At 73.0% G+C, this 44088-nt stretch carries 44 protein-coding genes and 1 riboswitch (1 of these 45 cut by a window edge); of the genes, 31 read left to right on the forward strand and 13 right to left on the reverse strand.

Annotated features, from left to right (window positions below; all coding sequences use genetic code 11):
- The 4 genes from metE to ACZ5WG_RS38220 all read right to left on the reverse strand — a co-directional run.
- On the reverse strand, positions 1-988 hold the start of the coding sequence (gene metE / locus ACZ5WG_RS38205; protein WP_468729257.1) for a 5-methyltetrahydropteroyltriglutamate--homocysteine S-methyltransferase. Its footprint begins 1331 nt before the window's first position; 988 of the gene's 2319 nt are visible here — the first part of the coding sequence; its start codon is at positions 986-988; its stop codon lies off the left edge, out of view.
- A gap of 189 nt (positions 989-1177) precedes the next feature.
- Positions 1178-1407, reverse strand: a riboswitch (cobalamin riboswitch).
- 144 nt (positions 1408-1551) lie between these two features.
- Positions 1552-2223 carry an HAD family acid phosphatase gene (locus ACZ5WG_RS38210; protein ID WP_468729258.1) on the reverse strand — a complete coding sequence of 224 codons (672 nt, stop codon included), beginning with the start codon at positions 2221-2223 and terminating at the stop codon, positions 1552-1554.
- Positions 2224-2338: 115 nt separating this feature from the next.
- On the reverse strand, positions 2339-3097 hold the full coding sequence (locus ACZ5WG_RS38215) for a 3-hydroxybutyrate dehydrogenase (protein WP_468729259.1): 759 nt from the start codon (positions 3095-3097) through the stop codon (positions 2339-2341).
- Between the two features lie 112 nt (positions 3098-3209).
- Positions 3210-4238: a CE1 family esterase gene (locus tag ACZ5WG_RS38220; protein WP_468729260.1), complete on the reverse strand. Its 1029-nt coding sequence runs from the start codon at positions 4236-4238 to the stop codon at positions 3210-3212.
- An 85-nt stretch (positions 4239-4323) separates the two neighbouring features.
- Here ACZ5WG_RS38220 and ACZ5WG_RS38225 point away from each other — a divergent pair, with 85 nt between their 5' ends.
- The 5 genes from ACZ5WG_RS38225 to ACZ5WG_RS38245 all read left to right on the forward strand — a co-directional run bounded on the left by ACZ5WG_RS38225 (position 4324) and on the right by ACZ5WG_RS38245 (position 8638).
- Entirely contained in the window at positions 4324-5292 is a 969-nt protein-coding gene (locus tag ACZ5WG_RS38225) for a LysR family transcriptional regulator (protein ID WP_468729261.1), read from the forward strand.
- The gene (locus ACZ5WG_RS38230) at positions 5289-6161 is read left to right on the forward strand and encodes a serine hydrolase (RefSeq protein ID WP_468729262.1); all 873 of its coding nucleotides are present in this window, start codon (positions 5289-5291) and stop codon (positions 6159-6161) included. The genes ACZ5WG_RS38225 and ACZ5WG_RS38230 overlap by 4 nt, the downstream gene beginning before the upstream one ends.
- Before the next feature lie 134 nt (positions 6162-6295).
- On the forward strand, positions 6296-7531 hold the full coding sequence (locus tag ACZ5WG_RS38235; RefSeq protein ID WP_468729263.1) for a sensor histidine kinase: 1236 nt from the start codon (positions 6296-6298) through the stop codon (positions 7529-7531).
- The gene (locus tag ACZ5WG_RS38240) at positions 7528-8193 is read left to right on the forward strand and encodes a response regulator (protein ID WP_468729264.1); all 666 of its coding nucleotides are present in this window, start codon (positions 7528-7530) and stop codon (positions 8191-8193) included. Before ACZ5WG_RS38235 ends, ACZ5WG_RS38240 begins: the two co-directional genes overlap by 4 nt.
- A 145-nt stretch (positions 8194-8338) precedes the next feature.
- Positions 8339-8638 carry an SHOCT domain-containing protein gene (locus ACZ5WG_RS38245; protein WP_053789189.1) on the forward strand — a complete coding sequence of 100 codons (300 nt, stop codon included), beginning with the start codon at positions 8339-8341 and terminating at the stop codon, positions 8636-8638.
- Positions 8639-8773: 135 nt separating this feature from the next.
- On the opposite strand, the gene ACZ5WG_RS38250 is transcribed toward ACZ5WG_RS38245, so the two are convergent.
- A complete protein-coding gene (locus tag ACZ5WG_RS38250; RefSeq protein ID WP_468729265.1) occupies positions 8774-9280 on the reverse strand; it encodes a GNAT family N-acetyltransferase in 507 nt (168 codons plus the stop codon).
- A gap of 168 nt (positions 9281-9448) precedes the next feature.
- Here ACZ5WG_RS38250 and ACZ5WG_RS38255 point away from each other — a divergent pair, with 168 nt between their 5' ends.
- Both ACZ5WG_RS38255 and ACZ5WG_RS38260 read left to right on the forward strand, forming a co-directional pair.
- On the forward strand, positions 9449-10210 hold the full coding sequence (locus tag ACZ5WG_RS38255) for a carbonic anhydrase (RefSeq protein WP_468729266.1): 762 nt from the start codon (positions 9449-9451) through the stop codon (positions 10208-10210).
- 109 nt (positions 10211-10319) lie between these two features.
- A complete protein-coding gene (locus ACZ5WG_RS38260; RefSeq protein ID WP_468729267.1) occupies positions 10320-11102 on the forward strand; it encodes a hemerythrin domain-containing protein in 783 nt (260 codons plus the stop codon).
- Here ACZ5WG_RS38260 and ACZ5WG_RS38265 read toward each other — a convergent pair.
- Positions 10996-11715: a beta-glucanase gene (locus tag ACZ5WG_RS38265; RefSeq protein WP_468729268.1), complete on the reverse strand. Its 720-nt coding sequence runs from the start codon at positions 11713-11715 to the stop codon at positions 10996-10998. The genes ACZ5WG_RS38260 and ACZ5WG_RS38265 overlap by 107 nt on opposite strands.
- Before the next feature lie 73 nt (positions 11716-11788).
- Positions 11789-12193: a DUF5997 family protein gene (locus ACZ5WG_RS38270; RefSeq protein WP_468729269.1), complete on the reverse strand. Its 405-nt coding sequence runs from the start codon at positions 12191-12193 to the stop codon at positions 11789-11791.
- Positions 12194-12251: 58 nt separating this feature from the next.
- Here ACZ5WG_RS38270 and ACZ5WG_RS38275 point away from each other — a divergent pair, with 58 nt between their 5' ends.
- Positions 12252-13058: a LysR family substrate-binding domain-containing protein gene (locus tag ACZ5WG_RS38275; RefSeq protein ID WP_468729270.1), complete on the forward strand. Its 807-nt coding sequence runs from the start codon at positions 12252-12254 to the stop codon at positions 13056-13058.
- Between the two features lie 5 nt (positions 13059-13063).
- On the opposite strand, the gene ACZ5WG_RS38280 is transcribed toward ACZ5WG_RS38275, so the two are convergent.
- The 3 genes from ACZ5WG_RS38280 to ACZ5WG_RS38290 form a co-directional block, all read right to left on the reverse strand.
- Positions 13064-13804: a PP2C family protein-serine/threonine phosphatase gene (locus ACZ5WG_RS38280; RefSeq protein ID WP_468729271.1), complete on the reverse strand. Its 741-nt coding sequence runs from the start codon at positions 13802-13804 to the stop codon at positions 13064-13066.
- A gap of 82 nt (positions 13805-13886) precedes the next feature.
- The gene (locus tag ACZ5WG_RS38285; protein ID WP_468729299.1) at positions 13887-15020 is read right to left on the reverse strand and encodes a site-2 protease family protein; all 1134 of its coding nucleotides are present in this window, start codon (positions 15018-15020) and stop codon (positions 13887-13889) included.
- Positions 15021-15139: 119 nt separating this feature from the next.
- Positions 15140-15499: a hypothetical protein gene (locus ACZ5WG_RS38290; protein ID WP_468729272.1), complete on the reverse strand. Its 360-nt coding sequence runs from the start codon at positions 15497-15499 to the stop codon at positions 15140-15142.
- Between the two features lie 326 nt (positions 15500-15825).
- On the opposite strand from ACZ5WG_RS38290, the gene ACZ5WG_RS38295 reads away from it, so the two are divergent.
- The 3 genes from ACZ5WG_RS38295 to ACZ5WG_RS38305 all read left to right on the forward strand — a co-directional run bounded on the left by ACZ5WG_RS38295 (position 15826) and on the right by ACZ5WG_RS38305 (position 20299).
- Entirely contained in the window at positions 15826-17943 is a 2118-nt protein-coding gene (locus ACZ5WG_RS38295) for a hypothetical protein (RefSeq protein WP_468729273.1), read from the forward strand.
- 51 nt (positions 17944-17994) lie between these two features.
- A complete protein-coding gene (locus ACZ5WG_RS38300; RefSeq protein ID WP_468729274.1) occupies positions 17995-19641 on the forward strand; it encodes an ABC transporter substrate-binding protein in 1647 nt (548 codons plus the stop codon).
- Between the two features lie 67 nt (positions 19642-19708).
- The gene (locus ACZ5WG_RS38305) at positions 19709-20299 is read left to right on the forward strand and encodes an NIPSNAP family protein (RefSeq protein WP_468729275.1); all 591 of its coding nucleotides are present in this window, start codon (positions 19709-19711) and stop codon (positions 20297-20299) included.
- Between the two features lie 14 nt (positions 20300-20313).
- Here ACZ5WG_RS38305 and ACZ5WG_RS38310 read toward each other — a convergent pair whose 3' ends face one another.
- On the reverse strand, positions 20314-21330 hold the full coding sequence (locus ACZ5WG_RS38310) for an alpha/beta fold hydrolase (protein WP_468729276.1): 1017 nt from the start codon (positions 21328-21330) through the stop codon (positions 20314-20316).
- A gap of 393 nt (positions 21331-21723) precedes the next feature.
- On the opposite strand from ACZ5WG_RS38310, the gene ACZ5WG_RS38315 reads away from it, so the two are divergent.
- The 16 genes from ACZ5WG_RS38315 to hypE all read left to right on the forward strand — a co-directional run bounded on the left by ACZ5WG_RS38315 (position 21724) and on the right by hypE (position 37563).
- Entirely contained in the window at positions 21724-22203 is a 480-nt protein-coding gene (locus ACZ5WG_RS38315) for a hypothetical protein (protein ID WP_468729277.1), read from the forward strand.
- A gap of 227 nt (positions 22204-22430) precedes the next feature.
- Positions 22431-24200: an enoyl-CoA hydratase-related protein gene (locus ACZ5WG_RS38320; RefSeq protein ID WP_468729278.1), complete on the forward strand. Its 1770-nt coding sequence runs from the start codon at positions 22431-22433 to the stop codon at positions 24198-24200.
- A 95-nt stretch (positions 24201-24295) separates the two neighbouring features.
- Positions 24296-25354, forward strand: coding sequence for an NADH-quinone oxidoreductase subunit B family protein (locus ACZ5WG_RS38325; RefSeq protein ID WP_468729279.1), 1059 nt, complete (start codon positions 24296-24298; stop codon positions 25352-25354).
- A gap of 97 nt (positions 25355-25451) precedes the next feature.
- Positions 25452-27236 (forward strand): nickel-dependent hydrogenase large subunit, encoded by a 1785-nt coding sequence (locus ACZ5WG_RS38330; protein WP_468729280.1) that lies wholly within the window; start codon positions 25452-25454, stop codon positions 27234-27236.
- Positions 27233-27754, forward strand: coding sequence for a hypothetical protein (locus tag ACZ5WG_RS38335; protein WP_468729281.1), 522 nt, complete (start codon positions 27233-27235; stop codon positions 27752-27754). The genes ACZ5WG_RS38330 and ACZ5WG_RS38335 overlap by 4 nt, the downstream gene beginning before the upstream one ends.
- A gap of 77 nt (positions 27755-27831) precedes the next feature.
- Positions 27832-28449 (forward strand): DUF5947 family protein, encoded by a 618-nt coding sequence (locus ACZ5WG_RS38340; protein ID WP_468729300.1) that lies wholly within the window; start codon positions 27832-27834, stop codon positions 28447-28449.
- Entirely contained in the window at positions 28446-29147 is a 702-nt protein-coding gene (locus ACZ5WG_RS38345; RefSeq protein ID WP_468729282.1) for a DUF6084 family protein, read from the forward strand. Before ACZ5WG_RS38340 ends, ACZ5WG_RS38345 begins: the two co-directional genes overlap by 4 nt.
- Positions 29144-30574 carry a hypothetical protein gene (locus tag ACZ5WG_RS38350; RefSeq protein WP_468729283.1) on the forward strand — a complete coding sequence of 477 codons (1431 nt, stop codon included), beginning with the start codon at positions 29144-29146 and terminating at the stop codon, positions 30572-30574. The genes ACZ5WG_RS38345 and ACZ5WG_RS38350 overlap by 4 nt, the downstream gene beginning before the upstream one ends.
- On the forward strand, positions 30571-31101 hold the full coding sequence (locus ACZ5WG_RS38355; RefSeq protein WP_468729284.1) for a hydrogenase maturation protease: 531 nt from the start codon (positions 30571-30573) through the stop codon (positions 31099-31101). The genes ACZ5WG_RS38350 and ACZ5WG_RS38355 overlap by 4 nt, the downstream gene beginning before the upstream one ends.
- 10 nt (positions 31102-31111) lie before the next feature.
- The gene (locus tag ACZ5WG_RS38360) at positions 31112-31216 is read left to right on the forward strand and encodes a DUF6893 family small protein (RefSeq protein WP_468729285.1); all 105 of its coding nucleotides are present in this window, start codon (positions 31112-31114) and stop codon (positions 31214-31216) included.
- A 158-nt stretch (positions 31217-31374) separates the two neighbouring features.
- Positions 31375-31782, forward strand: coding sequence for a hydrogenase maturation nickel metallochaperone HypA (hypA, locus tag ACZ5WG_RS38365; RefSeq protein WP_468729286.1), 408 nt, complete (start codon positions 31375-31377; stop codon positions 31780-31782).
- Between the two features lie 3 nt (positions 31783-31785).
- Positions 31786-32550, forward strand: a complete 765-nt coding sequence (gene hypB, locus ACZ5WG_RS38370) for a hydrogenase nickel incorporation protein HypB (RefSeq protein ID WP_468729287.1) — start codon at positions 31786-31788, stop codon at positions 32548-32550.
- Complete coding sequence (gene hypF / locus ACZ5WG_RS38375; protein ID WP_468729288.1) at positions 32550-35006, forward strand: carbamoyltransferase HypF; 2457 nt, start codon at positions 32550-32552, stop codon at positions 35004-35006. The genes hypB and hypF overlap by 1 nt, the downstream gene beginning before the upstream one ends.
- Positions 34975-35352, forward strand: a complete 378-nt coding sequence (locus ACZ5WG_RS38380; RefSeq protein ID WP_468729289.1) for a HypC/HybG/HupF family hydrogenase formation chaperone — start codon at positions 34975-34977, stop codon at positions 35350-35352. The genes hypF and ACZ5WG_RS38380 overlap by 32 nt, the downstream gene beginning before the upstream one ends.
- Entirely contained in the window at positions 35352-36485 is a 1134-nt protein-coding gene (gene hypD / locus ACZ5WG_RS38385; protein ID WP_468729290.1) for a hydrogenase formation protein HypD, read from the forward strand. Before ACZ5WG_RS38380 ends, hypD begins: the two co-directional genes overlap by 1 nt.
- An 88-nt stretch (positions 36486-36573) precedes the next feature.
- Positions 36574-37563 carry a hydrogenase expression/formation protein HypE gene (gene hypE / locus ACZ5WG_RS38390; RefSeq protein WP_468729301.1) on the forward strand — a complete coding sequence of 330 codons (990 nt, stop codon included), beginning with the start codon at positions 36574-36576 and terminating at the stop codon, positions 37561-37563.
- Positions 37564-37808: 245 nt separating this feature from the next.
- On the opposite strand, the gene ACZ5WG_RS38395 is transcribed toward hypE, so the two are convergent.
- Positions 37809-38648, reverse strand: a complete 840-nt coding sequence (locus ACZ5WG_RS38395; protein WP_468729291.1) for a class II glutamine amidotransferase — start codon at positions 38646-38648, stop codon at positions 37809-37811.
- A 458-nt stretch (positions 38649-39106) separates the two neighbouring features.
- On the opposite strand from ACZ5WG_RS38395, the gene ACZ5WG_RS38400 reads away from it, so the two are divergent.
- Together ACZ5WG_RS38400 and ACZ5WG_RS38405 are read left to right on the forward strand one after the other, a co-directional pair.
- On the forward strand, positions 39107-39268 hold the full coding sequence (locus tag ACZ5WG_RS38400) for a hypothetical protein (RefSeq protein WP_468729292.1): 162 nt from the start codon (positions 39107-39109) through the stop codon (positions 39266-39268).
- A 686-nt stretch (positions 39269-39954) separates the two neighbouring features.
- The gene (locus ACZ5WG_RS38405) at positions 39955-41883 is read left to right on the forward strand and encodes a serine/threonine-protein kinase (RefSeq protein WP_468729293.1); all 1929 of its coding nucleotides are present in this window, start codon (positions 39955-39957) and stop codon (positions 41881-41883) included.
- Positions 41884-41934: 51 nt separating this feature from the next.
- Here ACZ5WG_RS38405 and ACZ5WG_RS38410 read toward each other — a convergent pair whose 3' ends face one another.
- Positions 41935-42321, reverse strand: coding sequence for a low affinity iron permease family protein (locus tag ACZ5WG_RS38410; protein ID WP_468729294.1), 387 nt, complete (start codon positions 42319-42321; stop codon positions 41935-41937).
- Positions 42322-42606: 285 nt separating this feature from the next.
- On the opposite strand from ACZ5WG_RS38410, the gene ACZ5WG_RS38415 reads away from it, so the two are divergent.
- Both ACZ5WG_RS38415 and ACZ5WG_RS38420 read left to right on the forward strand, forming a co-directional pair.
- Complete coding sequence (locus tag ACZ5WG_RS38415) at positions 42607-43251, forward strand: DUF4360 domain-containing protein (RefSeq protein WP_468729295.1); 645 nt, start codon at positions 42607-42609, stop codon at positions 43249-43251.
- A gap of 64 nt (positions 43252-43315) precedes the next feature.
- Complete coding sequence (locus tag ACZ5WG_RS38420; RefSeq protein WP_365957594.1) at positions 43316-43984, forward strand: DUF4360 domain-containing protein; 669 nt, start codon at positions 43316-43318, stop codon at positions 43982-43984.
- Positions 43985-44088: the final 104 nt, after the last annotated feature.

The raw sequence follows: 44088 nt of genomic DNA on the forward strand, positions 1-44088 counted from the left end.
CGACCCGGCCGGCGAGGCCGAGCAGGGTGCCCAGGGTGGTCAGCGACTTCTGGAGGTCGTTGATCCAGATGTTGCGGCCGTCGACCACGCCGGCGACGAGGCGCTTGCCCGGCAGCCCGCCCACCGCGGCGAGGTCCGCCAGGTTCGCGGCTGCGGCTCCGGTGAAGTCGAGCGCGAGGCCTTCGACGGGGGCCTTGGCGAGGACGGGCAGGGCCTCGCCCAGCCGGTCGAAGTACGAGGCGACGAGCAGCTTCGGGCGCTGCGTCAGGGCGCCGAGCTCCCGGTAGGTGCGGGTGGCGACGTTCAGTTCGGCGGGGGTGCGGTCCTGGACCAGGGCGGGCTCGTCGAGCTGCACCCACTCGGCGCCGGCCGCGCGCAGCTCGGCCAGCACCTGGGCGTACACGGGCAGCAGCCGGTCCAGCAGGGTGAGCGGCACGAAGTCGTCCGCGACGCCGGGGGCGGGCTTGGCCAGCAGCAGGTAGGTGACCGGTCCCAGCAGGACGGGCCGGGCGCGGTGCCCGAGCGCAAGGGCCTCGCGCAGTTCCGCCACCTGCTTGGCGGGGTCGGCGGTGAAGACGGTGTCCGGCCCCAACTCCGGGACGAGGAAGTGGTAGTTGGTGTCGAACCACTTGGTCATCTCCAGCGGAGCCACGTCCTGCGTGCCGCGGGCCATCGCGAAGTACCCGTCCAGAGGGTCGGCCTCGACGGCGGCGCGGTGGCGGGCGGGGACGGCGCCGACCATGACACTGGTGTCCAGTACGTGGTCGTAGAACGAGAAGTCGCCGGTCGGGACCTCGTGGATACCGGCATCGGACAGCTGCCGCCAGGCGCTCCGGCGCAGTTCGCGGGCGGTTTCCCGGAGGGCGTCGGCGCCGACGCGGCCGTTCCAGTAGCCCTCGACGGCCTTCTTCAGTTCCCGGTTCGGCCCCTGGCGGGGATATCCGTACACGGTGGCCCGTACGGCCGTGGCAGCGGACTCGGTTGTCACGTGACTCTCCTTCGCGAGCATGCGTGTGCGCGTCTTGCGACGGATCCCGGGAACGGAACCGGGGCGAAGGGGTGACGAACCGGACGGACTGCCGTTGTCGCCGCGTACACCGAGGTACGCGCGGTCAGTATCCGCCTGCTGTGCACGCCGACCCGCCCACGAGGTCACCGGGATCACCGCACGCGAACGGTCGCGTGCGGGCAACGGGCAGGTCTTCGGACTCGCGGGCACGTCTCGTCGTACGGAACGCCGTACGAGACTCCTACTGGCCGTCGCTTCCCAGACCCGGCCGGGCCCAGTGCGTATGACGGCGGTCGTTCCCGCTCACCGCTGCGGGGCAGTCCCGGATTCCCACCGGGTTCCCTCTTGCGACGCATCCCGCCTGGCTGACGGGGCGAACCAGCTGCGGAGTCAGCCTAAGGGCAGCCGCAGGGCGGCGGACAGGTGTGATCACCATGCGGACATCCGAATGAGACGCCCCGCCGCTGCGATGCGCCGCTGCCGGCCGCCTCCGTACGCAGGCGGCCGGCAGCGGGGGCTGCGGCGGCGGGGCCGAAAGGCGACTAGGAGAGCTTGCCGTCGTAGTCCGGGAGCTTGAAGGTGCGCTCTGCGTGGCCGCCGACCAGATCGCTGTTGTTGTTGCCGATGTTGGCGATGATCGTGTAGCCGCGGGCCTCGATCTCGGCGCGCTTGGCCGTCTTGTAGGCGCTCACCTCGCCGAAGAGGTCGGGCAGGTCCCGGACGTAAAGGTCCGAGACGGGGTAGCCGACCGCCTTGAGGTTGTGCTCGGTGAGGGAGTGGATGATCCCCGGGCGGGCGGTGACGAAGATGATGGCGACACCGTGCTCGTCGGCGTACCGGGTCAGCTCTCGGACCTCGGAGATCGCCGGGGTCGGGAAGGTCCAGAACCAGTGGAAGTCCGTCTCCAGCGAGGAGTTGTCGATGTCGAGGACGATCGCGGGCTTCTCGCCGGCGGGGGACTGGGCGATGCGCTGCTCGACGTACGGGCGGGCCGTGGCCATGACGGCGGCGACGTCGCGCTTCCACTTGCCGTAATCGATTCCGCGGATGAGCGCGTTGCCGCCGGGCGCGGAGGCCGTCGCCGCGGCCGGGGCCGGGACGGGGGCCGGGGCGGCCTGGGCGGAGGCGGCGGGGGCCAGCATCAGGACGGCGGTGGCTGCGGCCGTGCCGGTGGCGGTTCCGAGCGTGCGGATGCGGGCGCGGGTGCTGCGCATGTGGGGGCGCTCCTCATGGGCTTCATTGGCTGAAATGACATGTACGGGGCCAGAATCCGCATGGTGCTCCTCCTTGTCTACTGACCGGTAGTTAATTTTTGGTGGACGTCCCGCTTCACGTCGCGGTCCAGCCTCCGTCGAGGGCGAGGGAGGTTCCGGTGAGGTAGCCGGAATGGGGCCCGCAGAGCCACAGCGCGGCCGCGGCGACCTCCTCGGGCTCGATCAGCCGCTTGAGCGCGGACCGGGTGAGCAGCACCTCGGACAGCACGTCGCCGGGGCCGATGCCGTGCGCGGCGGCCTGCTGCTCGATCTGGGCCTCGACCAGGGGTGTGCGCACGTAGCCGGGGCTGATGCAGTTGCTGGTCACGCCGTACGGGGCGCTCTCGAGCGCGGTGACCTTGTTGAGCCCCTCCAGGCCGTGCTTGGCGGCGACGTAGGCGGACTTGTAGGCGCTGGCGCGCAGCCCGTGGACGCTGGAGATGTTGACCACGCGGCCCCAGCCGGCCGCGTACATGTGCGGCAGCACGTGGCGTAGCAGCAGGAACGGCGCGGTGACCATCACCGCCTGGATCCGGGCGAAGCGCTCGGCCGGGAAGTCCGTGATGGGGGCGACGTGTTGCAGACCGGCGCTGTTGACCAGGATGTCCACGGCGGTGGGGAGCCCCTCGACCGCGGCCGGGTCGGTGAGGTCGACCACGTGCGCCTGCCCGTCGACCAGTGCGGCGACGCTCCGTGCCGACTCCTCGCCGATGTCGACCACGTGCACGGTGGCGCCCGCCTCGGCCAGGGCGATCGCGCAGGCCCGGCCGATGCCGCTGCCGCCGCCGGTCACCAGCGCGACGCGCTCCCGCAGGAAAGGAAGTTGGCTCGTCATGGCTGAACAGTAGGGAGGGAGGGCGGCCGCGCCCATGGCGGCGCACGCCACACTCCGAAACCCGGGTGTGGTGCACGCCGCCATGCGCGCTGCCCTGGGGCGACGGCTGACGTCAACGCCGTTGCGCGGAAAGGAAGTCGAGCAGGGTGCTGCTCGCATCCAGTGCGGAGCTGACGGGGCCGAAGCCCGCGGGCGGCGCAACGGCCGAGCCGGGCCAGGTGTGGCCCGCACCGTCCATGACGAGCAGCCGTACGGCTGCCCCGGCGGGGCCGGGCTGCCAGGTGAGGGAGTCGTAGCCGGGCTTGACCTCCTCGGCCGGACCGCCCGCCCCGCCCGCGGTGGCGAACGCCTCCGCGCTCGCCCGGGCGGACATGGTCGCCGTGATGGGTTCTTCCCCGGGGCCGGCCGGCCCGGGACTGGGCAGGCCGGCCAGGGGCCGTACGGGGTCCTCGGCCCCGTAGACGATCAGCACGGGGACCGGCCCGGTGGGCTTCACGGCGGCGGTCCCGGTGGGGAGTTCACCGGAGACCGAGGCCGCGCCCGCGACCAGGTCCGGGCGCTGCGCGGCCATCCGCAGGGCCATGGACCCGCCGTTGGAGAACCCGGCGACGTAGACCCGGTGCGGGTCGGCCCGGCCGGTGCGCACGAGCTCGGCGATCAGGGCTTCGGTGAACCGGACATCGGTGTCCGGATCCGGCCGCTGCCCGGTGGGAGCGGTGCCGGCGCCCCAGGCCTTGCCCAGGGCCTCGGGGTACACGAGGAGCATGCCGCGGGCCTCGGCGGCCCGGTCCAGGCCGCTCTGTTTCCGCAGGTGCTCGGCGTCGGCGCCGCGCCCGTGGAAGGCGATGAGGAGCGGCCGGGGTCCGCCGCCGCCCGTGGCGGGGCGGTGCAGCAGGTACTCCCGGGTGCCGCCGTCGACGGTCAGCCGCTCCCGGCTGTCGACGGCGGGGGCGGACGAGGGGGCGGACGCGTTCATGCTCGCGGTCGGCCCGGCCGCCGCGGGCGGCCGCGAATCCGCCGCGCAGCCGGTGAGCGCGGCGGCCAGTGCAAGGCCGAGGGCCAGGGCGGCGGTGCGCGCGGTGCGCCGCGGGCGGTGGGGGGACGGCAACGAGGCCGAGAGGTTCCGGTAGGTCGAGGACATGCCGTGAGCACAACACCGACGCCCGGTCTCCGTCCAAGATTCCTATCGATCTCAGATCGATCAATCTCCGATATCGTTGCTGGCCGTGGACCTGATCCGGCATCTGCAGTGCTTCGTGGCTGTTGCAGAAGAAAGACATTTCGGCCGTGCTGCCGTGCTGCTCGGCATGGCCCAGCCACCCCTGTCCCAGCGCATCCAGCGCCTGGAGCGCGAGCTCGGCGTCCGGCTCTTCGAACGCACGAGCCGCCAGGTGACGATCACCGCGGCCGGCACGATGCTGCTGGCGGAGGCCCGCTTGCTGCTCGCCCGTGCGGACGCCCTCGCGGTCACCGCCCGCCGCATCCGCGACGGCGAGAGCGGACTCCTGCGCGCCGCGCTGCCGCCCGACCTCGCCGGCGAGGCCATCGCCGCGATCCTGGCCGCGTTCCGGCAGCACCACCCCGGCGTGGAGCTGGAGCTGCACGAACTGTCCACCGCCGAGCAGCTGGACCGGTTCGCCTCCCGTGAGCTGGACGTCGGGCTCGTCCGGCACCCCTGCGACCTCGCCGGGCTGGAGATCGGACCGGTCCTGCGCCGCGAACTCGGCGTGCTGCTGCCCCGCGAGGCGCCGGCCGCCGCGCTGGACGAGGTACCCCTCGCCGCCCTCACCGGATACGGCCTGGTCCTCTTCCCGCGCGCCGAGGCCCCAGCCCTGCACGCCGACGTACTGAACACCTGCGCCCGGGGCGGCTACACCCCCGCCGCCGTCCGGCAGGGCCGCGGCCCCGGCTTCGTCCGCGGCCTCGTCCTCTCCGCGAACGCCGTGGCCTTCGCCCCGCGCGACACCGGGCCGGCCGATGCCGCGGTCCCGCACGACGACATCGTCTGGCGGCCCCTCGCCGGCTCCCCGCTGGCCTGGCGCCACAGCGTCGCCTGGCCGCAGGGCCGCGGCGACGCCGCCGTCGGCGCCTTCACCGAAGCGACCACGCGTGCCCTGTGGAACACTGCGGCGGTGACCGCCGACGTCCCCGCACGGCCGCTCCACCTGCGCCCGGCAGCGGAGTACTGGCTGTGAACCACGCCCTCCACCGCATTCGCGCAGCCTTCGCCGAAGCCGGCGTCACCGGCCGGCTGCACGCCGTCGACATCGATTCCGGTACGGAGCTCGACGCCGGCGCGGACCAGCCGGTCGTCACCGCCAGCGTGCACAAGCTCTGCCTGCTCGTCGCCCTCCACCAGCATGCCGCGGCCGGCCGGGTGGACCTCGGCGAACAGATCGAGTGCCCGCCGGGCGACCGCACCGCCGGCCCCACCGGGCTGGCCGCGATGCTGGATCCCGTACGCATGTCCCTGCGCGACGCCGCGTACCTGATGACGGCCGTCAGCGACAACGCCGCCGCGGACCTGCTCCTCGCGCGCATAGGCATCGACGCGGTCAACGAGGCCACGGCCCGGCTCGGCCTCACCCGTACCCTCGCCGTCCACACCTTCCGCTCGCTCTTCGCCACCGTCCGGGAGGACGCGGGGCCCGCCGGCGCCCAGGCCCTCGCCGATCCGCGCGTCATCGCCCGGCTCCGCGCCCTCGACCCGGCCCACAGCAACCGCAGCACGCCCCGCGACATGACCCGGCTGCTCGGCGCCGTCTGGCGCGACGAGGCCTGCATCCCCGAACACGGCGCCGCGGTCCGCCGACTGCTCGGACTCCAGGTGTGGCCCCACCGGATGGCCGCCGGATTCCCCTTCGACGACGTCCACGTGGCCGGGAAGACCGGCAGCCTGCCGACCGTACGCAACGAGGTCGGCGTCATCGAGTACCCCGACGGCGGCCGCTACGCAGTCGCCGTCTTCACCCGGGCCGCCAACCCCGCAGCCACCCTCCCCGCGGCCGACGCGGTGATCGGCACCACCGCCCGCATCGCCGTGGACGCCCTGCGCGCGAGCTGAGCGGCCCCGGGGAAGCGGGGCGGCGCCGGACCGCCGGGCCCGGCCGCACGAGGCGCACGTACTCCACCGGGAGTACGCCCGATCGGCCCGCCCGGCTGACGACGACGCCGGCTGCGGCGGTCTAGCGTGGCCGCATGGCGGAGCGGCGGCGGGAGTACTGGGCGGAGCGCACGGGCGCCGGGCGGCTGCCCTGGCGGTCCTCGCTCCTCGTGGCCGTGTTCGCGCAGGCGGCCACCGGGTGGGTCCACCACCTCCAGCCCGAGCGGGAGCCGGTCGGCGCGCTCGGACGGCTCCTGCTCCTCCTCGGGCCGGCCCTGCTGCTCCTGCGGCACCGGTATCCGGTGCCCGTCGTCTACGGCGTCTGCGCGGTCACGCTGGCCTACCTCGCCGGCGGATACCCGTACGGCCCCGTCTTCCTCAGCGTCGCCCTGGCCTGCTTCGCCGCCGTCGTCGCCGGACACCGCTACGCCGCCTGGGGCGCGGTGGGAGCGCTGTGGGCCGGCCATCTGCTCATCGGGCACTGGCTGTACCGCTGGCTGCCCCCGCCCGGCGACGGCCCGGCGCCATGGGGGACGGAGGGCGGCGTCACCGCCTGGGTGATCGCCGTACTCGCCGCCGCCGAGGTGGTCCGCGTACGCCGGGAGCAGTGGGCCCGGGACCGGGCCGAGCGGAAGGCCGCCGAACGGCGCCGGGTGGACGAGGAGCGGATGCGGATCGCCCGCGAGCTGCACGACGTACTGGCCCACAGCATCTCCGTGATCAACGTGCAGGCGGGCGTGGGCCTGGCCCTGCTCGACACGGACCCCGAGCAGGCCCGTACGGCGCTCACCACCATCAAGGCGGCCAGCAAGGAGGCGCTCGGCGAGGTCCGGCAGGTCCTGAACACCCTGCGCGCCCCCGGGGAGGCCCCCCGCACGCCCGCCCCCGGACTCGACCGGCTCTCCGAACTGGTCGACCAGGCGGCCGCGGCCGGGCTCACGGTCTCCGTGGAGGGGGAGGCCGCGGCCCGGGGGCTGTCGCCGGGCACGGATCTCGCCGCGTTCCGGATCCTGCAGGAGGCGCTCACCAACGTGGTGCGCCACTCGGGCTCCCGGACCGCCAGGATCCGCATCGACCGGCCGCCCGGCGTGCTGGAGCTGCGCGTGGACGACGACGGGCCCGCCACCGGAGGCGACGCCGGCGGCAGCGGCACCGGCCTGATCGGGATGCGCGAGCGGGCCGCCGCGCAGGGCGGCACCGTCGAGGCCGGCCCCCGGCCGGACGGCGGCTTCCGGATCCTGGCCCGGCTCCCACTGGGGGACACGGGGAACGCCGGGAACCCGGGAGACACGGGAGACACGGGGAACACGGCATCGGGGGAGGACCGGTGATCCGCGTACTGCTCGCCGACGACCAGGCGCTGGTACGGGCCGGCTTCCGCGCGCTGCTCGACGCGCAGCCGGACATCGAGGTGGCGGGCGAGGCCGCCGACGGGGCCGAGGCCGTGCGGCTGGCGGGCGAACTGCGCCCGGACGTCGCTCTGATGGACATCCGGATGCCGGTGCTCGACGGCCTGGCCGCCACCCGCACGATCACGGGGGACCCGGTGCTGACCACCGTGAGGGTGGTCATGCTGACCACCTTCGAGCTCGACGAGTACGTCTTCGAGGCGATCCGCTCCGGTGCGTCCGGCTTCCTGGTCAAGGACACGGAACCGGAGGAACTGCTGCGTGCCGTACGGGCCGTGGTGGCGGGTGACGCGCTGCTGTCACCCGGGGTGACGCGCCGGCTGATCGCGGAGTTCGCGGCCCGGTCGAAGGCTCCCGAGGCGGCGGCGGAGCTGGACCGGCTGACCGAGCGGGAGCGCGAGGTGATGGCCCTGGTGGGGCTGGGCCTGTCCAACGCGGAGATCGCCCGCCGGCTGGTGGTCAGCCCCCTGACCGCGAAGACGCACGTCAGCCGGGCCATGATCAAGCTCGGCGCCCGGGACCGGGCCCAGCTGGTGGTCCTGGCGTACGAGTCGGGGCTGGTCCGGCCCGGCTGGCTGGGCTGAAGCCGCTTCCGCGGTGGGCCACTCCCGCGCTGGGCTACTCCTGCTGTGGTATGTGAACTGCCGTCGGCCGTACGACGACCAGGGCGCCCTCCCGGGGCGAGTCTCGGATGTGACAGGACAACCCCTTCCGAGGAGCTGAACCGAGATGAACACCCTGGCGTACGACGGGCCCGGCCCGTGGATCCTGTTCGTCCCGTTGATCTGGGCGGCCGTCGTCTTCGGCGTCGTCACGGTCCTGCGCCGTACGGTGTGGCGCGGCGGCCGCGGCCCGCGCGGACCGTGGGCCGCAACCCGGGGCTCGTACGGCGAGAACTCGCCGATCGCGATCCTGGGCCGCCGGTTCGCCACCGGCGAGATCGACGAGGACGAGTACTGGCGGCGGCTGTCGGTCCTGGACGAACAGTTCGGCCGCACCCGCCTCGACGGCAAGGACGGCCCCGTCTGACCACGCCGTCCGTGGGCGTAGGGGCCGACGGGGTGACGAGGTCCGCGCACCCGCGGACCGCCACCCCGTCCCGGGCTCCCGTCCCGCGCACCCGGGCCGGCTCCGGCCCGGGCGCGCGGGACGGGAGCCCGGGCGTCACAGGACCCGGCGCATGCAGATCCGCGGCCAGCGGTCCAGGCCGTGTTCCGCTTCGCGGTCGCGGATGTCCTTCAGGCCGGGGCTGAGCTCCTCGTCGGCGAGGCGTTCGAAGCCGCAGCGGGCGTAGTACGGGGCGTTCCACGGGACGCCCTCGAACGTGGTGAGGGTCAGCGCCGGTATGGAGTCGGCTGCCGCCCGCGCCGCCAGGTGTTCCAGCAGCGACCGGCCGATACGACGGCGCGCACCGTCCGGATGCACGGAGACCTGCTCGATGTGGAGGTTCCCGTCGACGCGGTCGGCGATGAGGTAGGCCAGCGGAGCATCGGCCTCCGTGACCGCGACCCAGGCCAGTCCGGCCCGCTGGTAGCGGGCGAGTTCGTCGAGCGGCAGCGGTTCGTCGTCGGCGATCTCCGGCATGCCGATGCCGCGGAAGCATTCCCCGGCCGCCCTCTCGATGGCCTGGAGGAGGGGCAGTTCATCGATGTGCACTGCTCGAATACGCATGGCGCCCATTGTCGCCGCCGGGCGTACGGTGCCTCCGGCGGGGCTCGTTCGTCCACAGTCCGAGACGCGTGTCTCGGCGCGATTCGTTTCGGCCGGATCCCGCCGGGCATCCCGCCATTCCTCCCCTCGCCCGGCCGGGTGGCCCGGACCCCGGGTTACGGTCCCGCGATGTATTCGAACACGCAGACAGCCGACGCCCCTTCGCCCAGCCGTCGCGGCCTGCTCCGCGCCGCCGTGGCGGGCTCGGCGGCCGTGGGGTCCGTCCTCACCCTCGGTTCCGCCTTCCCCGCCTCCGCCGCTCCGGCTCCCGCTCCTGCCCCCGCGGTGCCGGAGGCCGCCGGGCGGCCCGTCTCCCCGGAGGAGGCCCTGCGCCGGCTGGCCGCCGGGAACCGGCGCTGGCGCACGTACTGCCAGGAGCACCCGCACGAGTCGCCGTCCGTTCGGCTCCAACTCACCCGGGCCCAGCACCCCTTCGCGATCGTCCTCGGCTGCGTCGACTCCCGCGTCCCCCCGGAGCTCGTCTTCGACCAGGGGCTCGGCGACCTCCTGACCGTGCGCTCCGCGGGCGAGGTGCTCGACGAAGCCGTGCTCGGCAGCATCGCGTACGGGGTCCTGGAACTGGAGATCCCGCTGGTGCTGGTCCTCGGCCACCAGTCCTGCGGGGCGGTCGGCGCCGCCGTACACGCCGACGAGACCGGCGAGCAGCTGCCCGCGCACATCCAGTACCTGGCCGACCAGATCCGGCCGGCCATCGACCACGGCCAGCACGGTGACGCCCGGATCGACGCCACCATCGACGCGCACGCCCGGCGCACCCGCGGTCGGCTCGCCGACGAACCCGACATCGCCCGCCGCATAGCCACCGGCAGGCTGGCCGTCGTCGCCGCCCGCTACGACCTCCGCGACCAGAGAGTCCGCACCCTGGCGTAGTCCAGGCTCCCCGGGGGCGCTGGAGCGCCGTCGTGCGCCCCTGGTGGAGGCGGCCGGCCGGACCCCACGCTGGGACCTGGTACACCCACCAGGGCGGGGGTCATGGCCGATGTCGACGTCGATGGAGAACCAGGGAAAACCGATCACCACGCACGACATGGTGGTGGTCCACCGGATGTTCCGGCGCGAGTTCCGGGAGGCGGCGGGCCGGGTGCGCGGGGTGCGCCACGGGAGCCGCGCGCAGGTCAGGCTGGTCGCCGACCGGCTGGCGCTGCTGCTGGACACCCTGCACCACCACCACGAGGGCGAGGACCGGCTGCTGTGGCCCAAGCTGGCCGAACGCGTGCCCGGGCACGGCGAGCTGTGGAAGCGGATGCAGGGTCAGCACGCCGGCCTGGCGGCCGGCCTCGGACGGGCGGACGCCCTGCTCGGGCTGTGGGCGGCGGCCGGGGCGAGCGCCCGGGGAGAGGAGCTGGCCGCCGTACTCGAGCAGGTGTCCCAGGCCGTCGAAGAGCACTTCGACCAGGAGGAGAGCGAGGCGCTGCCACTCGTCCCGGCCGTGGTGTCGCAGGCGGAGTGGGACGAGATCGGCGACGCGGCCAGCGCCGCCGTGCCCAAGAGCAAGCTGCTCACCGTCCTCGGGATGATCCTCAAGGACACGGACCCGGGGGAGCAGATCCTGATCATGGCGCACCTTCCGCTGCCGCCCCGGGTGATCTGGCGCGCCGTCGGCGAGCGCAACTTCCGACGGCTGGAAGAACGCCTGGCAGCGGCGTGGGGCACGGCTAGGAGCGGTACACGCGGAGGTCCGAGACCTCGTACGACATCTCGGAGACGCCCGGGTCGGGAGCCGGGTGGTAGCGGCCCGCGCTCACGGACAGGTTCACGATGATGTACGCCCGCCAGCGCCGGCCCACCCCGGAGCGGTCGGCGAACGCGCGCGTGCCGTTGACCCACCAGACGACCGAGTTCGCACCGAACTTGACCTTGAGGTCGACCCACGCGCCGGGCCGCACGGCGGCGTCGTGGAAGTAGAACGATCCGCCGCCCCGCACATGGTTGGAGAGTTCCAGCAGGTCCGGGTTGTCGGGGTGGTACTCGAAGACGTCGACCTCCTGGCCGCCGTCCCGCCAGGTCCAGATCGCGGGCCAGGCGCCGACCGCCTCCGGCAGTCTGACCCGGGCTTCCAGCACGTCCTCCGCGCGCAGCAGGAATCCCTCGTCGCTGCCCTCGGTGGTCAGCAGGCCGGTGTCCCAGTTGCCGTCCGGCCGCCGGGTGGCGCGGAAGGTCCCGGTGCGGCTGTAGGCCGGATCGTCGGTCAGGTGATCGAGTTTGCTGTCGCCCGGATTGACCGGGCCGCCGTCGGGATAGGCCCAGGACCGCCCGGCGACCCACCGGGACGTCGAGCCGAAGTCGGCCGAGAAGACGAGTGCGCCGGAGCGCCGGAACTTGGCGAGGATTTGCGAGATCACCCCGCAGCTCTGCCCGCGGCGCGCCGTCCGCATTCCGGTGATCTTTACCCGATTGGCCCGGGATGGGGCACTTCGGGGCGCCGGGGGCGCCCGCGGCGCACGCCGGTCAGGAGCCGGACTGCTGGATCCGCTCGGCGCGCTCCGCGTGCTTCTCCTTGATGCGGACCGCTTCCTTGCGGACCTCGGCCTGGGTGGTGCGCTCCTTCTGGAGCCACTCCGGGTTCTCCTGCTTCAGCGCGTCGATCTGCTCCGTGGTGAGGGCCTCGGTGACCCCGCCGCGCGCGAGACCGGCGATCGAGACGCCGAGCTTGGCCGCGACCACGGGCCGGGGGTGCGGGCCGTTGCGTCGCAGATCCTGCAGCCACTGGGGCGGCTCGGCCTGCAGCGCGTTCAGCTCGCTGCGGGTCACGACACCTTCCTGGAACTCAGTGGGGGTGGCTTCGAGGTACACACCCAGCTTCTTCGCCGCGGTGGCGGGCTTCATGGTCTGGGTGGTCTTGTGCGACGTCATGGGGTCAAGAGTATCGAGCGTGTGCGCTACTTCTGACCACGGCCGGTAACCTGGCCGGGTGACAGGCTCGGAAGCATCTCCTTCAGCATCTCCTTCGTTCCGGCTCGCGTACGTCCCGGGAGTGACGCCCAGCAAGTGGGTGCGGATCTGGAACGAGCGCCTGCCCGACGTCCCGCTGACCCTCCTCCAGGTGTCCGCCGCCGAAGCCCCCGACATGCTGCGGGGCAGCGGCGCCGACGCCGGGTTCGTGCGGCTGCCGATCGACCGGACGGGCCTGGCCGCGATCCCGCTCTACACCGAGACCACGGTCGTCGTGGTCCCGAAGGACCACATCGTGGCCGCCGTGGAGGAGGTGTCCACCGGGGACCTCGCCGACGAGATCGTGCTGCACCCGCTCGACGACACCCTGGACTGGGAGAGCCTGCCCGGGCGGCCCGCGCTCGAACGCCCCGCCACCACGGCGGACGCGATCGAGCTGGTGGCGGCCGGGATCGGCGTTCTCGTCGTCCCGCAGTCCCTCGCGCGGCTTCACCACCGCAAGGACCTCACGTACCGGACGGTCACGGACGCCCCCGAGTCCCGGGTCGCGCTGTCGTTCCCGGACGGCGAACCCACCGACCTGGTCGAGGAGTTCATCGGGATCGTGCGCGGCCGGACCGTCAACAGCACCCGCGGCCGTGCCCAGACCCCGCCGCAGCCGAAGCAGCGCAAGCGCCCCGAAGCGGCCGGCGCGGGGCGCAAGCCCACGGCCGGGAAGTCGGGCGGCAAGAACCCGCGCGGCGCCTCCGGTGGCTCCGGCGGAGCGAAGGGCGGAGCCAAGGGCGGCAAGAGCAGCAAGGGCGGCAAGCCCCGCCGCCGGCCGTAGCACCGCTATACGCCGATCCTGACCAGGGCGAGCGTGATGTTGTCGGGGCCGCCGGCGTCGATGGCGGCCTTCCACAGCTCGAACGCGGCCTTGCCGTCGTCGTGCACCCGCAGCAGCTCGTCGAGCTCCTCGGGCGGCACCGGGTCCGTCAGCCCGTCCGAGCACACCAGGAACCGGGCTCCGGCGGACAGCGGCTCCGTCGAGACGTGGGGCGTGATCGCGCTGCGCCGGCGGGCCCCGCCGAGCGCCTGGGTCAGCAGGGACGTGGTGCGCTGCCCCGGTTCCAGCGGCGGATTGTCGTCCACGCTCACCTGCCTGAGCTCCTCCGCCGTGGCGTCGAAGACCCTGCTGTCGCCGACGTTGAAGGAGATCAGCGAGTCCTCCAGTACGACGGCGCCCGCGACCGTGGTGCCCATGGTGGCCAGCTGCGGATCGCTGTCGGCGGCCGCGTACACCGCCTGGTTGCAGAGGACGAGCGCCTCGCGGACGGCTCCCTCGCTGTCCAAGGAGGGCCCGAGCATCGCGAGTTGGCGGGCGACCAGCGCGCTCGCCACCTCGCCGGCCGGCTGCCCGCCGATCCCGTCGGCGACCGCGACGACGAGCGGCGAACCGGTCGGGAAGACGAGCGTCTGCGGATTGCGCGTCACACCGGCGCACAGCGTCCACGGCCCGACGACGAGGCTGTCCTCGTTGTGGTCCCGTACCAGCCCGGCATGGCTCAACGCGCTCACGGCTATGTACGTCATCGCACCCCCATTGTCGCGCCGCGCACCCGAAGGCGCCCTCGGAGCCGCGCCGCAGCCGCCGCCGCCCCCGACGCCCGCCGCCTCACCCGGGCCCCCGGCCGCCGCGCAGCGTCTGCCATTGCACGAGCCGGCTGATGTCCTTCGCGGTGACGATCCCCACCAGCCGGCCCCCGTCCACCACCAGGACCGGCAGCCCGGTCCCCGGGCGCAGCTCGTCCAGGGCCTCGCCCAGCAGATCGTCCGGGGCGGCGACCGCGCACTGCGCCAGCGGCGTCGCCACGTCGCGCACGCGCAGTGCGTCCCGCTGCGCATCGGTGATCCGGGCCAGCACGCGTACGTGCACCACCCCGCTCGGGCGGCCGTCGAAGTCGAGCAGCGGCAGTGCGGAATGCCGGGACTCCACGGCCACCTCGTCGATGAACTGCCGCACGCTCAGCCAGTCGGCACCGGTCGCCACCGGGCTGGACATGGCATCGGCCACGCGCACGCCCCGTAGCCCCGTGCGCAACACGGCGTGCTGGCGCTCGGCGCCCGCGACGAAGGCGATGAAGAGCCCGATGAAGACCAGCCACAGCCCGCTCGACACCCCGCGCACGAAGGAGATCCAGCCCACGGCCGTCAGCAGCACGCCCATGACCTGACCGCTGCGCGAGGCCGCCCGCTCCGCCCGCTCCCGGTCGCCCGTACGCCACCACAGCAGCGCCTGCAGCACCCGCCCGCCGTCGAGCGGAGCGGCCGGCAGCAGGTTGAAGACGCCGAGGAACAGGTTGGTCCAGCCGAGCCACACCAGGACGGCTGCGGGGACCGCCCAGCCGAGCAGGGCGTGCAGCCCGATCCCCGCGCCCAGTGCGGCGCCGCCCAGCAGCAGGCTGGTGAGCGGCCCGCTCACCGCGACCACGAAGGCCGCCGCGGCGGTCTGCGGCCGGCCCATCCTGGTCATCCCGCCCAGCGCCCAGAGGGTGACGTCCTCGACGGAGATCTTCCTCCTGCGGGCGGTCGCGGCGTGCGCCGTCTCGTGCAGCAGCAGGCTGCCCATGAGCAGCAGGGCGCCCACGACGCTGGCGAAGGTGTAGACGGCGTTCGAGCGCCCCGGAGTCCACACGGGGAGGGTCTGGCGGCCGAGCCCGTACGCGAACAGCACCACCAGCAGCGGCACGCTCCAGTGCATGCGCAGCGGCACCCCGACAACACGTCCGATAGGGACCGAGCCGTTCATCGTCGTCTCCTGCCGGCTCGGCAGCGGGTCCACACCCATTGTCACTCCGCGCGCGGACCCGCGCCGGGTGCCGCCCCGGCCCGCGGACGCGGTCGGCAGGGGGCGGCACCCGGCGGGGCTCAGCCCTCGGTCGCGGCGGCCGGAGCGGCCAGGGCCTCGTCGAGCTCCCACGCGTGGCGCTTGAACTCGCGCAGGAAGTCGGCGTGGTCCTCCCACTGGCGGGCGATGCCGCGCAGCACGTCCCAGTGGTGCTCCACCGACTGGTCGATCACCCGGCGCAGCGCCGGCTCGGCCTCCGCCCGCTTCTCGAGCAGCCCCTTGACCGCCGAGGCCTCCAGCACCGCGTTGCGCAGTGCGCGCAGCGCACGGGAGGTGTCGTCCATCGCGAAACCGCGCTCGCTGCCGGTGGCCTCGTCGAACAGCGGGGTGAGCCGCGCCTCGATGAATGCGGTGATCCGCTCGAAGTGCTGCACGTCCATCGGGACTCCATCTCCTGCCGCGCGCGGTGCGGCCCGGCACATCGGGTGTTGCTTCTGCTTCCAGGCGTTCTGGCTCCGCCTGCGTGGACGCAGAATATCCGTTGAAGATCGACCGCAGGATCACCGCCGGCTCACCGCAGGATCCGTGTGCGGTCCCGGAATTCCGGGAAGGAGATCCGCGGTATTCACCGTCGCTCCGCGTCCTCCCGGTGTTACCTTCCGTTGCGTCGGCGCGTGCGTCGCATTTTCGGTTGGGGGGCGGGGGAATGGTGAGCGCAACGGCAGAGCTCGGCCATGCGGAGGGGACCGACGCTTTTCTTCGGCACATGATCTGGCGGTATCCGGACCAGCGGCAGCCCGTGGTGGCGCTGCTCGGGCCCCGGCAGTCGGGCAAGACCACCATGCTCCGCTCCCTGTCCCAGGGCTGCGGATCCACGGTGGTCCATGCCCACCTCGACTTCCACGAGAACCCGCTGGACCCGGTGTCGGCCGCGGCCCTGGTGGCCTTCCAGATGATGCGCGGCTGGGACACACTGCGGCGCAGCCCCGTCTTCCACCGGTTCGCCCTCGGGCTGCTGGCCCTCAACGAGAACCTGGAGGCGGACCGCTCCCGGGCGACGGACCAGATCAAAGGCCTGATCCAGCAGTACACGCGCAACACCCGCCGCGGCCGGTTCGCCACCCGGCTGGAGGAGGCCGTGGACGCCACGATGGACGTCGTGGCCACCGGAGCGCTCAGCCCGCTCGTCCAGGGGCAGGCGCGCGAAGTCGTCACCGCCGTACGGGAACGGGCCCGGCCGGTGATCGGATCGCTGCTGCAGAGCACCGCCCGCTGGGGCCTGCGCGACGCGCTGCGCTGGCACGTCGGCATCCCGGAGGCCGAGGCCGCGGGCTCCCTGGACGCGCTGATCAGACTGAGTTCCGCGTCCCGGTCGGCCGCGGTCGGGCCGCTGCTGGCCGCGTTCCTCGCCGACGCCAAGGACCAGGCGGAGCGGCACCCTGCGCTGCGCTCCTCGTGCTCCTGCGAGCTGCCGGAGGAGTACTCCGGCCGGGCCGTCCGGCACGACCACGCGTGGGTCCTCTTCGTGGACGGCGCCCAGACCCCGGCCGGCCGCCGGTTCCTCGCCGCACTCGTCGCGGCGCGCATCCGCAACGAGCAGAACGAGCCGGGCTCAGGGGCCGCCGCCGACCCCCTCGTCGTCCTCGCCGCCTGCGACCAGTGGCAGCCGGAATGGACCACCCGCTGGTGCGAGCCCTGGCGCACCACCCCGCTGCCGGACACCCCGCAGCGCCGCGTCCCCCTCCTCAGCCGGGCCACCCGTACGCGCTGGACCCGGCACGACGAGCCCGGCGCCGGACCGGACCCCGCCTCGGCGGCGCACTACTGGTATCCCGTGTGGCTCGATCCGATGTCCGAGGAGCGGGTCTCGTACCTCACCGACGACGCCGCGGCGCTCGCCGCACCCGTCCCGGCGTCCGTCGTCCACGCCCTCACCGGCGGCCACTGGGGCGCCGCCACCGCCCTGCAGGAGCAGCGCGAGAGCACACCGCCGGAGGCGGAGACCGGCGTACCGGAGAGACCCCTGCCCGCCGCGGTCGACGGGAGCGGAAGACCGCTGTGGTCGCGGGCCCTGGAGACCAGCCTTCCCGAAGGGCTCGCCGCGCCCGCGCCGGGCTGGACCAACCCGGCGCCCGTCGTCCTGGCGGCCGCCTACCTGGCCGACATGCGCACCGCCGACGACCCCCGAGTACCGGCGGACATAGCCGACCTGCCCCGCACCCTCGAGCTGTTACGCCGCAACCTGTGGGTCAGCACCTTCTTCCACCGCCCCTCCCGGATCCGGGAGGTCGGCTGGGGCGAGGCGGACAGACCACCGGTACTGCACCCCTGGCTGAGCCGCTGCGCGCTCACCGCCCTCTCCGCCGCCACCCCGGCCGGCGCTCCCGCCGCCGCAGCGGAAGGGGAGCGGCCCGCCGACCCGTGGCACGACGTCTTCACCCGGCAGGCCCGGGCCCTGGCCTCCGTCGCGGCCACCCACAACGGATCGGGCCTCGCACGCGAGGAACAGCAGCTCTTCTACGACCTGGCCCTGGGCAAGTTCGCCCCCGTGGCCGAGGCACTGGCCGACCGGTTCGACCGGGACCACCGTGCGTGGGTGCGCCTCCTCGACTACCTGGCCACGGCGCCGTGCCGCCTGGTCCACGAGCAGTCCGCCCAGGAGTCGTACGCACTCCTCCTCGCCGGGATCGAGCAGAGCGGCCGGGACGTCGTGGCGGTCGCCACGGCCAAGCTCCTGGCCCTGCTGTGGCTGTACAACGATCCGCTCACCGAGCGCAGCCGGCGCTGGGACGCCCAGATCGAAGAGGGCTTCGAACGGCTCTCGCACAACTCCCGTCTGCTCGATGTCAGCGCCCTCCAGCAGGCGGGCGCGCTGTTCGCCTGACCCCTCCGCGCCACGCCGTCGGCGTGGCCGGGCGCACCGCAAGGAGTCCTCATGCCCGCAGGTGTACGCAACCCACGGCTCGGCCGACTGCGCCGCCATCCCGTGCTCTCGCTGACCGCCGCCCTCCTGCTCCTGGCCGGTGCCGTGCTCGGCGGTACATGGGGCTACGGCGTGCTGTTCCCGCCCGCGCTGTCGTGCGGTCCCGGAATGACCGCTGCCGGCACGCCGTTGGCGTGCGTCGGCGTGAACCTCGACACCACGCCCTTCACCAAGGGCGAACCCGAGCGCATGCGCAAGCTGGAGGACACGATCCGCACCGCCAACGCGGCGGTGAAGGGGAACTCCACCAGCGTGGTGCTGATGCTGAACCTCTCGCCCGTCGAAGACGTGGACACGCTGACCTACGAATCGCTCTACCACAACATCGAGGGCGCCATAGCCGCCGTCTGGCGTGCCAACAACACGGCCGCGTACGGCAGTACACCCGGCGTGAAGCTGTACCTGGCCAACATGGGAAGCCAGTACGGGTCCTGGCAGGAGGCGGTCGCCAGCGTGAAGAAGAACGCGGCGGCCGAGCACATCTCGGCGGTCGTCGGCCTCGGCCAGAGCACCGAGCAGACGCGGCAGGCCTCCGCGGCCATCTCCGCCCAGCTGCACATCCCCGTCATCGGATCGACGGTCACCGGCAACTCGATGAACCTGGACCCCGCGGACCCGGCCGGCAAGCGCACGATCCCCGACATGTTCCGGGTCTCGCCCACCAACTCCGACTCCGTGATCGCCGCCAACCAGTACGTGTCCGGGCTGCGCCCGGCCGTGACCTCGCTCGCCGTGGTGGCCGACAGCGTCGCCGACGACGACTACACGGCCACGCTGGCGGCGGAGGCCAAGACCCGCTTCCAGGCGCCGGACCGCACGGTGACGGTGCTCCCGTACACCTCGCCCCGAAGCCTCCCCAGCGGCGCCGGCCGCCAGGACTACCTGATCCAGCAGTTCAACCTGATGCACGCCAACCTGTGCCAGGCCGCACCGTCCGTCGTGTACTTCGCCGGACGCGGCCGCGACCTCGGGGCGTTCGTGCAGAACTGGGTACAGGGCGCGCCCTGCGGCATCGCGCAGCTGCGCATCCTGGTGGGGGACGACGCCTCGGAGGCCATCCGCGACGACGCGGTCCTCAAGGGCGTCGCCTCCGGCCGGGTGACGGTGGCGTACACGGCCCTGGCCAGTCCGGACGAGTGGGGGACCGAATGCCCCGGGTCGGACGCCAAACGCAACTACGACCAGTTCTGGTCGGCGTTCACCGGGCGGCCCGACCCGTGCACGAAGCAGCCCCTGGCCACCACCCAGTCCGGCGCGGCGCCCCTGGCCTTCGACCCGGCGGACCTCGCCAGCGGCCAGGCGATGCTCACGCATGATGCCGCCGTCGCCGCGATCAGTGCGGCCCGGCACGACGAGGCGGGCCTGAAGAACCCGGGGCTGGAGACCGGAATCCTCCACCAGTTCTACTGCGCGCAGATGCTCCCGGGGGCGAGCGGCTGGCTCTCCTTCGGCGCCGACGGCAACCCGGTCGGCAAGCCCGCCCCCATCGTCCAGCTCAACCCGGACGGGACGACGAAGACGGTCACCCTCACCTGGCCGAGTTCCGCCCCCAACCTGAGCCTGCCCCAGCGCGGCGGTACGGGGGCCCCGGGCTGCTGACGAAGCGGGCGGCCGCGGACCGGTCCACTGACAGGAGGTGTCAGTGGACCGGTCCTAGTCTGCGGCAATGATCGTCGAACTGAGGCAGTACACCGTGCACCCCGGCGCCCGCGACACCCTCATCGCACTCTTCGAGCGGGAGTTCGTCACCGGGCAGGAAGCGGCGGGCATCACCGTCGGCGGACGCTTCCGGGACCTGGACGACCCGGACCGTTTCGTCTGGCTGCGCGCCTTCCCGGACATGGAGCGGCGGGACCGCTCGCTGCGCGCCTTCTACGAGGGCCCCGTCTGGCAGGAGCACCGCGAGCGGGCCAACGCGACCATGGCCGACTCGGACGACGTCCTCCTGCTGCGCGGTCCGGGATTCGCCGCCCCGGCCGGCGCCGGCCCGGTGACCGTGACGGTCTGCCACCCCGCCGACCGGTCCTTCGCCGGCCACTTCGAGCGGAGCCTGCGCCCCCGGCTGGCCGCCGCCGGCTCCCCTCCGGCAGCGGTCCACCGCACGGAGCACGCCCGGAACACCTTTCCCGCCCTGCCCGTGCGCACCGGCGAGGACGTCCTTCTCTGGTTCACGGCCGGGGAGGCCCCGCCCCTCCCGGACCTCTCCGCGCACCTGACACGTCCGCCGCAGCACCTGAGGCTCGCGCCGGTGGGCTGATCCGGCCCGCCGGCTCAGTGGCAGAGCCGGGCCACCTGCTCCAGTTCGTCCGCCAGCAGCGCCGGGTTGCGCGGGCCGATGTGCGGGGCGGCCAGGGACCGTACGCGGAAGCGGTTGCGCGGGGTCGTCTCGTCGGCCTCCCGGATCATCAGGTCCTGGAGCGCCGGCGGGATCGTCCGGTCCTCGGTGAACCGCAGGAACGTGCGCGGGACCCGGCCCCACTGCTGCGGCAGGCCCCGGGAGTCGCAGACCCCGATCGCGGCCGACTCGTCGGGTTCGAGGATGTTGAGCAGGGTCCGGACCTCGGTGTCGGAGTAGTCGGCGGCCAGCGCCTCCTTGGCGACCCGGAGGAACGCGGGGTCGCCGGTCCGCCAGTTGACCCGGGTGACCCCCAGCTCCGGCGGCGTGGGGACGGGGGTCATCTTGAACATGGAGCTCGTGGCCGCCTCCGGGGTGGTCATCAGCTCCGCCACCGAGGCCCGCTTCGTGGGGCAGAAGGCCGAGATGTACACGAGGTGTGAGATCAGCTCGGGCACCAGGTTGGCCACGGCGTTGAGGGTCACGCCGCCCAGGCTCTGGCCGGCCAGGACGACCGGGCCGTTGCTGTGCGCCCGCCGCACCACCGCGGCCACGTGCTCGGCGGAGTCGGCCAGCGTCCTCCCGGAGATGGGGGAGGGCTCCGTACGCAGCCGCTCCAGGTCCTGCGGAGCCTGGTACGAGAGCGGGAAGTAGGCGTCGGGGCCGTGCCCGGGCAGATCGACCGCGACCGCGCGCCGGCCGCGCAGCCCCAGCTCGGTCAGTACGGGGGACCAGGCGTACGCGTTGCTGCCCGACCCGTGGACCAGGACGAAGGTGACCGGCTTGGCGGGGCGGGGCGCCGCCTCGGCCGTCGCTGCTCCCGTGCCCACCGCCGCCACCGCTCCGGCGCCCGCGACAGCCGCCCGCAGGACGGTCCGGCGGGACTGCCCGCCGCCGTTGTCGTCGGCCGTCCGGACACCCGTCGGTTCATCTCCACCAGTTAAGTTACTCATGAGTAAACCTTACGGCTCCGTGATCGAGTGGGGGCCGAATTCCAGCCAACTGGCGTCCGGCCAGGCTCCCTTGGGTGTCCGCCCCGTTCGTTGAGAAGTGGACAATCGGCTGTGTGGTTGTCGATTCGTCCTGATGAATGTCGATTCGGCCATCCCGATGGCGGGCGTCCGGAGCCGCCGCCGGTGATCGGCAGGCCGCGCCGCCGGCCCGGCGGGTCCGCCGTTGTGATCGAGCCAGTCGCAGACGCCCGCCGCGCCGCCGCCGACCCCCGCGAAATTGCCACCGGCACCTGCGCCCCCTCGACGGACCCCCGCGGCGGCTTGTTGAGTTATGTCGCGCTTCAGACGCAATGGGCGAACTGAGCGCCCCGGATTCTGATTTGAGGAGCATTCATGCGCATCTTCCGATCGGCCCTCGCACTCGGCGCGGCCGCCCTCGCCGTCACGGCCGCCGGTGTCGGCCCGGCGGTCGCCGCCGAGCAGGCGCCGGCCCCCAAGGCCGCCAAGTTCTGCACCTACATCGCCGACACGGGCGAGGGCGGCTGTTTCGCGACCCGCGCCCAGGCCGCGGAGCTCGGCGCGCAGGCCGACTACAAGGACCTCGGGAGGATATGGAGCGACTCCAACTCCGGCGGCAGCGAGATGACCTTCCGCGGCAGCGTCGGCTGCAACTGGCGCTACCCGGAGTTCAACGACCTCGCCTCGATGGGCTGGAACGACACCGTGAGCTCGGCCCAGGGCATCAGCTGCCCGATCACCCTCTGGGAGCACAAGGACTTCCGCGGCGCCCACCAGACGTACTACGGCTACAACGCGTACGTCGGCGACGGCATGAACGACAAGGCCTCGTCCATCAGCTTCGACGTCCGCTGAACCACGGGGCCCGGCGGCGTTGTACCGCCGCCGGGCCCTCCCGCCGCCGGGCGCCGGGCACCCGCCCCGGGTGCGTCCCGTATCCACCAGGTGGCGGCCCGCGCGCCCCCTTCCGAGTGACACCCCCGTACGTCGAGCCGGCCTGCGGACGCCCGTGGTCGACGATCTCCAGCGGCCGTACCTGTTCCGGCCGCAGATCGCCGGGGGCCGGACGCTTGGGAGATCACGTGCACATCCTGCTCGCCGCCAGCGCGTTCAACAGTCTCACTCAGCGTGTGCACGCCGAGCTGAGGGACCGCGGGCACAGTGTGGCCGTCGAGCTCGCCCTGCCCGGCGTCCCCCTCGCCGAAGCCGTCGAGCGCCACCGGCCGGACCTCGTACTCGCGCCGATGCTGAAGACGGCCATCCCCCGGGAGGCCTGGTCGGCCCGCACCTGCCTGATCGTCCACCCGGGACCCGTCGGCGACCGCGGACCCTCCTCGCTCGACTGGGCCATCACCGAGGGCGCGACCCGCTGGGGCGTCACCGTCCTGCAGGCCGGCGAGGAGATGGACGCGGGCGACGTCTGGGCCACCGCGGACTGCCCGCTGCCGCCCATCGGCAAGAGCGACGCCTACCGAGGCGAGATCTCCGACGCCGCCCTGTCCGCCGTGCTCACGGCCGTCGACCGCTTCGCCTCGGGCACCCACGTCCCGCAACGCCAGGAATCGGGCCGCGCCCGGCCCTACCTGCGCCAGGAACTGCGCCGGATCGACTGGCACAACGACTCCACGGCGAGCGTCGTGCGCGCACTGCGCGCCGCCGATTCCCAGCCCGGCGTACTCGACGAAATGCTCGGCGGCCAGTGGTTCCTGCACGGCGGGCACCCAGAGGACCAGCTGCGGGGCCGCCCCGGAGAGCTGCTCGCCACCCGGTCGGGCGCGATCTGCCGGGCGACCGCCGACGGAGCCGTCTGGATCCCCGAGCTCCGGGCCCGGCGCGCGCCGGGAGAGCCGGCCTCCGTCAAACTCCCCGCCACCCTCGCCCTCGGCGGCCGGCTCCCGCCGCTCCCCGAGCTCCCCGCGCCCCCGTACGCCGAAGACGGCCCGCGTACCTGGTCCGACATCGGCTACCGGGAGCAGGGCGGGGCCGGCTTCCTCACGTTCTCCTTCCCCGGCGGCGCGATGAGCACCTCGCAGTGCCGGCGCCTGCTCGCCGCCTACCGGGAGGCCTGTACCCGCCCCGTCTCCGTCCTCGTCCTCGGCGGCGGCCGCGACTTCTTCTCGAACGGCATCCACCTGGGCGTCATCGAGGCGGCCGCCGACCCCGCCGAGGAGTCCTGGGCCAACATCAACGCCATGGACGACCTGGTGGAGGCCGTGCTCACGACCACCGACCGGTTCGTCGTGGCCGCCCTCGGCGGCAACGCGGCCGCCGGCGGTGCCATGCTCGCGCTCGCCGCCGACGAGGTCTGGTGCCGTACCGGCGTGGTGCTGAACCCGCACTACCGGCTGATGGGCCTGCACGGATCCGAGTACTGGACCTACACGCTGCCCCGCCGGACCGGGACCGGCGTCGCCGACCGCCTCACCGCCGATGCCCTGCCCCTCAGCGCCGAAGCCGCCCGGCGGCTCGGGCTGGTCGACCGCACGATCGACTGCGGCCCGCAGGCCTTCGCCGACGAGACCGCCCGGCTCGCCGTGCGGGTGGCGGACTCGCCCGCCATCCGGTCGCGGATCGCCGGCAAGAAGGCCCGCCGCGACGCGGACGAGAGCGTGAGGCCGCTCGCCGCCTACCGGGAGGCGGAGCTGGCGCGGATGCGGGAGACGTTCTTCGACCCGCAGGCCCCGTACCACGCCCTGCGCCGCGCCTTCGTACGCAAGGAACCCCCGGACTGCACCCCGGCCCACCTGGAGCGGACCGTGCCCGGACGGCGCACCGCACCCCTGCCCTCCCGGCGGCCCGCAGTCACTGGACCGGCCGAACAAGACAGGGCACCGGGCCCGGCCGGCTGCTAGCAAGAAGGGTGAGGCCGGCGCGGAGCACCCGCCCGTCCGCCGTCCCCGTCCCCACCCCACCACCCCCCCGCATCCCTCCCCAAGGAGCGATCCTCATGGATGCAGCAACGCCGAGCACGGCCGTAGAGGACCCCACGATCCACATCCTCTGGATCAACGCCGGACTGAGCTGCGACGGCGACTCGGTGTCCCTGACGGCAGCGATGCAGCCCAGCATCGAAGAGATCGTCACGGGCGTCCTGCCGGGCCTGCCCAAGATCGCCGTTCACTGGCCGCTGATCGACTTCGAATGCGGACCGGTCGGCGGCGCCGACACGTTCATCGAATGGTTCTTCAAGGGGGAGCGCGGGGAGATCGACCCCTTCGTGCTCGTCGTCGAAGGCTCGATCCCCAACGAGAAGATCAAGCCCGAGGGCTACTGGTGCGGCTTCGGCGACGACCCGGAGACCGGCCAGCCCATCACCACCAGCGAGTGGATCGACCGCCTCGCACCCAATGCCCTCGCCGTGGTGGCGATCGGCACCTGCGCCACGTACGGCGGCATCCACGCGATGGAGGGCAACCCCACCGGTGCCATGGGCGTGCCCGACTACCTCGGCTGGGACTGGACCTCGAAGGCCGGCATCCCGATCGTGTGCGTCCCGGGCTGCCCGATCCAGCCGGACAACTTCTCGGAGACCCTCACCTACCTGCTCTACCAGGCGGCCGGCTCCGCCCCGATGATCCCGCTGGACGACAAGCTGCGCCCGACCTGGCTGTTCGGCAACACCGTGCACGAGGGCTGCGACCGGGCCGGCTACTACGAGCAGGGCGAGTTCGCCCACACGTACGACTCGCCCAAGTGCCTCGTCAAACTCGGCTGCTGGGGCCCCGTCGTCAAGTGCAACGTCCCCAAGCGCGGCTGGATGAACGGCATCGGCGGCTGCCCCAACGTCGGCGGCATCTGCATCGCCTGCACCATGCCGGGCTTCCCCGACAAGTTCATGCCGTTCATGGACGAGCCTCCCGGCGCGAAGCTGTCCACCAGCGCCAGCGGGGTCTACGGCGCGCTGGTCCGCAAGCTCAGGGCGATCACGGAGCACACCGTGGACCAGGAGCCGAAGTGGCGCCACCCGGGGCGGCAGCTGACCACCGGCTACCGCAAGCCCTGGTGAGCCCGCCCGCGGCCGCGCGTCCGTCCCGCTTCCCTCCCACGGCTCCGCCTCCAAGAACCTCCAGCTCCCGCCTCCAAGAAGGGTCACGGCAGACAAGATGACACCGAAGACGAAGGCGGCCGGTGACGGCAGCGGCCTGGTGGAGATGGCCTGGGATCCGATCACCCGGATCGTGGGCAGTCTCGGCATCCACACGAAGATCGACTTCAAGCAGAAGAAGGTCGCGGAGTGCTACAGCACCTCGTCGGTCTTCCGCGGCTACAGCGTCTTCATGCGCGGCAAGGACCCCCGCGACGCGCACTTCATCACCAGCCGCATCTGCGGAATCTGCGGCGACAACCACGCCACCTGCTCCGTCTACACGCAGAACATGGCGTACGGAGTGAAGCCGCCCCACCTCGCCGAGTGGATCATCAACCTGGGCGAGTCGGCGGAGTACATGTTCGACCACAACATCTTCCAGGAGAACCTGGTCGGGGTCGACTACTGCGAGAAGATGGTCCGCGAGACCAACCCGGGCGTCCTCGAGCTCGCCGAACGCACCGAGGCCCCGCACGCGGGCGACCACGGCTACCGCACCATCGCCGACATCATGCGCTCGCTCAACCCCATCGAGGGCGAGTTCTACCGCGAGGCCCTCCAGGTCAGCCGCTACACGCGCGAGATGTTCTGTCTGATGGAGGGCCGCCACGTGCACCCCTCCACCCTCTACCCGGGCGGCGTCGGCACCATCGCCTCCGTCCAGCTCTTCACGGACTACATGAGCCGCCTCATGCGGTACGTGGAGTTCATGAAGCGGGTCGTCCCGCTCCACGACGACCTCTTCGACTTCTTCTACGAGGCCCTGCCCGGGTACGAGGAGGTCGGCCGCCGGCGCGTCCTGCTCGGCTGCTGGGGTGCCCTCAACGACCCCGAGTACTGCGACTTCACGTACGCCAACATGACCGACTGGGGACGGAAGATGTTCGTCACCCCCGGTGTGATCGTGGACGGCAAACTCGTCACCAACGACCTCACCGAGATCAACCTCGGCATCCGCATCCTGCTGGGCAGCTCGTACTACGACGACTGGGCGGGCCAGGAGAAGTTCGTCACCCACGACCCGCTCGGCAACCCCGTCGACGCCCGCCACCCGTGGAACCAGCACACCATCCCCGCCCCGCAGAAGCGCAACTTCGACGACAAGTACAGCTGGGTGATGTCCCCGCGCTGGTTCGACGGCAAGGACCACCTCGCCCTCGACACCGGCGGCGGCCCGATCGCGCGCCTGTGGTCCACCGCCCTGTCCGGGCTCGTCGACGTCGGCTACGTCAAGGCCACCGGCAGCAGCGTGATCATCAACCTGCCGCGCACGATGACCAAGCCCGAGACCCGCTTCGAGTGGAAGATCCCGAAGTGGAGCAACGCGCTGGAGCGCAACCGCGCCCGCACGTACTTCCAGGCGTACGCGGCCGCCATCGCGCTGCACTGCGCCGAGAAGGGCCTGGCCGAGGTCCGCGCCGGACGCACCCAGACCTGGGAGAAGTTCGAGGTCCCGGACGAGTCCATCGGAGTCGGGTTCACCGAGGCCGTCCGCGGCGTGCTCTCGCACCACATGGTGATCCGGGACGGCAAGATCGCCAACTACCACCCGTACCCGCCGACCCCGTGGAACGCCAGCACCCGCGACACGTTCGGCACCCCCGGACCGTACGAGGACGCCGTCCAGAACACCCCGATCTTCGAGGAGAACTCCCCGGAGAACTTCAAGGGGATCGACATCATGCGCGCCGTGCGCAGCTTCGACCCCTGTCTGCCCTGCGGCGTCCACATGTACGTCGGCAGCGGCAAGACCGTGAAGCAGATGCACGTGCCCACCGGCCTGAGCGGACTGGGCGGATGAGCGCGGCTGCGACCGACGCCCGGGAGGCGGGCCGGCGGGTGGACGAGGTCCTCGACCGGCTGGCCGCCACCGGCGACCGCGAGGCATGCGCCGCGGCCGAGGAACTGGTGCGCGTGCTCATGGACTTCTACGGGGCCGGGCTCGCCCGGATCGTGGAGCGGCTCGGCGTGGAGCGGCTCGGCGGTCTGCTGGACGACGAGCTCGTCGCGAGCCTGCTGGCCCTGCACGACCTGCACCCCGAGGACGTGCACACCCGGATCGCCCGCGCCCTGGACACCGTACGGGACCCCGTGGAGCTCGCCGGCTTCGACGAGGCCACCGGCGTCCTGCGACTGCGGTCCGCGCCGGGCGGCGGCTGCGGCTGCGGTTCCACCGGCGACGCGGTCCCGCAGAGCGTCGAGGACGCCCTGGCCTGTTTCGCTCCCGAGGTGACCGCGGTGGAACTGGAACCGGCCGGGGCGCCCCTGCCCCTGCTCCAGATCGGCACCCGCCCGCAGGCCCCGGCACGGGCCCGGTGAGCGCGCGGCACCCCTGGGCACCGGCGGAGCCGCGCACCGGCTCCGCCGGCCCGGCCGGGCCCGCCGGGCTGCGCGGCCTGCGCCGGTTCACCGGGCCCCGGCCGCCCCGGGCCGAGCGCTGCGAACTGTGCGCAGTGGCCGTGCCCGAGGACGGCCACCGCCACCTGGTGGAGGTCGAGAAGCGGTCACTGGTGTGCGCCTGCACCGCGTGCGCCCTCCTGTTCGACCGGCCCGGCGCCGCCGCCGGGCGCTTCCGCGCCGTACCCGACCGCTACCTCACCGACCCGGAGCACCGGCTCGGCGAGGGCGCCTGGGAGCAGCTGCAGATCCCGGTCGGCGTCGCCTTCTTCTTCCGCAACGCCGCCCTCGACCGGCTGGTCGCGCTCTACCCGAGCCCGGCCGGCGCCACCGAGAGCGAACTGGACCCGGCCACCTGGCAGCACGTACTCGGCGGCGGGGCGCTCGCCGCGCTGCTCGAACCCGACGTGGAGGCGCTGCTGCTGCGCCGGACCGAGGGCCGCACCGAGTGCTACCTCGTGCCCATCGACATCTGCTACGAGCTGGTGGGGCGGATGCGGCTGCTGTGGCAGGGCTTCGACGGCGGGGCCGAGGCGCGCGCCGCGCTGAAGACCTTCTTCGAGCAGGTGGAGCGCCGGGCCAAGGTCCCCGCCGCGGCGGGGGAGGGGCGGGCATGACCGACTTCACCTTCGCCTGCACCGGAGTGCGCGCCGACCCGTACGCGGCCGGCCCCACCCTCGTGTTCCGGCTGCGCATCACCGCCGGCGCCGACCAGCGCGTCCACGCCCTCGCGCTGCGCTGCCAGATCCGCATCGAGCCGGCCCGGCGCAGTTACGGCACCGGCGAGGCCGCCGCCCTCCACGACCTGTTCGGCGAGCGGGCCCGCTGGGGAACCACCCTGCAGCCGCTCCAGTTCGCCCAGGTCTCGGTGATGGTCCCCAGCTTCACCGGGGAGACCGAGACCGACATCGTCGTACCGTGCACCTACGACATGGACATCGCCGCCGGCCGCTACCTCAGCGCCCTGGAGGACGGCGAGGCACCCCTGCTGATGCTGTTCTCCGGCACGGCCTTCACCGGGGCCGGGGGCTTCCACGTCGAGCCCGTCCCCTGGGACCGCGAAGCCCCGTTCCGGATGCCCGCCGAGGTGTGGCGGGAGATGGTCGAGCAGCACTTCCCGGGCTGCGGCTGGCTGCGGCTGCCCCGCGACACCATGGCCGACCTGCTCGCCTACCGCTCCCGCCACGCGCTCGCCTCCTGGGAGGCGACCGTACGGGCCCTGCTGGACGCGGCGGTGGTGGCGGAGCCGCCGCCCCCGGACCCCGCCTGGGCCGGGGCCGTACTGCCGCGGGCCGCCGAGAGGACGGCGCCATGACCACGACGGCCCTGCCCGAATCCCGGTTCGCCGTAGCCCGCCAGGTGGCCGACGCCGTCCTCTTCGAGGGCTACGTGCTCTACCCGTACCGGGCCTCGGCGGCGAAGAACCGGCTGCGCTGGCAGTTCGGCGTACTGGTCCCGCCCGCGTGGGGGCCCGCGCACGACGAGCACTCCTTCCAGCGCACCGAGCTGGTGATGGAACCGCGCGGTGCGGCCACCCTCGCCGTCGAGCTGCGCTTCCTGCACGCGCAGCGGCGTACGGTCGAAGAGGCACGCGGAGACGGCTCGTTCGCGGCCGTGCCCGAACTGCACCTGCCCGACCGGGTCCTGGTCCCCTGGGACGAGGGAACCGAGGAGCGGGTCGAAATGACCGTTCCGGTCGCCGAGTTGGAGGAGGGCGAGGTCTGCCTGCCCTTCGTGCGGCCCGCTCGCGAGGAGACCGAACCCGTCCTCGGCCCCGACGGCCGCGAGCTGGGCCGCCTCGTCCGGTGCACCGAGCGGGCCGACGGCATGCTGCGGCTGCGCGCCGAGCAGCTGGACGTCCCGTACCGGGCGTTCAAACTCACGGTGGTGGTCGAGAACACGAGCGACTGGACCGTGCCCGCCGACGGGGCCGACGGCGCCGACCGGGACGCCGCTCTGCCGCGCTCCCTGGTCGCGGCCCACCTCCTGCTGGGCCTGAGCGCCGGAACCTTCCTCTCGATGACCGACCCGCCCGAGTGGGCCAAGCCCTCCGTCGCGACCTGCGCCAACCTGCACACCTGGCCCGTGCTCGCCGGCGAACCGGGCAGCGCCGACGTGGTCCTCTCCTCGCCGATCATCCTCGAGGACCACCCCGGCATCGCCCCCGAGAGCATCGGGGCCATGTACGACGCCACCGAGATCGACGAGATCCTGGCCCTGCGCACGGCGGCCCTGACCGACCAGGAGAAGCGGGAGGCCCGCGGGACCGACGCCCGGGCGGCCGCCGTGATCGACCTGGCCGAGACCATGCCCCCCGAGGTGCTGGAACGCCTGCACGGGGCCGTCCGGGCGCTCCGGGAGATCACCGACCCCGGTGCGCCCACCCCCGAGTCGTTCCCCGAACTCTTCGACGAGGACGCCGTGTTCAGGCCGGACACCCCGTGGTGGGACCCGGCGCACGCGGACCCCGCCGACCCGGCACGTGACCGGATCCTGATCGACGGCACCTCGGTGGGCCCCGGCAGCCGGGTCCTCCTGCGCCCGGGCCTGCGGCGCACCGACGCCCAGGACCTCTTCCTCCAGGGCTGCACCGCCCAGGTCGAGGCCGTCCTCCACGACGTCGACGGCGGAGTGCACCTCGCCGTCACCGTCGAAGGCGATCCCGGCGCCGACATCCGCCGTGAACAGGGCCGGTTCCTGTACTTCCAGCCCGACGAGGTCGCCCCCCTGGAGGACGCGTGAGCGGCCGCATCCTGATCGCCGGCATCGGCAACGTCTTCCTCGGCGACGACGGCTTCGGCGTCGAGACCGTCCGGAGGCTTTCCGAGCCCGGCTGCGGGCTGCCCGGCCAGGCCGAGGTGGTGGACATCGGCGTACGCGGGGTCCACCTCGCCTACCAGCTGCTCGACGGATACGACACGCTCGTCCTGGTGGACGCCACCGCACGCGGCGGAGCCCCCGGCACCCTGTACCTGATCGACGCCGCCGAAGCCGGCTCCATCGCCCCGCAGAGCCCCGTACTCGACGGGCACCAGATGTCGCCCGACGCGGTGCTGGCCCTGCTGGACACCCTGTGCGCCGGAACCGGCGGGACACCGCCCCGGCGGATCTGGGTCGTCGGCTGCGAACCCGGCTGCCTGGACGAGGGCATCGGCCTGAGCGCCCCGGTGGCCGCAGCCGTCCCGGAGGCCGTACGGATGGTCCTGGACCTGGTCCGCCGCCCGGACCAGGAGCTGCTCGACGAAGAGCGCAACGCCACCGCCAACTGAGGAGAACCCCATGAAGAAGGCCATCATCGGCGGCGCGGCCGCCGCCGTCCTCGCCGCCGCACTGTGCGTGGTGCTCCCCGATGTCCAGCGCTATCTGAGGATCCGCCGCATGTGACCCGTGCCCGTGACCCGTGCCCGTGACCCGTGATCTCTGATCACCGACGTGCGACTGCCCCGGCGCCCGAATGGCGTACGGGGCGTCGGCGCGTCGGCGTGCCCGACCGCCCCGTACGGCGCAGGCCGGTCTAATGAGGCCCGGCAGGACGGAGTCCCATGCACGAGATGTCGATCGCCATGGCCGTGGTGGCCCAGGTGGAGGAAGCCGCCGAGGCGGGCGGCGCGAACGCCGTCACCTCGGTCCGGCTCCAGGTCGGTGAGCTGGCCGGGGTGGTGCCCGATGCCCTCGCCTTCTGCTTCGAACTGGCCTGCGCCGGAACGGTTCTGGAAGGCGCCGAGCTCGTGACGGAGCGCGTCCCCGCCCGCGCGCACTGCCGCTCCTGTACGGGCGACTGGGCGGTCGGCATGCCGCCCCGGCTGGTCTGCCCCGGCTGCGGACAGGCCACGGAGGTCGAACTCCTCGCCGGGCGCGAGCTGCAGATCCTCAGCGTGCACTGGGAGGACGGCCCCGCCTGCGACCGGCATCCCGCCCCCACCCGCGAACCGATCTCCCAGGAGCGCTGAACCATGTGCCGTGTGGTCGACCTGAAGCAGGCGGTCCTCGCCAAGAACGACTCGGCCGCGCACACCCTGCGCGCCGAACTCACCGCCCGCGGCACCACGGTGGTCAACCTGCTGTCCAGCCCGGGGAGCGGGAAGACCGCCCTGCTGGAGCGCGAACTCGGCCTGGCGCGCGAGCGCGGCGTGCCCGTCGCCGCGCTGACCGCGGACCTCGCCACCGAGAACGACGCGGTACGGCTGGCGCGTTCGGGCGTCCCCGTCAAGCAGGTGCTCACCGACGGGCTCTGCCACCTCGAGGCCGGGATGCTCGGGCGGCACCTCGACGGCTGGATGCCCGAGGACACCCGGCTGCTGTTCGTGGAGAACGTCGGCAACCTCGTCTGCCCCGCCTCGTACGATCTCGGGGAGACGCTGCGCGTCGTCCTGGCCTCGGTGACGGAGGGCGAGGACAAACCGCTCAAGTACCCGACGGCGTTCGGGCTCGCCCACCTCGTCGTGGTGACGAAGACGGACATCGCGCAGGCCGTCGAGTTCGACGAAGCCGCCTTCCGTGCGTACGTCCAGCAGGTCAACCCCGGGGTGGAGGTGGTCCTGACCTCGGCCCGCGCAGGCGAGGGCGCGGGCATCCTGCTCGACCGGGCGCTGGCGGTCGGCGCCGGCGCTGCGGTGCACGCCCCGGTCATGGCACAGCAGCCCCCCACGCACCACCATCACGATCACGATCACCACGCCGAGAGCCACTCGCACTCAGCCGTGGTGCAGTCCCGCTGATGGAAGCCGTACAGCGCCGCCGGGTCGTCGTGCGGGGAGTGGTACAGGGCGTCGGCTTCCGGCCGTACGTGTACACCCGCGCGACCGGGCTCGGCCTCGCCGGGCACGTCACCAACACCCCCGAAGGGGTCGTCGCCGAGGTCGAGGGCGCACCGGCGGCCGTATCGGCCTTCTGCGAGCGGCTCGCGGCCGACGCCCCGCCCCTCGCAGTCGTCGATGCCGTCGACCACTGCGAGGTCCCCGTCGCCGGCGGCGCGGGCTTCACCATCGTCGCCTCCCGGTCCGGCGGACCGGCGCGCACCCTCGTCTCCCCGGATGTGGCCACCTGCGCCGACTGCCTCGCGGAGCTGGCCGATCCGGCCGACCGGCGCCACCGCCACCCCTTCATCACCTGCACGCACTGCGGACCCCGCTTCACCATCGTCACCGGGGTGCCGTACGACCGGGTGCACACCACCATGGCCCGCTTCCCGATGTGCCCCGACTGCGCCCGCGAGTACGCCGACCCCGCCGACCGCCGCTTCCACGCCCAGCCGGTGGCCTGCCCCGCCTGCGGCCCCCGGCTGCGGCTCCTCGTCGGCTCGCCCCCGCGCGAGGCGCCGTACGCCGACCCGGTGGCCGAGGCCCGCCGGCTGCTGGCCGGCGGGGCGATCCTCGCGGTCAAGGGCCTCGGCGGCTACCACCTCGCCTGCGACGCCGCCCACACCGGCGCCGTGGCCGAGCTGCGGCGCCGCAAGGCCCGCGGGGACAAGCCGTTCGCCCTGATGGCCCGCGAGCTCGCCGACATCGAGCACCTCGTCCACCTCGGCCCGGCCGAACGGGACCTGCTCACCGGGCCCGTCCGGCCCATCGTCCTGCTGCGCCGCCGCCCGGGCGCCGGCGTCACCGACGCCGCCGCGGGCACGACTTCGACCGCGAGCACCGGGCCGGCCGTTGCCGACTCCGTCGCCCCGGGCAGCCCCGACCTGGGCGTGATGCTCCCCTACACCCCCGTACACCATCTGCTGCTCGGCCTGCCCGGCGACTCGCCCGGCCCCCGGCTGCTCGTCATGACCAGCGGGAACCTGTCGGGCGAGCCCATCGTCACCGACGACACCGAGGCCCTGGACCGGCTCGCCCGGCTCGCCGACGGCTGGCTCACCCACGACCGGCCGATCCACGTCCCCTGCGACGACTCCGTGGTGCGGGTCTGCGACGGCGAGGTACTGACCCTGCGCCGCTCCCGCGGCTACGCCCCGCTGCCGCTCGCGCTGCCGCTGTCCGTACCCGCCACGCTCGCCGCCGGGGGTGACCTGAAGAACACCCTCGGCCTCGCCGAAGGACGTCAGGCCTGGCTCTCCGCCCACATCGGGGACATGGACGACCTCGCCACCCAGTACGCGTTCGCCCGCGCCGAGGAACAGCTGGAGTCCATCACCGGCGTCGCCCCCGTGCGGGTCGCCGTGGACCGGCACCCCGGCTACCGCTCGGGGCGCCTGGTCCGCGACCGGGCCGCCGGCCGCCCGGTCGTCGGAGTCCAGCACCACCACGCGCACATCGCGTCCGCGATGGCCGAACACGGCCTCGACGGCGCCCGCCGGGTGATCGGCGTCGCGTTCGACGGCACCGGATACGGCGACGACGGGGCCGTCTGGGGCGGGGAGGTGCTGCTGGCGGACTACGCCGGGTACACCCGGTTCGCCCATCTCGCCTACGTCCCGCTGCCGGGCGGCGACGCCGCCGTGCGCCGCCCGTACCGGATGGCCCTGTCCCATCTGTTCGCCGCCGGGCTCGACTGGGACCCGGACCTGCCTTGCACGGTTGCCTGCCCGCCGGACGAACTACGGCTGCTGCGCCGTCAGCTGGAGCGGAACCTGCACTGCGTACCGACCTCCAGCATGGGCCGTCTCTTCGACGCGGTCTCCTCCCTGGCGGGCGTCTGCCACCACGCCGGGTACGAGGCCCAGGCCGCCATCGAGCTGGAGAGCGCGGCGCTCACCGCGGTCGTGAGCGCAAGCGCACGCGGTTCCGGGGCCGGGGAGGATGCCGGCCCGGACTACGCGTTCGCCCTCCGGCTCCCCGCGCACGGCGGCCGCGACGCCCCGCTGACCGCGGACCCGGCTCCCGTGCTGGCGGCGGTGGTCCGCGACGTCCGCGCGGGTATCGCGCCCGGCGTGGTCGCCGCCCGCTTCCACGCTGCCGTCGCCGGCCTCTTGCGCCGGGTCTGCGTCCGGGCGCGCGAGCGGCACGGGCTCGACACCGTCGCCCTCAGCGGCGGGGTGTTCGCCAACACCGTGCTCTCCTCCGCCTGCGCCCGCGCACTGCGCGAGAGCGGCTTCACCGTACTGCGCCACCACCGCGTCCCGCCGAACGACGGCGGGCTGGCCCTCGGCCAGCTCATGGTGGCGGCCTGCGCCCCGGACCACCCACAGCAAGGAGAGGGCCATGTGCCTGGCGGTACCCGGCAGAGTGCTTGACATCGGGGAGAAGGACGGCACCCGCATGGCGACCGTCGATTTCGGCGGGGTGGTCAAGGAGGTGTGCCTCGAGTACCTGCCGGACCTCCGGGTCGGCGAGTACGCCATCGTCCACGTCGGCTTCGCCCTGCAGCGCCTCGACGAGGAGTCGGCCAAGCAGACACTCGAACTCTTCGCCCAGCTCGGCATGCTCCAGGAGGAGTTCGGCGATCCATGGGAGCGGGCGGCAGCAGAGGCGGGCACGGGGGACTGGCCCTTCGCCGACGACATCGCGCAGCAGCCGCACGCCGGGGACGCCGTACACGAGGCGCACGCCGGGGACGCCGTACAGGAGGCGCAGCAGTAGTGAAGTACATCGAGGAGTTCCAGGACCCCGAGCTGGCCCGCCGCCTGCTCGACGACATCCACGCCACCGTCACCCGCCCCTGGGCGCTGATGGAGGTCTGCGGCGGCCAGACCCACACCATCATCCGCCACGGGATCGATCAACTACTGCCCGAACAGGTCGAGTTGATCCACGGCCCGGGCTGCCCGGTGTGCGTGACCCCGCTGGAGGTCATCGACAAGGCGCTGGAGATCGCCTCCCGCCCCGAGGCGATCTTCTGCTCGTTCGGCGACATGCTCCGCGTCCCCGGGACCGGCCGCGACCTCTTCCAGGTGCGCAGCGAGGGCGGCGACGTACGGGTGGTGTACTCCCCGCTCGACGCCCTGCGGATCGCGCAGCAGAACCCGGCGCGCGAGGTGGTGTTCTTCGGCATCGGCTTCGAAACCACGGCGCCGCCCAATGCCATGACGGTGCATCAGGCGAAGAGGCTCGGCATCCCCAACTTCAGCCTGCTCGTCTCCCACGTCCGGGTGCCCCCGGCCATCGAGGCGATCATGACCTCCCCGAGCTGCCGGGTGCAGGCCTTCCTCGCCGCCGGGCACGTCTGCAGCGTGATGGGCATGGGTGAGTACCCGGAGCTGGCCGCGCGCCACCGCGTCCCGATCGTGGTCACCGGCTTCGAGCCGCTGGACATCCTCGAGGGCGTACGCCGGGCCGTACGGCAGCTGGAACGCGGCGAGCACACCGTCGACAACGCCTACGCCCGCGCCGTCCGCCCGGAGGGGAACCCGGCCGCCCTCGCCATGCTGGAGGACGTCTTCGAGGTCACCGACCGTGCCTGGCGCGGTATCGGCGTCATCCCCGGCAGCGGCTGGCGGCTGTCCGCCCGCTATCGCGACTACGACGCCGAGCACCGCTTCTCGGTGACGGACATCGCCACGCAGGAACCCGCCGAGTGCCGCAGCGGCGAGGTCCTCCAGGGCCTGATCAAGCCGCACGAGTGCGAGGCCTTCGGCACCACCTGCACCCCGCGCAACCCGCTCGGCGCCACGATGGTCTCCAGCGAGGGCGCCTGCGCCGCGTACTACCTCTACCGGCGCCTCGACCTCGCGCCGGCCCGGACCGCACCGCTGGAGGCGAGCCCCGTTGTCTGAGACCGTGCCCGACGCCGTGTCCGGGACCGCACTCGACGTCACCGGCTGGACCTGCCCGGCCCCGCTGCGCGACCGCCCCCGGGTGGTGATGGGCCACGGAGGCGGCGGCGCGCTCTCCGCGGAGCTCGTCCAGCACGTCTTCGCACCCGCCTTCGGCGGCGAGGTGCTCGCCCAGCTCGGCGACTCCGCCTCGGTCACCCTCGGCGGGGCCCGGCTGGCCTTCTCGACCGATTCGTACGTGGTGCGGCCACTGTTCTTCCCCGGCGGCAGCATCGGCGACCTCGCGGTCAACGGCACGGTCAACGACCTGGCCATGAGCGGGGCCCGGGCCGCCTACCTCTCCTGCGGGTTCATCCTCGAGGAGGGCGTGGAGATCTCGGTGGTGGCCCGGGTCGCCGAGGCCCTCGGTGCGGCCGCGCGCGCCGCGGGCGTCGAGGTGGCGACCGGCGACACCAAGGTCGTCGAGGCCGGTCACGGCGACGGCATCTACCTCAACACTGCGGGCATCGGGCTGATCCCCGACGGGGTGGACCTGCGCCCGCAGCGCGTCGTACCGGGTGACGTCGTCATCGTCAGCGGGGAGATCGGCCTGCACGGCGTGGCCATCATGAGCGTCCGCGAGGGACTCGGCTTCGGTGTGGAGATCGAGAGCGACTGCGCACCGCTGGGCGGGCTCGTCCAGGCCATGCTCGCGGTCACCCCCGACCTGCACGTGCTGCGCGATCCCACGCGCGGCGGGCTGGCGGCCGCCCTGAACGAGATCGCGGCCGCCTCGGGCGCCGGGGTCGTCATCCAGGAGGGCCGGGTTCCGGTCCCCGAGGCCGTGGGCAACGCCTGCGCGATCCTCGGCCTCGACCCGTTCTACGTGGCGAACGAGGGCAAGCTGGTCGCCTTCGTGCCCCGCGAGCACGCCGACGCCGTCCTCGACGCCATGCGCGCCCACCCGCTGGGCCGTCGCGCCACGGTGATCGGCGAGGCGGTCGAGGCCCACCCCGGCCTCGTCGTGGCCCGCACCGGCCTCGGCGGCACCCGCGTGGTCGACCTGCCGATCGGGGAGCAACTGCCCCGCATCTGCTGAGGCCGGGACCCTGCGGGTGGGCCGGCAGGGTGCGGAGGCCGGTGACCCGGTGCCCCCGCGAGCGGACCGCGTCGATGATCTGCGGCAGGGCCTGTGCATCGAGCACGGGCCCCTGCCCGTCGATCTGCGCGGTGGGCGTCGCCCTGATCGCCGCCTCGTACTCATGGGCCGAGAAGCCGGCCGCGGGCCGGGCGCCGGAACCGATGGCGCGCAGCAGGGTCATCCCGAGGTGGTGATCCGTGACATCAGGGGAGCTCGGGGATGAACGGGAGATAGTCCTCCGTCGCCGTGGAGGGCACGACCGCGTAGCTCGCCTCGGGGAGTTCGTTCCACACGCCCGGGAGGTCGCCCAGCGGTTCGGAGACCACCAGTCGGGTGGCGTCGGAGACCTCCCGCAGGAACGGCAGTTCCGGGTACAGCTGCCGTACGGTCTCGGCCTTGCTGCTGTAGTACAGCGAACGCGACTGGCCCGCGCTGGAGTAGCGGAAGGCCCACACGCGCTCGCCGTCGCTGACCGCGATCGTCATCTGCAGCGGGTCGTCGACGCCGTGCTCCTTGCCGAGCCGCTCCACCAGGCCGGCCATCCGGGCGACCGCCCCGGGGACGTCCTGGTCGAGGCCGAAGGTGACGGCCAGGTAGAACATCACCTCGGAGTCCGTGGAGCCCTCGATGCACGAGAACAGGGCCGGGTCGACGGCCATGTACAAGTCGCGTTGCAAACGGTGGAAGTCTGTGATCGCGCCGTTGTGCATCCACAGCCAGCGGCCGTGGCGGAAGGGATGGCAGTTCGTCTGCTGGATCGCCGAACCGGTGGAGGCACGCACATGGGCGAAGAACAGCGTCGAGCGGACGTGTGCGGCCAGTTCCCGCAGATTGCGGTTGTTCCAGGCGGGCCCGATGTCGCGGAAGATCGCCGGGGTTGCGCCGCCGTCGGGGCTGTACCAGCCGATGCCGAAACCGTCGCCGTTGGTCGACTCGACACCCATCCGGGCGTGCAGGCTCTGGTCGATCAGCGAGTGTTCCGGCTGGTACAGAACCGCGTCGAGCAGCATCGGCGAACCGGAGTAGGCGAGCCATCGACACATCAGCATCATCCCTCTCCTGAGCCTCGTACGAGCCTATCGCGGCCGGGGTCCCGATGCCCCGCGGCCGTCATGTGTCCGCCCCGGCGGGCCTGCCCCGGGCGGGTGGCACCTCCCGCGCCGTGGCCCGCCGGGGCGGTACGCGGTGCCTGCTCGCGGGCGGGGGAGCGCTGGTGCCCACGGATCGGCGTACCCCTGATCGCTTGCGCCGTGGCCCTGGAGCGGGGTGTCGGCCGGGTGACCCTCCTGATCGGGCTGCTGTCCGCCGTCGGCAAGGCCACCGCCGCCGAGCGGGAGGGCCGGGCCCGGCGTGGATGACGTACTGATCGGCGTCGCCCTGCTGCTCGGCGTGGAGGCCGGACGCTCGCCGTCCTGTGCCGGGAGCCCGTGCGCCAGGCCGCGGCCCGCGCCGTGCCCGGGCTCGCGCCGACCCCCTGTTCGTCGTACTCCGGGCCCCTGACGTGGCGCTTTCGCAGCTCGCGGTCGGCACGGCGCAGCCCGCCCCCGAGGACGGCGGGCAGCACGGCGACCGGGACCGCCAGGGCGGCCCGCGGCACACCCCGCAGGACCGGCCGTGCGGGACCGGACCCGGCTGCTGCTCCTCGGCTGCGCCGCCGCGGTGATCGCCGGCTTCTTCACCGCCGCCTGCCCGCGGCTGCCCGCCTTCGGCACCGACCACCACCCGTACGGGGACCGCGCCGTGGCCGCCGCGCCGGCACACCACACCGCCCACGCGGTGCCCTCGGTCAACTTCGGCCTCCGGGCCCTCGACACCCTCGGTGAGGAGACGATCCCCTTCGTCACCTCCCCGGGGTCGACCCTCCTGCTGCGGCCGACCCGTGACGAGCGCAAGGCGCCGCCCGGGAGCGCGCGGGCGCCCTGCCCACGACCCGGCTGTTCGGGACCGTCCTGCTGCCCGTCCGTACGGGGCGGGCCCGGCCGCTCGCGGACCGCGATGTCACCGACGCGTCGGCCGCGGTCCCGTTCACGGCGTCGGGTCTGGCGGGCCTCGCGGCCGGGGGTGCGTCCCCGGGCCTGCTCGTCGGCACCGTACCGGGCGGTCGTGGCTCTTCACCGACCGGGCGGGCCACGGCGCGGCCGCGGGGCCGGTCGGCCACTGCCTGGCCTGGCCGGCCGTGCCCCGCCAGGTGCAGCGGGCTTGACCGTACGTCATGCCGCGACGCGCTCACCCGGGCACAGGCACGGGTACGGTGGCCGACGATGAGCACGAGCCACGAAGTTGGGTACCCTCGCGGTTGGCTTCGGGGCTTCGGCGGGCTGAACTGCCGTGACAGGGGATGGATTTTTCATGGGTACACCTTCTACCGACCTTTTCCAGCCGCTCAGGCCCGACGACCCGGCCACGGTGGGCGGTTACCGTCTGACCGCCGTGCTGGGCGCGGGCGGCATGGGCAAGGTGTACCTCTCCTACACGCCGGGCGGGCGGCCCATCGCCCTCAAGGTGATCCGGCCCGAGTTCAGCGAGGACCCCGAGTTCCGGCGGCGCTTCCAGCAGGAAGTGCGGGCGGCGCAGCGGGTGCAGGGCCTCTACACCGCGCCCGTCATCGACTTCGACACCGAGGGCTCCCAGCCCTGGCTGGCCACGGCCTACGTACCGGGCCCCTCCCTCGCGCACGCCGTTGCCCGGCACGGGCGGCTGCCGCTGCGCAGTGTGCTGCTGCTGACCGTCGGGGTCGCCGAGGCGCTGCACGTCATCCACGGCGCGGGCATCGTCCACCGTGACCTGAAGCCCGCGAACGTACTCCTCGCCGGCGACGGTCCCCGCGTGATCGACTTCGGTATCGCCCGCGCGGCCGACGCCACTTCCCTGACCGGCAGCGGCGTCAGCGTCGGCACGCCGGCGTTCATGGCGCCCGAACAGGCCTCCGCCGGTACGGTCACCGCCGGCACCGACATCTTCGCCCTCGGCCAGATCGTGGCGTACGCGGCGATCGGTGCGCCCGCCTATGGCGAGGGGTCCTCGCACGCCGTGCTGTACCGCATCGTGCACGAGGATCCCGACCTCAGCGCGCTGCCGGAGGAGCTGCGGCCCCTGGTGACGCGGTGCCTCAGCCGTGATCCGGCGGACCGGCCCACCCTGACCGAGGTCATCCAGATGTGCCACGACCTCTCCCCCGTCCCGCTCCGCCAGGGCGAGGACTGGCTGCCCCAGGCGGTCGCCGGTTCCATCACCGAGCGCCTCCAGCTGCCCGAACCGGCGAGGACCCCGCCGCCGCAGCCCGCAGTGGCCCCCACGCCGACCGAAGTCTCCCCGCAGCCTCCGGCGCAGGGCGCGCCGCCGCACACGCCGACCGGTCTCGGCGTGGCCGCGGCGCCGACGCAGAGCGCACCCGCCGCTCCGTCGCACGCGCCGAGCGCTCCCGCTGCTGCGGGCGCGGTCCCGGCTGCCCCGACGCACGCCGCGACTGCCCCCGTGGCTCCGGGCGCGGTGCCGCCCGGCCATCACACGCCGCCGCCCGGCTACCAGACGCACCCCGGTTACCAGACGCCTCCGCCCGGCTATCAGACCCAGCCCGGTTACCAGACGCCGCCGCCCGGGTACGTGCCGGGCTACCACACCCCGTCGCCCTCCCACCACCCCGGCTACCCGCCCCCCGCGCCGCAGCGCAAGCCGAAGGGGCTGATCATCGCCGGGGCCGTCGTGGCAGCGGTGATCGGCCTCGCGGTCATCGGTTCCCTGCTGCCGGACGGCTCCGGCAACAAGGCCAAGGGCGGCTCGACTTCCACCGGCGCAAGTCCGGGCAGCGCAACCCCCGGCGGTGGCTCCCAGGACAAGGGCGGGAAGCGCCCCGACCCCGCCCCGGCCTCGTACCAGGGCGTCAACCTGACGGCCAACTACCAGCTCATGCTGGCCGACAACCCGCCGCGCCCCGCCACCGGCGGCAACGCCGGCGTGATGTACAACCACGGAGACCTCTACTTCTACGTCGACACCCTCTTCGGGGACACGAAGCTCGGGACCGACAACGGCAAGCTGGTCGTGCTGAACAACTCGCAGAAGGGTTCGCTGGAGACCTGCCGCGCCGAGACCCGGTACACCGAGAAGATCGGCCTCGACCAGCTCTCGGACGGGACGGAGGTCTGCGTGCTCAGCGACGCGGGCCACATCGCGGTGGCGACGTACCGCGGTAAGTCGGGCGCGAAGGACCCGAGCAACTACATCACGCTCGACCTCACGGTCTGGCGCAACGCCGAGGAGCCGAAGAAGGGGAGCTGAGGCTCCGGGGCACTCGCGCCGCGAGTGCCCCGGGCGCAGGCCCTCCCCGCTCTACAGCCGCTCTTCCATGCCGATGGCCGATTCCAGGTCCTCACGGGCCCTGCTCTTGCCCTCCTTGCCCTCCTTGCCCTCCTGCTGCTCCAGCAGCGCCGCGGCGATCGCGTCGAGCTTGCGCTGGATGGCGTGCTCGGCGCGGCGTTCGGAGTTCTTCAGCAGCGCCAGCAGCAGCAGGGACACGGCGGCCATGGCGTCGCCCGCGAGGTGCTGCCACTCCATGGAAAGCCCTGCCACGTGGGTGGCCACGTAACCCGCGACCAGGAGCACGCACAGCACGGAGAAGACGGCGGAGCTCGTGAAGTTGGACGCGAGCTCGGCCAGCTTCTCGAAGCGGGCGGCACGCCCCTCGGTCGTGCGCTCCGCCGGGTGCTGCAAGGCCATGCCCTGCGCCTGCCCATCCCGTACGACCGCACACACTCCTTCTGGTCATTGTCGTGCCACGGCCGTGCGCCGGGTTTCCCGGGCGGGGCGGGGGAGTGGGGCTGATGGGCGGGCCCGGGGGAGGGCTGCGGGGGATTGCGGAATTCGGCCACCGCGTGCGGGCCGGGACCGTTGTCCATATCGAGTCCTTCCCAGCAGGCACCCGCTGTGGTGGCATGTGCATGCCGAAATTCCCGGTTCCGCAGGACGAATTCTTCCGCGGGACGAACGAATGGAGAAACGAAGATGTTGCTCCGCAGGCTCATCGTCGGCGCGGCGGTCGCGGCGTTATCCGCCCTGGCCATGCCCGCGCAGGCGCATACCGCGTCCACGCCGCCCGGAAGAATCACCGTCGACGTGGTCGGCGTCAACGGATCCGGATGTCCCCAGGGGACCGCGAGCGTCGCCGCGGCCTCCGACAACACGTCGTTCACCGTCACGTACAGCAACTACCTGGCCCAGGCCGGCGCCGGATCCGGCGGCACCGAGTTCCGCAAGAACTGTCAGCTCGCCCTGCAGATCCACGTACCGCAGGGGTTCACGTACGCCATCGCCCGCGCCGACTACCGCGGCTTCGCCCACCTCCAGCGCGGGGCCTACGGTCAGGAGCGCGCCAACTACTACTTCCAGGGCATGGGCCAGACGGCCCGCACGGCCCACCAGTTCAACGGCCCGTACTCCGACAACTGGCAGGCGAGCGACCAGACCGAGTACCAGGACCTGGTCTATGCACCCTGCGGCGAGGAGCGCAACCTCAACGTCAACAGCGAACTGCGCGTCTACTCGGGGTCATCGAACCCGCAGGCCCTGAGCTTCATGAGCATGGACTCGACGGACGGCAGTGTCAGCACGATCTACCACTTCGCGTGGAAGGAATGCCCCGCGGCCTGACGCGGCGTGAGTGGGCGCAGGAAACACCGATCGATGGTCAGGAGTGACAACGATGTCTCATTCCCTGTCTCGTACCCTGCTCACCGGCAGCGCGGCGGCCGTGCTGATCGCCACGGCGACGACGTCCGCCGGAGCCGCAGGCCACACCCCGCAGATCACCGCACCCCCCGACAAGATCGTGATCGAACTCGCCACGGTCAACGGATCCGGCTGTCGCGAAGGCACCGCCGAGGTGGCCGTCGCCCCGGACAACACCGCCTTCACGGTCACCTACAGTGAGTACCTCGCCCAGGTCGGCCCCGGTGCGCCGCCGACGGCATTCCGCAAGAACTGCCAGCTCAATCTCCGCGTCCACGTTCCTTCGGGATTCACTTACGCGATTGTCCAGGCGGACTACCGCGGATTCGCATTCCTCCAGCCCGGTGCATGGGGGCAGGAGCGGGCGAACTACTACTTCCAGGGAATGCCCCAGACGACTCAGCGCACCCACCAGTTCAACGGGCCGCACAACGACAACTGGCAGGCGAGCGACAAGACCGAGTACGCGGATCTGGTCTGGGCGCCGTGCGGAGAAAAACGAAACTTCAACATCAATACGGAACTGCGCGTGAATGCGGGCACGTCCAACCCGCAGACCTCCACCAGCTTCATGGCCATGGACTCCACGGACGCGAGCGTGAGCACCCTCTACCACCTCGCCTGGCAGGTCTGCCCCACGCCGAAGCACCCCTGACGACCCGGCGTGGGGGGGGGGGGGGGGGGGGGGGGGGGGGGGGGGGGGGGGGGGGGGGGGGGGGGGGGGGGGGGGGGGGGGGGGGGGGGGGGGGGGGGGGGGGG

This window comes from Streptomyces sp. NPDC032745 (genome assembly GCF_055579465.1).

Coding starts and splice junctions, on each gene's coding strand:
- ACZ5WG_RS38345 (WP_468729282.1), top strand. CDS start 28,446: ATGACCGACTTCACCTTCGCCTGCACCGGAGTGCGCGCCGACCCGTAC.
- ACZ5WG_RS38250 (WP_468729265.1), bottom strand. CDS start 9,280: ATGCGTATTCGAGCAGTGCACATCGATGAACTGCCCCTCCTCCAGGCC.
- hypA (WP_468729286.1), top strand. CDS start 31,375: ATGCACGAGATGTCGATCGCCATGGCCGTGGTGGCCCAGGTGGAGGAA.
- ACZ5WG_RS38335 (WP_468729281.1), top strand. CDS start 27,233: ATGAGCGCGGCTGCGACCGACGCCCGGGAGGCGGGCCGGCGGGTGGAC.
- ACZ5WG_RS38290 (WP_468729272.1), bottom strand. CDS start 15,499: ATGGACGTGCAGCACTTCGAGCGGATCACCGCATTCATCGAGGCGCGG.
- ACZ5WG_RS38305 (WP_468729275.1), top strand. CDS start 19,709: ATGATCGTCGAACTGAGGCAGTACACCGTGCACCCCGGCGCCCGCGAC.
- ACZ5WG_RS38270 (WP_468729269.1), bottom strand. CDS start 12,193: ATGACGTCGCACAAGACCACCCAGACCATGAAGCCCGCCACCGCGGCG.
- ACZ5WG_RS38295 (WP_468729273.1), top strand. CDS start 15,826: ATGATCTGGCGGTATCCGGACCAGCGGCAGCCCGTGGTGGCGCTGCTC.
- ACZ5WG_RS38330 (WP_468729280.1), top strand. CDS start 25,452: ATGACACCGAAGACGAAGGCGGCCGGTGACGGCAGCGGCCTGGTGGAG.
- ACZ5WG_RS38350 (WP_468729283.1), top strand. CDS start 29,144: ATGACCACGACGGCCCTGCCCGAATCCCGGTTCGCCGTAGCCCGCCAG.
- ACZ5WG_RS38235 (WP_468729263.1), top strand. CDS start 6,296: ATGGCGGAGCGGCGGCGGGAGTACTGGGCGGAGCGCACGGGCGCCGGG.
- ACZ5WG_RS38410 (WP_468729294.1), bottom strand. CDS start 42,321: ATGGCCTTGCAGCACCCGGCGGAGCGCACGACCGAGGGGCGTGCCGCC.
- ACZ5WG_RS38285 (WP_468729299.1), bottom strand. CDS start 15,020: ATGAACGGCTCGGTCCCTATCGGACGTGTTGTCGGGGTGCCGCTGCGC.
- ACZ5WG_RS38405 (WP_468729293.1), top strand. CDS start 39,955: ATGGGTACACCTTCTACCGACCTTTTCCAGCCGCTCAGGCCCGACGAC.
- ACZ5WG_RS38300 (WP_468729274.1), top strand. CDS start 17,995: ATGCCCGCAGGTGTACGCAACCCACGGCTCGGCCGACTGCGCCGCCAT.
- hypF (WP_468729288.1), top strand. CDS start 32,550: ATGGAAGCCGTACAGCGCCGCCGGGTCGTCGTGCGGGGAGTGGTACAG.
- ACZ5WG_RS38310 (WP_468729276.1), bottom strand. CDS start 21,330: ATGAGTAACTTAACTGGTGGAGATGAACCGACGGGTGTCCGGACGGCC.
- ACZ5WG_RS38415 (WP_468729295.1), top strand. CDS start 42,607: ATGTTGCTCCGCAGGCTCATCGTCGGCGCGGCGGTCGCGGCGTTATCC.
- hypE (WP_468729301.1), top strand. CDS start 36,574: ATGGGCCACGGAGGCGGCGGCGCGCTCTCCGCGGAGCTCGTCCAGCAC.
- ACZ5WG_RS38325 (WP_468729279.1), top strand. CDS start 24,296: ATGGATGCAGCAACGCCGAGCACGGCCGTAGAGGACCCCACGATCCAC.
- hypB (WP_468729287.1), top strand. CDS start 31,786: ATGTGCCGTGTGGTCGACCTGAAGCAGGCGGTCCTCGCCAAGAACGAC.
- ACZ5WG_RS38360 (WP_468729285.1), top strand. CDS start 31,112: ATGAAGAAGGCCATCATCGGCGGCGCGGCCGCCGCCGTCCTCGCCGCC.
- ACZ5WG_RS38260 (WP_468729267.1), top strand. CDS start 10,320: ATGTCGACGTCGATGGAGAACCAGGGAAAACCGATCACCACGCACGAC.
- ACZ5WG_RS38220 (WP_468729260.1), bottom strand. CDS start 4,238: ATGTCCTCGACCTACCGGAACCTCTCGGCCTCGTTGCCGTCCCCCCAC.
- ACZ5WG_RS38215 (WP_468729259.1), bottom strand. CDS start 3,097: ATGACGAGCCAACTTCCTTTCCTGCGGGAGCGCGTCGCGCTGGTGACC.
- ACZ5WG_RS38210 (WP_468729258.1), bottom strand. CDS start 2,223: ATGCGCAGCACCCGCGCCCGCATCCGCACGCTCGGAACCGCCACCGGC.
- ACZ5WG_RS38280 (WP_468729271.1), bottom strand. CDS start 13,804: ATGACGTACATAGCCGTGAGCGCGTTGAGCCATGCCGGGCTGGTACGG.
- ACZ5WG_RS38255 (WP_468729266.1), top strand. CDS start 9,449: ATGTATTCGAACACGCAGACAGCCGACGCCCCTTCGCCCAGCCGTCGC.
- ACZ5WG_RS38245 (WP_053789189.1), top strand. CDS start 8,339: ATGAACACCCTGGCGTACGACGGGCCCGGCCCGTGGATCCTGTTCGTC.
- ACZ5WG_RS38395 (WP_468729291.1), bottom strand. CDS start 38,648: ATGTGTCGATGGCTCGCCTACTCCGGTTCGCCGATGCTGCTCGACGCG.
- ACZ5WG_RS38265 (WP_468729268.1), bottom strand. CDS start 11,715: ATGCGGACGGCGCGCCGCGGGCAGAGCTGCGGGGTGATCTCGCAAATC.
- ACZ5WG_RS38380 (WP_468729289.1), top strand. CDS start 34,975: ATGTGCCTGGCGGTACCCGGCAGAGTGCTTGACATCGGGGAGAAGGAC.
- ACZ5WG_RS38315 (WP_468729277.1), top strand. CDS start 21,724: ATGCGCATCTTCCGATCGGCCCTCGCACTCGGCGCGGCCGCCCTCGCC.